The organism is Virgibacillus sp. M23 (assembly GCF_034190895.1).
GTDB lineage: Bacteria > Bacillota > Bacilli > Bacillales > Amphibacillaceae > Virgibacillus > Virgibacillus salarius.
Genome location: NZ_JAWDHA010000033.1, coordinates 1 through 43400, shown reverse-complemented (window position 1 = coordinate 43400; position 43400 = coordinate 1). Strand labels below are relative to the sequence as shown.

General features: G+C 34.8%; 40 protein-coding genes. 13 read left to right on the top strand and 27 right to left on the bottom strand.

Features of this window, described 5'->3' with window-relative positions; translation table 11 throughout:
• Positions 1-732: 732 nt before the first annotated feature.
• Complete coding sequence (locus RVS70_RS13430) at positions 733-1110, bottom strand: winged helix-turn-helix transcriptional regulator (protein WP_121604583.1); 378 nt, start codon at positions 1108-1110, stop codon at positions 733-735.
• Positions 1111-1558: 448 nt separating this feature from the next.
• On the opposite strand from RVS70_RS13430, the gene RVS70_RS13425 reads away from it, so the two are divergent.
• A complete protein-coding gene (locus RVS70_RS13425; protein WP_026683217.1) occupies positions 1559-2785 on the top strand; it encodes a helix-turn-helix domain-containing protein in 1227 nt (408 codons plus the stop codon).
• A gap of 266 nt (positions 2786-3051) precedes the next feature.
• On the opposite strand, the gene RVS70_RS13420 is transcribed toward RVS70_RS13425, so the two are convergent.
• From RVS70_RS13420 to sipW, 3 genes are all read right to left on the bottom strand, one after another.
• Positions 3052-4719 carry a M4 family metallopeptidase gene (locus RVS70_RS13420; RefSeq protein WP_166530370.1) on the bottom strand — a complete coding sequence of 556 codons (1668 nt, stop codon included), beginning with the start codon at positions 4717-4719 and terminating at the stop codon, positions 3052-3054.
• Between the two features lie 46 nt (positions 4720-4765).
• The gene (locus RVS70_RS13415) at positions 4766-5359 is read right to left on the bottom strand and encodes a CalY family protein (protein ID WP_026683215.1); all 594 of its coding nucleotides are present in this window, start codon (positions 5357-5359) and stop codon (positions 4766-4768) included.
• Between the two features lie 80 nt (positions 5360-5439).
• Positions 5440-5997, bottom strand: a complete 558-nt coding sequence (gene sipW / locus RVS70_RS13410; protein WP_414617179.1) for a signal peptidase I SipW — start codon at positions 5995-5997, stop codon at positions 5440-5442.
• Between the two features lie 1007 nt (positions 5998-7004).
• Here sipW and RVS70_RS13405 point away from each other — a divergent pair.
• From RVS70_RS13405 to RVS70_RS13385, 5 genes are all read left to right on the top strand, one after another.
• Positions 7005-7751 carry a hypothetical protein gene (locus RVS70_RS13405; protein ID WP_205389586.1) on the top strand — a complete coding sequence of 249 codons (747 nt, stop codon included), beginning with the start codon at positions 7005-7007 and terminating at the stop codon, positions 7749-7751.
• A 39-nt stretch (positions 7752-7790) separates the two neighbouring features.
• On the top strand, positions 7791-8120 hold the full coding sequence (locus RVS70_RS13400) for a hypothetical protein (protein WP_026683212.1): 330 nt from the start codon (positions 7791-7793) through the stop codon (positions 8118-8120).
• A gap of 428 nt (positions 8121-8548) precedes the next feature.
• Positions 8549-9499: an ABC transporter ATP-binding protein gene (locus tag RVS70_RS13395; protein WP_321133666.1), complete on the top strand. Its 951-nt coding sequence runs from the start codon at positions 8549-8551 to the stop codon at positions 9497-9499.
• Positions 9496-10254, top strand: coding sequence for an ABC transporter permease (locus tag RVS70_RS13390; protein ID WP_321133664.1), 759 nt, complete (start codon positions 9496-9498; stop codon positions 10252-10254). The genes RVS70_RS13395 and RVS70_RS13390 overlap by 4 nt, the downstream gene beginning before the upstream one ends.
• 67 nt (positions 10255-10321) lie before the next feature.
• Complete coding sequence (locus RVS70_RS13385; protein WP_026683209.1) at positions 10322-11068, top strand: MerR family transcriptional regulator; 747 nt, start codon at positions 10322-10324, stop codon at positions 11066-11068.
• A gap of 424 nt (positions 11069-11492) precedes the next feature.
• Here RVS70_RS13385 and RVS70_RS13380 read toward each other — a convergent pair whose 3' ends face one another.
• The gene (locus RVS70_RS13380; protein WP_321133661.1) at positions 11493-12080 is read right to left on the bottom strand and encodes an ABC transporter ATP-binding protein; all 588 of its coding nucleotides are present in this window, start codon (positions 12078-12080) and stop codon (positions 11493-11495) included.
• A gap of 482 nt (positions 12081-12562) precedes the next feature.
• On the opposite strand from RVS70_RS13380, the gene RVS70_RS13375 reads away from it, so the two are divergent.
• From RVS70_RS13375 to RVS70_RS13365, 3 genes are all read left to right on the top strand, one after another.
• Positions 12563-14287, top strand: a complete 1725-nt coding sequence (locus RVS70_RS13375) for a glycosyl hydrolase family 18 protein (RefSeq protein ID WP_121605857.1) — start codon at positions 12563-12565, stop codon at positions 14285-14287.
• Positions 14288-15003: 716 nt separating this feature from the next.
• A complete protein-coding gene (locus RVS70_RS13370) occupies positions 15004-16383 on the top strand; it encodes an amidase (protein WP_321133659.1) in 1380 nt (459 codons plus the stop codon).
• Between the two features lie 14 nt (positions 16384-16397).
• Positions 16398-17243 (top strand): methyl-accepting chemotaxis protein, encoded by an 846-nt coding sequence (locus RVS70_RS13365; RefSeq protein ID WP_026683206.1) that lies wholly within the window; start codon positions 16398-16400, stop codon positions 17241-17243.
• Positions 17244-17564: 321 nt separating this feature from the next.
• Here RVS70_RS13365 and RVS70_RS13360 read toward each other — a convergent pair whose 3' ends face one another.
• The 21 genes from RVS70_RS13360 to RVS70_RS13260 all read right to left on the bottom strand — a co-directional run bounded on the left by RVS70_RS13360 (position 17565) and on the right by RVS70_RS13260 (position 36568).
• Positions 17565-18935 carry a type VII secretion protein EssB/YukC gene (locus tag RVS70_RS13360; protein ID WP_321133657.1) on the bottom strand — a complete coding sequence of 457 codons (1371 nt, stop codon included), beginning with the start codon at positions 18933-18935 and terminating at the stop codon, positions 17565-17567.
• Positions 18936-18956: 21 nt separating this feature from the next.
• A complete protein-coding gene (locus RVS70_RS13355; protein ID WP_026683204.1) occupies positions 18957-19760 on the bottom strand; it encodes a serine/threonine-protein kinase in 804 nt (267 codons plus the stop codon).
• A gap of 7 nt (positions 19761-19767) precedes the next feature.
• Positions 19768-20610, bottom strand: coding sequence for a PP2C family protein-serine/threonine phosphatase (locus RVS70_RS13350; RefSeq protein WP_026683203.1), 843 nt, complete (start codon positions 20608-20610; stop codon positions 19768-19770).
• A complete protein-coding gene (locus RVS70_RS13345; RefSeq protein ID WP_321133653.1) occupies positions 20610-22073 on the bottom strand; it encodes a DUF6382 domain-containing protein in 1464 nt (487 codons plus the stop codon). Before RVS70_RS13345 ends, RVS70_RS13350 begins: the two co-directional genes overlap by 1 nt.
• 15 nt (positions 22074-22088) lie before the next feature.
• Positions 22089-22607 carry a prepilin peptidase gene (locus RVS70_RS13340; protein ID WP_026683201.1) on the bottom strand — a complete coding sequence of 173 codons (519 nt, stop codon included), beginning with the start codon at positions 22605-22607 and terminating at the stop codon, positions 22089-22091.
• A gap of 116 nt (positions 22608-22723) precedes the next feature.
• Positions 22724-23281: a DUF4352 domain-containing protein gene (locus RVS70_RS13335; RefSeq protein ID WP_321133651.1), complete on the bottom strand. Its 558-nt coding sequence runs from the start codon at positions 23279-23281 to the stop codon at positions 22724-22726.
• Positions 23282-23408: 127 nt separating this feature from the next.
• Positions 23409-24002 (bottom strand): DUF4352 domain-containing protein, encoded by a 594-nt coding sequence (locus tag RVS70_RS13330; RefSeq protein ID WP_321133649.1) that lies wholly within the window; start codon positions 24000-24002, stop codon positions 23409-23411.
• Between the two features lie 167 nt (positions 24003-24169).
• Complete coding sequence (locus tag RVS70_RS13325; protein WP_321133647.1) at positions 24170-24763, bottom strand: DUF4352 domain-containing protein; 594 nt, start codon at positions 24761-24763, stop codon at positions 24170-24172.
• 250 nt (positions 24764-25013) lie between these two features.
• Complete coding sequence (locus RVS70_RS13320; RefSeq protein WP_321133646.1) at positions 25014-25454, bottom strand: hypothetical protein; 441 nt, start codon at positions 25452-25454, stop codon at positions 25014-25016.
• 17 nt (positions 25455-25471) lie between these two features.
• Positions 25472-26056 (bottom strand): DUF4352 domain-containing protein, encoded by a 585-nt coding sequence (locus tag RVS70_RS13315; protein ID WP_321133645.1) that lies wholly within the window; start codon positions 26054-26056, stop codon positions 25472-25474.
• Positions 26057-26547: 491 nt separating this feature from the next.
• Positions 26548-27147 carry a TadE family protein gene (locus RVS70_RS13310; protein WP_321133644.1) on the bottom strand — a complete coding sequence of 200 codons (600 nt, stop codon included), beginning with the start codon at positions 27145-27147 and terminating at the stop codon, positions 26548-26550.
• Between the two features lie 110 nt (positions 27148-27257).
• Complete coding sequence (locus tag RVS70_RS13305) at positions 27258-27848, bottom strand: DUF4352 domain-containing protein (RefSeq protein ID WP_321133642.1); 591 nt, start codon at positions 27846-27848, stop codon at positions 27258-27260.
• Between the two features lie 15 nt (positions 27849-27863).
• Positions 27864-30023, bottom strand: a complete 2160-nt coding sequence (locus RVS70_RS13300; protein ID WP_321133640.1) for a hypothetical protein — start codon at positions 30021-30023, stop codon at positions 27864-27866.
• Positions 30024-30074: 51 nt separating this feature from the next.
• Positions 30075-30713, bottom strand: a complete 639-nt coding sequence (locus tag RVS70_RS13295; protein WP_321133638.1) for a DUF4352 domain-containing protein — start codon at positions 30711-30713, stop codon at positions 30075-30077.
• A gap of 3 nt (positions 30714-30716) precedes the next feature.
• A complete protein-coding gene (locus RVS70_RS13290; RefSeq protein WP_321133636.1) occupies positions 30717-31349 on the bottom strand; it encodes a TadE family protein in 633 nt (210 codons plus the stop codon).
• Positions 31350-31401: 52 nt separating this feature from the next.
• Positions 31402-32073: a DUF4352 domain-containing protein gene (locus RVS70_RS13285; RefSeq protein WP_321133634.1), complete on the bottom strand. Its 672-nt coding sequence runs from the start codon at positions 32071-32073 to the stop codon at positions 31402-31404.
• Positions 32074-32110: 37 nt separating this feature from the next.
• Positions 32111-32290, bottom strand: a complete 180-nt coding sequence (locus tag RVS70_RS13280; protein ID WP_026683192.1) for a Flp1 family type IVb pilin — start codon at positions 32288-32290, stop codon at positions 32111-32113.
• A gap of 35 nt (positions 32291-32325) precedes the next feature.
• Complete coding sequence (locus tag RVS70_RS13275) at positions 32326-33192, bottom strand: type II secretion system F family protein (RefSeq protein WP_051388480.1); 867 nt, start codon at positions 33190-33192, stop codon at positions 32326-32328.
• 13 nt (positions 33193-33205) lie between these two features.
• A complete protein-coding gene (locus RVS70_RS13270; protein ID WP_051388479.1) occupies positions 33206-34135 on the bottom strand; it encodes a type II secretion system F family protein in 930 nt (309 codons plus the stop codon).
• Between the two features lie 31 nt (positions 34136-34166).
• A complete protein-coding gene (locus tag RVS70_RS13265; RefSeq protein ID WP_051388483.1) occupies positions 34167-35348 on the bottom strand; it encodes a CpaF family protein in 1182 nt (393 codons plus the stop codon).
• Positions 35349-35461: 113 nt separating this feature from the next.
• Positions 35462-36568 carry an AAA family ATPase gene (locus RVS70_RS13260; protein ID WP_321133631.1) on the bottom strand — a complete coding sequence of 369 codons (1107 nt, stop codon included), beginning with the start codon at positions 36566-36568 and terminating at the stop codon, positions 35462-35464.
• A 621-nt stretch (positions 36569-37189) separates the two neighbouring features.
• Here RVS70_RS13260 and RVS70_RS13255 point away from each other — a divergent pair.
• From RVS70_RS13255 to RVS70_RS13245, 3 genes are all read left to right on the top strand, one after another.
• Complete coding sequence (locus RVS70_RS13255; protein ID WP_205389579.1) at positions 37190-38617, top strand: zinc ribbon domain-containing protein; 1428 nt, start codon at positions 37190-37192, stop codon at positions 38615-38617.
• Between the two features lie 426 nt (positions 38618-39043).
• Positions 39044-39580, top strand: a complete 537-nt coding sequence (locus RVS70_RS13250; protein WP_026683187.1) for a GNAT family N-acetyltransferase — start codon at positions 39044-39046, stop codon at positions 39578-39580.
• A 495-nt stretch (positions 39581-40075) separates the two neighbouring features.
• Positions 40076-40630, top strand: a complete 555-nt coding sequence (locus RVS70_RS13245) for a DUF3267 domain-containing protein (RefSeq protein WP_308036040.1) — start codon at positions 40076-40078, stop codon at positions 40628-40630.
• A gap of 543 nt (positions 40631-41173) precedes the next feature.
• On the opposite strand, the gene RVS70_RS13240 is transcribed toward RVS70_RS13245, so the two are convergent.
• Positions 41174-41575: a hypothetical protein gene (locus RVS70_RS13240; protein ID WP_051388478.1), complete on the bottom strand. Its 402-nt coding sequence runs from the start codon at positions 41573-41575 to the stop codon at positions 41174-41176.
• 552 nt (positions 41576-42127) lie between these two features.
• Between RVS70_RS13240 and catA the strand changes: the two genes are divergently transcribed.
• The gene (catA, locus tag RVS70_RS13235) at positions 42128-42778 is read left to right on the top strand and encodes a type A chloramphenicol O-acetyltransferase (RefSeq protein WP_321133626.1); all 651 of its coding nucleotides are present in this window, start codon (positions 42128-42130) and stop codon (positions 42776-42778) included.
• Positions 42779-43400 lie beyond the last annotated feature (622 nt).

Genomic DNA, 43400 nt, shown 5'->3' with positions numbered 1-43400 from the left:
ACCTTCTCATAGCGGAGACTAATTACGTAGACTCCTGCGGGAATTGCGCGAGCCGAAAATCCACTTTGCAACGTGTTCTTCTTTGCAAAGTTAGTTGAGGCCGTGCCCGCGGAAAGCGAAGTAATTAATCGGAGCATTGCCAATATACATCAAACATTTCAAAATAACTACTTGGCTTAACGCAGTCATTGCACTGATTTTATACTTTCTTAACTTAGAACAAAAGCGCAAGCGCCCAAATAGAAAAGTAGGAGCGAGTCAACGGAAGTAAAAGAATCACAATGAGCCTGTGAGCCGATGATGACTTAGAGTAGGGTGATTTGAGAAGTCGCCTCATTTCTGGGCGTTGGAGCTGGACGCAGCTCAACACGCGCCTATTTATCCACATGGTCTAATTTAATCATTTCCTATAATTTCACAGACTACTAGGAAAGGTTGATATAACCAGCCTTTTATACTGACTACTGGTTTTTTAATGTATAAAGTGAAACCTCAATCAGCGGGGTTTTGTTTATCCTCGCTGATTGTTCGTACCACAAGGGGATGATCTAAAGGTCTTTGAAGCAATCGGACATTTACTGGCAGTTGATCCCACATTATCCATATTGATTTCACTTTATTCCTTGAAATGGGGGCTTACTGCCAGTTATATCAATTATATGGGGAATAAATTGTCTAATTTAAGAGCGTATATATCACACACTGAAAGCAAGCTAATACCCTAGCTTTATGTTATTTTATTATTCCTTCTTCTTTTAACTGTTGGATTCGTTTCTTCCCCCAATCATACATCGATTCTACAATTGGTAATAAGGTATAGCCTAGTTCTGTCATAGAGTATTCCACTTTTGGTGGAGTTTCTGGATAGACTTTACGACTAACGATACCATCCTCTATGAGTTCTTTCAGCTGATTGGATAACGTTTTATGAGATATATTTTCAAACAATCGCTGCAAATCACTAAATCGATGTGGACCTTCCACACCTAAGTGCCATAGAATCACTACCTTCCATTTCCCACTTAAAATGGAAAGTGTCAGTTCCTTTTCACAATGATATTCGCCATTTTGTAATTTTAATTGTATTTCTTCACGCAATGAATTACACATCTAACAGCGTCTCCTTCTATTTCAACGACGTATTGATAATAAGATAAGGGGAAACCAATGGAATTTCAACTTTTATGATTAAAACGAAAACCATAAATCTACGTGAAAACATGCTCAGGCTTTGGTAATGTTATACGTAATAGGATAAAGTAAAACTTCAAACAGTGGGAGCTTTGTTTATTCCACCACTGATTGTTAGCACCAAAAGGGGATACCTAAAGGTGTTTGAATCAATCGGACATTTACTGGCAGTCAATCACCACATATCCATATTGGCTTCACTTTATTGCTTGAAATGGGGGAGTTTACTGCCAATAGGGAGAAAAATACTTCACATTAATTATTTCATAACCGAGAAACTATTACACGATGATAAACGTATTTTTATAAGAAGGGAGAATACAAGTCAGATAGTAATAATCTTTACTTTAAGAAGGGGAAATGTATGATGTATGAAGGCAAAATTATTAAGTTCTACCGCGAAAGGACTGGATTAACACAGGAGGAACTGGGAAGAGATATCTGCTCTGCTACCCATATTAGTAAAATTGAGCTTGGACAAACGCATTTCTCAAAAGATATAACGGAATTATTAGCGAAACGACTTAACATATCTATGCATGAAGAAATTCGCACATTTAAAGCCATCCAACAAAAATTAGAGAAATGGCATGAGTCTATTATTATGCAGCAAGAGGAAGAGGCAGATAGCTTAGCAGCAGAGCTAGAAGAAAGTGAATTAATTTATATCTCCGATTACAATAATTTATATAAACTTCTGAAAGCTCGTTTCTTACTTAGCAAAGAAAATGATCCAGGTACATTGAAAATAATCAAAAAATTACAAAATCAGAAACTTTCGCCATATGAATCAGGACTGCTTTACCACATTTGGGGCATTTATTATATCCGAAAACAAGAATACCTGAAAGCAATTAATGCATTAAAATCTATTAACAGTCATACATATCAAAACACAGATTATTATTATCATTTAGCAATCTCTTATTACTTTAATAATACAGACCTATTGGCCTATTCCTATGCCGAGAAAGCATTACATTATTTCAAGAGCTCCAATAATTTTCTACGAGTTATAGATACAGAGACATTGCTACTTGTTATCCAAAATAAACATGTACAATCAAATTTCACAGCTCGCTTAAAAAAATACGAGTCGCTTATTAAGAGTTGTGAACTTTGTCATACCGTAACAAGAAAAGCAATTGTCTTACACAATTTGGCTAATGATTATTTTAGAATGGAGGATTATCAGTTAGCTGCCACCTTGTTTAAGGATGCAATGAAAATAAAAAAAGTAAAATCAAAAAAATATTTAAACTCGCTAGAGGGATATATTCAAGCATGTATAAAGGGAAATCTATTAACGAAAGATGAACTGGTGAAATTATCGAAAGAAGGTTTAGCTGTATCTGAGGAACTTAAAGAATTACTCTATAGCTATCTTTTTACTCTTTTACTATACAAATTACAAGAAAAGCAAGAGCAATATTATTCCTATCTTGAAGAACAAGCCTTACCATTTTTCAGAAATTATGGACACGTCTATTCTGTAAACGTCTATGAAAAAGAGCTATTTTTTTATTACGATAAAACAAATCAATTAGATAAAGCAGTCCAATTAGCACATCATATGTTAAGTAATCAGCATTAAAAATCTGCAACAAAAGCGCAAGCGCCCGACTAGAAACGTAGCGACTAGAGCGAGTCAACAGAGAAAAAGGAATCACGGTCAGCCTGCGAGCCGATAATGACTTAGATTAGGACAATTCGTGAAGTCGCCTCGTTTCTGGGCGCTGGATCTGGACGCGGCTCAACACGCCTATTTATCAAATGGGCAAATTTTATAATTTCCTAGACTGTAAAAAAGCACTACACTCTCATTTTAGAGATGCAGTGCTTTCTAGTGTATTTATTCTTTTATTCTACTCCAACCGCATCATAAGCCCGATTCACTGCTTCGACTGCTGATGAGTTTTCTCCATATAGATCAGATGCTGCCTGAATTGCCGCTTGACGCATCATACTGAAGTCAGAAGTAGAAGTTAAATATTTCGTTAGTGCTCGGTAGTAGATTTGTTCTGTTTTTTCTCTACCAATTCCTTCTACTGTTACATCGTAATGGTTTCCGCCTTCGGCTACTAAATAAGCTGCCTTATTATTTATACTTGAATTAATATGCACGCCCCCATTGTCTTCTTCTCCAGTATAACGGTCATTATAATGATCTGGATAAGGGCCAGTAATCGCATTTTGTACAGAGGTAGGATCACTCATCGAACGCAGTGCATCCCCTTCAATATCTGGTGTGTAAATTTCCTCACCAATCTGCCAATCATCTCGATCAACCATTGCACCCATTATATCGGATAAAGATTCATTTAATGCACCGGATTCGTTTTCATACACTAAGCCAGCAGTTCTATCTGTAACTGCATGTGTTAGCTCATGGGCAATCACATCAAGTCCACCGGATAGAGGCAAGAAATTACGACCATCACCATCGCCATACATCATTAGCTTTCCATTCCAGGCTGCATTATTCCAAGCTTCTCCGACGTGAACAGAGGAAATAATTTTGGCACCCTCTCCATCAAAAGAGTCACGGTTAAACGTTTCTAAGTAGTAATCATATACCTTTCCAGCATTCACATGAGCATCGACTGCAGCTGGATCATTAAAGTACTTATGACCACTAGTTATTTCTTCACCCGTATACCCTAATAATATGGATAGGAGATGGAAGAGATAGAAGTCCATATTTTGTGCATCAAATGTATGCACACCATCCCCTCGTGTTTCATCAAAAAGAAGGTATTGGTCGTCATCTCCTAAAGCAATCTCAAACTTCTTCTTATCACCAAACACGCCTTTACCAAATCCAGTTACATGATCAATTGCATTTGCTTTATTTATAATCTCACCATTCGTTGCATCTATAAAGTAGTGCCAGTATCCAGGAGCTGGTTTCGACGTTGAAGCCTTTACGAGATACGAAAGATAAAATTTCCCATCATGTTCATAAATGAACTGTTCATTTGTCACCTCTCCATCATAATGTTCTACTTTGCCAATCTCCTGCTCAATGTCCTGCTTGGTAATTTCGACTGCATCCTCACCTGAAATCGAAGCCTTTGAAGGAATGTCCTTCTCTGCTAAATCAGGTACTACTTGACCAAAGTAAGCTTTTACATTGTCATTTTCATCTAAGGTAATGGTATGGTCAGATCCATATATTGGAACCCCGTTATGCTGTTCAATAAGCTTAATGTGATGTGTACCATTTTCATTATCTTTCTCTTCCTCAACCACTTTAAAGTGATCTTTCATATTCCCTTCTAATTTCAATTGCTTGCTACGATACTTAAGGTAGGCAAAAGCAACTTCCTTTTCAGATAGTTTTTTTGCTTTAGCTAAAGTATTCGGCGCTTTCCAGTTTTCAATGATATAAGAAGGCGTATTATATTGTTCATTATATTCTATCTTACTTTTTACATTTTCTTGTGCGAAGACATTAGTTCCCGCTGTCGTAAATCCTCCAAAAGCAACTGTCAGAGCCAACGTTGAAGAAATCAGTTTTCTTTTCAAGACGAATCCTCTCCTCTTTTAATAGATTAATAGAATGAAAAGATAATTACTTTTCTTCACCATCTGTTTGTGTAGCATTAAATGTCCATTCAAGGTTTAATTGATCACCTTGGAAGATGTTTTGGTCCTGTCCATTATCAACAAACTCAAATTCTACCCAAAGCTCATTCGTGTCTCCCACATCTAGACCACCATGCTGTTCCCATAATGGATCCCATATATCCTTTTTCACTACATCTGGATCCATGTTTTTCAACTCATACAAGGTAGTTTCAAAAATTGGCTCGCTCTCTTTATCCCAATTCCACATAAAGTTAACTTTAATATGCTGACCGAAATCGTCGCCTCCATTATCTCCAGAAGCGTCTACCACTTCATAATTAGTTAATAGATTCACAGTTTTGATATCGAGTGATCCTTCATTACCAAGTACAAATTCCTTTACCATCGTGTCTCCTGGCTTTAAATTAGTAATATCAATAATCGTAGTTGGATCAACAGATAAATCCAGTGTACCTGCTGCAAACGTATTATCTGTTACCTCTGTGTCACTAAAATATGCGTAAGTACCTCCAGCAATTAATGATAGCCCCAATGATGCAGTCACCACGCTCATGCCTAACTTTTTCTTCAGACTCATTAAACTTCCTCCCCTTTTATTATTTATTAATCCCCCATGCTTGTAAAACACAAGAGTATTAACCGAATATTGAGAAACATTTACGTAGGTTGCTCCTTCTTTGGATCTTCTATTCCTCTAATTGCTTGGAACATGGAAAAGAGTCCGTAGAGTAGCAGGATTACACCTGGTACAATTAATAATACCGCTGTACCTACTTTCGATTTTGCAAAGTTTAAAAGATATCCTACATAAGGAACAGTAAACCCTGTATACTCTCCGATGATATTTTGTGTTAATACAGGCTCCACATCTACACCGTCATTATTGTCACCCTTTGTCGTATATACCTGCTGTTCTTCTGCTTGTTTGACCTCGACAATACGGTGAGTAATCATTTTTTCTTCCTTTGTTCTAAACGTGATAACATCACCTTTTTTGTACATTGATTGCTCTGTTCCTGGTTTGATTGCGATAATTGATCCTGTTTGAAAGGTTGGCTCCATCGACCCAGATAATACGGATTTTATTTGATAACCAAAAATGGTCGATTCTTCTCCTTTCACTTTTGAAGTTATAACCGCAAATGCAAAGATAATGATCATAGCAATTAGCAAACATGACATGAATTTACGTAACAGATGTATCAACTTCTTCACAGTATTTCACCACCTTGATTTACTAATTATTTGGATATTGACACGAGATCTTTGGAGAGATGCAGCCTTTTCTTCGTTTTTTGTTGATTTATTACTTTTTTAGCTAATTCAATGAGTCGATCAGCTTCCTAGATGTCTACCACCTGATTCACATTGGTTTGAGACTTCTGTATAGCTTGTACTCCTTGCTCGATGTAGGTATATCCCAGTTAATTGGCAAGACTATCGTAAATATTCTTGTACCGTTTGTAGTACTTCTGCCATTCGTTGTTTATTTTGTTCTATTTCTCATTTGATTCTATCTTGCTTATGCCCCACTGATTGGTAGTACCACAAGGGGATCACCTAAAGGCCCTTGAACCAACTGGCAATTGATCCCTCACTATCCATATTGGTTTCTCTTTATTACTGGAAGTGGGAGGCTTACTGCCAGTATATCTGGGATAAACAAGTTACTACTTGTAAAGCAGGGATACCTTTAACATATTTCCAGCCTATTGTGATACTTCCGTACACTAACCCGACTTTTCTATAACTAAAACACCTTGTTGCTCTTCTTATTACTTAGAGTACACCTGCAAATCTAGCATGTAAATCGGGGGATTACTATGAAATAGACTGTCGGTTTTACCGATAAAAGAGGGAAAAATGTAGTGGAATATTAGCAAAAAACTGTCTATTTTAATTATTCTAATAATAACACCGATAAAAAAGACCTATATTTTTCCCCCATTCAGGAAATTACTCCTTCTATTCATCTATATCTTTTGAATTATAAATAATCATTGAGCATTTGCAGCAAGAATAAAGGAGCTGTCCAGATTTACAACGTTAAGGAAATTATAATATAAGGTACCACCAACATTTCGCAGAAAATATACGTTAAGAAACGGGAATTTATTTCATCCATCAATTTGCATAAATATCACATTATTTGTTAAATTTTGTTTTTTTGTGCTAATTTTATAAAAGAACAATCACTAACTAAACTAAAGGAGAGGTTTTATTTGAAAAATACATTTAGTATTATGTCATGGGCTCTAGTTTTGAGTTTTACCTTTTTATTACCCACCTCTGGAAGTGCAGAAGTTAGTTCTACAAAGAGCATAGAAAAGTTTAGTGAAATTAAAAATGCTGAAAAAATAATGGAAAGAGCATCTAAAGGGGAAACTGATTTAGATGTTGAAGGGATTGGTGTAAACAAATACACCAAAGAGGTTACAACATCAAAAGGTAATATCATTGAATATGATGTTACCGAATATATGACTGCGCAATTAATAGAAAAAAGAACCATGTCTAATGGTGACAACTCTGAAACTTATGCAGTTAATTTAATCGCCAGTTACGATGGCTCTCGTGGAGATAGTAAATGGGATGACTCATATGGCGTTCGTGCATCCTCAACAATATATATTGAGAAATCTACCTATTCCGGTACCGACTATTGGAGATTGATTCGATCTGAAGGTGGTTGGGATAGACAAGATTCAAGTCTTACCTTAACAAATCCTTATACAATCCAAGGTACCGTAGGGCAGAGTAGGGATGAGCTATACGAAAATCAAACAATAAATCGTGACATTAGTTATGCAGGTAGTTATGGTTTTGATGCTCCTTCGTATTGGGAACCTGTTAACTCGAAAGGTGTTTCAGCATGGGCTCCTCACGTCGGAGAAACCAGTCATGTAGATATATATAGAACTGACCCAAGCAATTCCTGGCATTTATCTCTAAATAATGAATATAAATAAAACATGAAATGACTAATATGGAATTGGTAGGGGTTATTTATGAAAAAGTTTTGTTTCATAATTATTTTAATCAGCTTTTTATTTGCTGCCTGTAATGAGTCAGAAGAGAACAAGGAATATGCTAGTTTTTTATCTGACGAAGAAGGGAAATATGCTTTATATGTGGTTTCTGATGACGCAATTACTTTTGAGGAGCTACAAGAAAATGATATAAATAACGTAAAGACTTTTACTCAAGAAAAAACAATGGAAGATGCAAGATTGGAAGAAATAGAGGAAGCTCCTACGTTTATAGTATTTGATACAAAAGACAAGGTTTATAAAACTAACAATAGAGATGATTTATTTAAATTTCTGCAAGAACATTAAATCATTTAAGGTATTCGGAGTATAGTATTGAAAGCCCTATTTAATAAATTAATGTTCATAGCATCGTAAATCGGATAATTGTGTGTAAAATCATAAATTGCATGTAATATCATTTATTTTTTCTGTATCCATGAAACTGATTAACTTTTAATGTAGTTTTCGTTATGAAAACTTTTACTTTCGAATCATAATTGTATTAAAATATCTGCAAATTTAAAGAATCACGTCCAAGTTTTCACTTGGGCGTTTTTACTTTTTACGCTGGACGTGACCAGTGTTAATGAGAATAATGTATGAAATTCAGATTCATTTCTTCAGCTTGGTTAAATTCATTCCAATTCGACTTTTATAAAGGAATACTTGATGGTTGACTCTCCCCTAAGAGGATAGCTTATAGTTCCTTTTATAAGAAATAAGGAGGGAAGAATATGTATGAACTAACTGTAAACGATGTTAGCAAATCTTTTGGCAAAAAGGTAGCCTTAAATAATGTATCTCTTAAAGTGAGAAAAGGTTCTATCTTCGGACTGATTGGTCCAAATGGTGCAGGGAAATCTACTTTGACCAGTATATTAGCTACTTTGACCTTGCCAAATGAGGGTACTGTCGAAATTTCGAATTTAGATGTTGTTTCCAAGGTGAATAAGGTTCGAAAAAAAGTTGGCGTCACTTTCCAACAAACAACTGTATTTTCGACAGGAACAGCTTGGGAAAACTTATGGATTGCCGGAAAAATGTATGGCATGAATACTACAAAAATAATGGAACGTGGAGAACACCTGTTAAAGCAATTTGATTTGTTTCAGGCATCCAACGATTTGGTTGGTACTTACTCAGATGGAATGAAAAGAAAATTGGATATAGCGATAAGTCTACTTCATACCCCTGATATCCTTTTACTAGATGAACCCACAGCTGGATTAGATCCAGAGTCGAGAACTACTCTGTGGCAAATAGTTACAAAAATTTCTCAAAATGAAGGAACGACAATTTTTGTAACGACACACTATTTAGAGGAACTTAATCACCTAGCAACTGAAATTGCATTAATCAACAATGGAAAGATACTTGATATTGGGACGCCAAAAGAGCTGATCAATAAACTTGCTGCTGATCAAATAGAAATCCACTATCGCAAATTGGATTTGGCCAACATTCATAAAATAGAAGCATATATTTCTAACCTAAAAGAGATAGTTCGTCATGAAATAAAACCAACAGTATTAACAATTATGACGAGTCATGGACAACAAATTTTATCTGAATTACTGAAATACTTAATTCAAAGTAATGTCGAAATTAAATTTAGTGAATTGAAGCAGGCAACGTTAAATGACGTTTATTTAGCAAACTTTAATGAGAAGGAGGCAGAACTATGAATAACATGGCATTCGCTTTATTATTAGCAAAAAAGAGGCTAACACCGCTAATGAAAAATCCAATAGCAATTATCATTTCAATGTTCCAGCCATTGATTTTCCTAGTGCTGTTTGGCACGATATTTTCATGCATATCTTCCGTAAGTGGGTTTGAAGAATCCAATTATGTATCGTATATTTTACCAGGAATTTTGATCATGAATGCTCTATTTGGCGGAATATATCTAGGAATGAGTACATTAGATGATATGAGAGAAGGAATATTTAACCGATATTTAATCGCCCCGAAGAATAACCTGATTTTCATCATTGGTGATTTAGTCTACATTTTCACGTTTCAATTGATCCAATCCACTTTGCTAATAATTATTAGCTATTTTATGGGATTTAGACTCCCAATGGGAATAGTTCCACCAATTCTTTTTCTTGTTACACCAGCATTATTCTCATGTTTAATTGGAGCTATTTCAATTGGAATAGCCGCTCTGACAAAAAAGCACACAACAATGATTACAGTCATGCAGTTTTTCTCTTTTCCATTGATTTTCTTGTCTTCTGCCTTTATGCCGACCAATTTATTGCCAAAGTGGATAAGTATTCTATCAAAAATAAATCCAGTTGACTGGGTAGTTAGAGCATCACAATCCACTTTCAACCATTCGCCCGCAATCAGCTACTATTTATTAATTATTTTATGTGTCGTTATAGCTACTTCCTTTTGTAAATTCACATATGATGTTCAAAGAAAAAAGTGAAATAAATGTGTTGACTCTTACCTTAGAGGATACTTTAGTATAAAGAGCATTGAAAGGAGAAGAAAAAATGTTTACCGTTCATGAAGTTGCAAAACTAGCTCATACAACAGTAAAGACTTTACACCATTATCACAAAATAGGTCTTTTGATTCCGGAGCAAACGACAGAAGCCGGCTATCGCCTATATGGAAAAAAAGATTTAGAACGATTACAGCAAATACTTTTTTACAAAGAATTGCATTTTCCTCTCAAGGAAATTAAACAATTATTAGATGGCGAAATCAACAGGAAAAATACGTTGATTCAGCAAAAATATTTACTAGAACAAAAAATTGATCGTTTTAAAGGTCTAATCAAAACAATCAATTCCTCTCTTAAAAATGCTAAAGAAGGAGTCGATATAGATATGGAAACTATGTTTAAAGGTTTTGAAACTGAAGAAGAATGGCAAGAAGTCTTAAAAGACCAAAATGAACACTTGAAAAAAGAATATGACTTTGACTTGTCGAATAAAACAATTGATGTGGAATCAATGAATGACTCTGCCATGGAAGCACAGTCATTTAATGAAGATATGATTCAGTTCTTACAAGATGGTTTCTCTCCGAATAATTCAAAAGTTTTGGATCGTGTAAAGAAACATTTAGCCTTTTTAGAAAAAAAAGATCATCCATCAACACCGCAAGACTTTCTAAATCAAACAGAGCATTTCATCGTTGACGACTTTCATAGAGATATGCTTGAGAAATGGCAAGTGGGTTACACTTATTTTCTAAACAAAGTAGCAGCTAGTTATTTGTCAAGTATTAAATAGAACCAATACCAAATAACACAAATGGATGGTATTCATTTGTAAATTTTGATTCCCTTACATCTGATTCGACCAAAGATATGATATTTACGAAATCCAAGGGCTGTTTCGACAGCTCTTTTTGAATTTCTTTCTATAATATAGGTAAAAATGAAGTATTCTAAAAGAAGAAAATATAATTAACCTACCAAACTTAAAAATTCTTGATATGAAAGAGAGTAAATATGATTATAGATTCCTAGTAATTCGTTCCGTTACTAATAGACTAATAAATTGGATTCAAGAAACCAGTTTTGAAAAGACATTCACCAATGTTGCAGACGATATAGGCGTTGACGAAAAAGCTGTACGAAACAACTTTGTAGTTGAGCTTGAAGCTCAAACAGATATTAGAACTCCTAAATGGCTTGGTATTGATGAAGTGCATTTACTCAAAAACTATCGTTGTGTTATCACAGACGTTGAAAACAAATATCAACTCGCCTGTATCCGTATCTAAATTCCCTGTTGGTCCATCGGCTAGTAACCAACTTGGTTCATGTACTAATGCACGGGCAATTGCTACACGCTGCTGCTGACCTCCTGATAGCTGTGAAGGTAAAGCATGGAGCTTATCAGCTAAACCCACTTGTGATAATAAGGACTCTGCTCTTTCTTTTTTGTTGTAGGAAACTTTTCGTGAAAACAATGGAGACATTACATTTTCTAGGGCTGTTAATGCAGGTAATAGGTGAAATTGTTGAAAGATAAAGCCAATATGCTCAAACCGAAAATCGGCTAACCGGTTTTGACTATATTTATGAATAGATTCGTTTCTATAGATTATCTCTCCTTCTGAAGGCACATCCAGTGCTCCAATCAAGCTAAGTAATGTCGATTTCCCAGAGCCTGACGGTCCAACAATGGCAACAAGCTCTCCTTCAACAAAACAGGTATTAATTTTCTCCAGAGCAAATGTTTCCACACCATCTCCTTTAAAAACCTTACTTACATTTACACATCCTAACTTCTGCACTTCATCCCCTCCCTTTTTATAATTTTCAATATATTTAAACTATAGCACAATTGCCTTAGGAATATATACATAGGGCGAAAATTTATATATAAAACGATTCATCATTACAAGTTATTAATTGATATTACAATTAATAACTTGTGTAATGAATTATCCGGTTTTACAATACTAGGATTCTTTACTTAATAGTTTCCCCTATTTCATTTGTTAATGACGAAATATTAATACAATTATCAAAGTTAAAACTTAACTTAGGTCTATTGAATCAAAATTTAGATATTTCTGTTAATTAACTTGAAAATATTTGTTATAACAAATATGATAGATATACACCAAAACATGCATGTTGGATTTTACAAAACTATGAAAGCGCTTCTCATTATGTATTTTAAAAAGAGAGGGAGATTATCGTAGTGAATCTATTAAAACAAGCAAACAAGTTTTTCATTTTTTTCATCTTTGGTTTACTCGTCTTTACAAGCATGCCAACACAGAATAGTTTCATTCAAGCAGCAGAGACAAACGATTACAAAATTATTGGCTACTATCCATCATGGGCAGCATATGGTAGAGACTATCAAGTATGGGATATGGATGCTTCGAAGGTAAGTCATATCAACTATGCATTTGCAGATATTTGCTGGGATGGTCGACACGGAAACCCTGATCCTGCTGGACCAAATCCACAAACATGGGCATGTCAGGATGAGAATGGCAATATGGACGCCCCTAATGGAACTATTGTAATGGGAGATCCTTGGATTGATGCCCAAAAAACAAATCCAGGTGATAATTGGGATGACCCATTAAAAGGAAATTTCAAGCAACTTATTAAACTAAAAGAACAAAATCCCCATTTAAAAACTCTAATTTCTATTGGAGGATGGACTTGGTCGAACCGTTTTTCAGATGTAGCTGCTGACCCTGTAACAAGAGAGCAATTTGCCAATTCAGCAGTTGACTTTATTCGAAATTATGGTTTTGATGGCGTTGATATTGACTGGGAATATCCTGTTAGTGGTGGGCTACCTGGAAATAGTACACGTCCAGAAGATAAACAAAACTATGTATTACTTCTCCAAGAGGTTCGTGAGAAATTAGATGCTGCTGAAGCAGAAGATGGAACAGAGTATTTACTTACTATTGCTTCGGGTGCAAGTAATGAATATGTTGAAAACAATGAACTAGGTCAAATTGCAGACATTGTGGACTGGATTAATATTATGACGTATGACTTTAACGGTGGATGGCAAACACAAAGCGGTCATAATGCACCTCTTTATTTTGATCCAGCCGCAGAAGCTGCAGGTCTTCCTAAAGCAGATACCTTTAACGTACAAAGCGCTGTGACACGACATATAAATGATGGAGTTCCAGCTAATAAGTTAGTTTTAGGAACACCGTTTTATGGTAGAGGTTGGAGCGATTGTGATGCAGCTAATAATGGAGAATATCAGAATTGTTCACCGGCAACAGAAGGAACTTGGGAAAATGGCACTTTTGACTTTAGCGATTTAGAAGATAACTATATAAATAAGAATGGTTACCAACGATATTGGAATGACAAAGCAAAGGTACCTTATTTATATAATGCTTCAAACGGAAATTTTATAACGTATGATGATGAAGAATCCTTTGGATATAAAACAGATTTCATTAAGTCTGAAGGACTTGCAGGCGCTATGTTTTGGGACTATAGTGGAGATGTAAATCAAACGCTAGTGACTACATTGGCAAACAACTTAAATTTCACAGGTGATGGAGGAGATCCAAATCCACCTGCATTAGCTCCGCAGAATGTTAATGCTAGTAATGTAACAGCGTCTAGCATCGATCTATCATGGGAGGCTCCTACAGAATCTTCTTCTATTGTGGAATATGTCATTCAATTTAATAATCAAGAAATATCAACAGCATCATTATCTACAAAATTAGAAAACCTACAGTCAGGTACTTCTTATACGATTACCGTTTCTTCAAAGGATGCGGATGGAAAGCTTTATTCAGCCGCCCCATTGACTGTCTCTACAAGTGATCAAGGAGGAACATGTGATTATCCTGCTTGGAATGGAGGAGACACGTACGTTGGCGGAGATCGTGTACAACATAATGGCAATATATATGAAGCCAAATGGTGGACAAAAGGCGATGAACCAGGAACAACTGGTGACTGGGGACCATGGAAGGTAGTTGAGAACTGTAAGTAACCCTCAGTAATCCCAATCCATCCCACGGAGCAATTCTCCGTGGGATATTTTTTATTCCGCATATAACTGGCAGTAAGACCCCCACTTCAAACAATAAAGAGAAACCAATATGGGGAAGTGAGGATAAACAAAATCTCCACTGATTGAAGTTACACATCACAGACCTTTACAAGAGAAGACCTGCTTGATGCAATTTGGCCAATGGTGCCACCAACAGATAGGACAGTCGATGATCAATCAATCGTATTAGAAAAAAGTTAAATCCCCTATCTAGATGGGTGTGTATCGAAACTGCTTAAACTGCAAAGACCAATACATCAGAGTCCTCTACTAAACGGTGCAGAAGTATCCTCCAATGTGAACATGCTTTTTTACAAATATCATTTGTGATGCCTTTAAGTTACTTGAGGATCATCAGGCAGTATTCGGGTTTGAGCTTGATTTGTCGAGTCGCCTTTACCTTCATTTCATGAATGGCTATTTTAAATGGCTTTTAAATGCGGAAGAAATCTCCTTTTGGAAAAATACACTACGTGTTATTCCCTTCTTTACTAAAGACAAAAATTTCTATTGTCTATACTTTGCACCGAATCATTATAAAATCGGGCATTTTAACAATAAAATCGCTTCCCCTATATAGCTTATGAAAGATATTTCTAATTAACATTTATGCATAGAGATCCGATATAGTAAGTGACATCGAGGGAGGATTTTAAATGGTAAAAACAATGAAGATATCAGAATTACTTATAGGTTATAAGAATAAGGAATTCTCACCTACTGAAATAACAAAGCTATTTTTAGAGAGAATCGAACATGTGAATAAGAAATTAAATGCCTTTATTACTGTTTCTGATGAACATGCTTTAAAACAGGCTAAACTTGCGGAAGAAAACTGGATGAAGGGTTATCAATCATCTGTTTTGCAGGGGGTTCCAATTTCTTATAAAGATTTAATTAATACACAAGGAATTAGAACAACAAACGGTTCACATATAGATAAAGCATACTTTCCCCAAGAGGATGCTTATGTTGTACAGAAATTAGAAACCGCAGGAGCTATTAATTTGGGTAAAAATAACTTACACGAATATGCTTTTGGTATCACTTCTTCCAATCCATTCTACGGCAGTGTAAAGAACCCTTGGAAAACAGATCATATCCCTGGCGGTTCAAGTGGTGGATCAGGAGTAGCTGTAGCTGCTAACTTAGGTCTTGCTTCGATTGGAACAGATACTGGTGGGTCAATTCGTATCCCTGCATCTGCATGTGGTGTAGTCGGCTTAAAACCTACCGTTAATAACATAAGCACAAAAGGAATCAAGGGTATTTCTTGGTCATTGGATCACGTTGGTCCATTAACACAAGATGTAACTGACTTAGCCATTATCATGGAAGGATTAACCGACCGTCGATATAGCGAACATTGTAAAAGTGATATTCGTGGTATGCGCATTGGTGTACCTACTAATTTCTTCACTGACCACGTGGAACCCGAAATTACAAAAGCCTATCAAAACAGTTTACTTGAGCTAGAAAAGCTTGGTGCTATTATAATTGATATTGAACTTCCATTTGCTGAGGCTGCAAGCAACAGCGTTTTTACCATTGCTTTAGCAGAAGGTGCATCGATTCACGAGACTACGCTACACACACAACAGGATGACTACGGAAATGATGTAAAAGCTCACCTACTAAATGGCACAGCAATTGGAGCTACTGACTATATCAAGGCTTTAAATATACAAAAGGAAGCTATTAATCAGCTTGATCATGTATTAATGGATATTGATTTGATAGCTACGCCAACATTACCTGTAAGCCCTAAACCAATCGGAATTGAACATGTTGAAACAGATGGATTGGAGGAAGATATTTTCACATGTATGACTCGATTTACACGATTATTTAGTTTGACAGGACATCCAGCCTTATCCATTCCTGTGGGTACAACAACTGATAACCTACCAATCGGTCTGCAATTGGTTAGTAAATATCATCAAGAACCATTATTAATCCGTGCAGGCTTCGCTTTTGAAGAAGCTTGTCTTTCTGATTTTTATAAGCAGCGATCCTTTATCGCAGAAAACATATAGAATGGAGTGAAATCATGCAAACATCAATTCAAATTGATTCAGAAATCCTTAAAAAGGTAGTAGAGCTTGGACCATTAATCAAAGAGCTTTTGCAAAACGAAAACATCCTAATCGGCATCGTCGATTTAGAAAAGTATTTATACTACGCTCCAGGCACAACCTTGGATGCCAAAGTAGCTATTGGTGATCCTTTTTTTGAACATGACTTGTTTGGTCAAGTAATTAAAAATCGTAAACGAACCGTTATCAAAACACCACCCGAATATGGGGCACCATTTAAAGGCGTAGGTATCCCCATTTTTGATAACAATGAAATCGTTGGCTGTATTGGTATTGGCATTAGCTTAGATCAAGAATATGAATTTCTTGAGATTATTCAATCATTGGAAGAGCTAGCAGATAATGTACAAGGAAAAGCCCATACGATGCTTTCACAAACAGAAGAATTATCCGCAACCGTCCAACAAATAGCCGCCCACTCGGAAAATGTGGAAAAAAATTCGGGTGAAATTCATGATGTTACTGGATTTATTAATAAAATCTCCGAGCAATCAAATTTACTCGGGCTTAACGCTGCGATTGAAGCAGCAAGAGCTGGAGAACATGGCAAAACCTTTTCTGTCGTTGCTAAAGAAATACGGAAAATGGCTCAGGATTCCTCGGAAGCTACCGATAAAATCAGCAATGTATTAGCAGAGATCATGTCAAATATTGAACAGACTACTGAGCAATTATCTGATATAGCTCAAGCAGTTCAAAGTCAGGAAGGAGAAGCAGAAACCTTCTCACAAATGACGGAGGAATTAAACGAAATGACGAATAAGCTGAAGAAGCATATTGAAGTATTAACAAATAACTGACAATGAAAAAAGCGTCCCTACAGAATAGTATGTAAGGACGCTTTTTTCTTATTTTCTTTACAGCAAAGATTATTTTCCTACTAACACAAAGACATTCTCGTCTGGTGCTTGCATAACCGTAACATGACCACGTAACGTGAAACTTCAATCAGTGGGGGTTTTGTTTCCCCCACTGATTGTTCGTACCACAAGGGTATCACCTAAAGGCTTTTGAACAATCGGACACTTAACTGACAGTCGATCGCTCACTTATCCATATTGGTTTCACTTTTTTGCTTGAAATGGGGCCTTACTGCCAGTTATGTATGGGATAAAACCTTTTTACTTCAGCTTCTTAATTTGCTTATCTATGTTTTCGGTTTTACTCTTCTTTTCATCTTTATCTAAAGCGTCATTAGCTTTAATCAGCTCTTTTTCTTTTTGTAGACTTTTTATTTGCAGGTCTTTATTTTTTAATGCCTTGGCAATTTTAAGTGCCTCTTTCGGTTTATTTATTTGAATATAACTTTGAGCGGCTAAAGATTTTGCCCGGTTATTATCAGCGATTTCCTTATAAATTTCCAATACCTGCTTATAGTCTTTATTTAACCACGCTTGCTCTATCTTAACTTGTGGTTGATCCGATTTAATAGAAAGAATTTTTTGATTTGCTTCCTCACTATTAAGGGCTAATAATTTTACCACTACTTCACCCTCATAAGACTTGTTCAAATCTAAAGCCTTGGACAAGCTTTCTAATGTATTCAATTGGATATATTGTCCTGCCAGTACCTTATTAGCATTCTCATCAAGTGATTGGACACTTTCCAATGCAGCTATGGCTTCTTCCGTCTCACCAGAAATAACGAACTGATATCCTTTGATTATTGCTTCTTTCTGTTCTAGTTCTTTTTGTAATGTTTTATTCTCATCCTGTTGCTCATCAAGTTCACTAGTCGTAGCGGAAGCAGCCTTCGTGCTTGGTACTACCTTGCCAGCATAGACAAATAGCATTCCTAATAAAATACCAACAGTTACACCGATAATTAACGATTTTCTTTCTACCTTCAGTTTAGAACGATTTAAGGATGGTAATTTTTTTGAAGCTATTTTTTCTTTATCTTCAAATTTATTCGTAATAGGTTGTTGATTCACCTGAGAAGGTTCCAGTGCCTTTCTTAATTGCTCTATTGAGGCCGCTGCTTGAATACGCTGGACTATATCTTGATCAATTGCATGTGTGGCCGTATTACCAGTAGTGAATAAATACAAAAATACATTTTTTAAATCTTGAAGTAATTGGAATGATGTATATTCCTCAGGTGGTAATACAGAACGTATACCTCGATGGGCAAATTTTATGTTTCCCTCATTATTAGCATAAATATTATCTGGATGAACTAAGGTCGTGTATTGTGTTCCAAATAAATTGTCCACCGTTAATATACTACGTGCTAATTTACATTTAAATTCCCTATTTGATGATACATAACTAGTTAAGGACTTGAATCCATGATCAATTTGATAATGGATTTGAACCATCGATTCTTCAATATTATATTGTCTGCAGGTTAAAAATAATTCACTGTCTCTTTTTAACTCTTCTAATTGTTCATCTGCTAAAATATTCGTCTTTTCCTTCGCTATTTCGAAGGTTACAGTATCCATAGTCTTCCTTAAGCTTCCATCTTTTATTTCAAATCGGTCAGTCACCATATCACCCCTTATTTCTTATTAGCCAAACTTTTTCGTCCGCTCTCTCCAAGATAATTTTACTTTTTTTAGTGCAGCTATTACATGTTCAATGGAATTAAATCGTTTCTCAGCATCCGTCTCTGTCAACTTCAAAATAACCTTTACAAAGGATTTTGGAGCGCGCTCATTTAATATACTTTTATTCGTTGTGGTATATATATTTTCTCCATCAGAAATGAGATAAAATAATGTAGCACCTAAAGAAAATAAATCAGAGCGTTTATCAATAACACCTTTCTCAAATTGTTCCGGTGCAGCAAATCCTATTGTACCCAAAGCAGATGACCGTTGTGATTCATTTTCAAAAACGGAAGTTCCAAAGTCTATTAAATGAATGGTATTATCCTTCGTTAATAAAATATTAGAAGGCTTTATATCTCGTATAACAATAGACGGATGCTTCCTGTGGAAAACCTGGATGATATCAGCTATCTTCCTGCCAATTTCGAGTACTTCATCCCATTGAAATCTTCTATTCCTTTGTTCTATGAAATCAGCTAAATTCGTACCATTGAATTTTTCCATGATAATTGCTTTATAATGATCCTGAATCGTTACAATATCAAATAATGTCGGAACATTCGTATGATCGATAGCTGCTAATATTTTCGCTTCATTGGTAATTTGATTCGTAAACAATGTCGTAGGTTGTTTAACTACTTTTAATACTGCTATTTGTTTTTTCGGACCTACAACTTCATAAAGCTGCGATGTTCCGCCTTCACGAAAAAAGCTTTTTACTCTGTATTTGCCATTAATACGATGATTCTTGATAACCTTCATGACTCATCTATCTTCCTTTACGTCCCAAAATAAGAACAGATACATCATCATGGTAGTTCGCATCTCTTGCCATATTACAAAAATGCTCCGCTATTTTTTGTAAGGAATGTTCTCTTTCTAAACCCTCTTGAAATTGCTTATGGAGATCCTCCTTTGTAAACAAAGAGTATAGACCATCCGTACATAAGATAAAATGTTCTTCTTCTGAACATGTGTCCATAGAGACAAATGGATCTATTTCTCCTTTAACTCCCATACACTGTGTTAATAAGTGAGACTTATCATCCTTCTCTGCTTCTCTTTCCGACAAGGCCCCATTCTCCACCTGCATTCTTGCCCAAGTATGGTCTTTTGTAAGCTGTACAAAACGCTTGGACTGCTCCAAATCAATAGTGTCGTCACTTTCCTCTAAACGAATAGCTATTGGTTTTCGCACTCGATAAATTCTCGTATCACCTACATGACAAATAAGATATTGATCATCCACAATAATTAGCACACTTAATGTCGTTCCTAAATGATGATCTTCTCGTTTACCTATATCGATTAGCTTTTGATTAATTACATGAAAGATACCAGCTATTGTGTCTTGGCAATCTTCTAAAAAACGTTCTGAATTATCATGTTTAATCAGCTTAGTTCTCCACCATTTTAAGATATAATTGGCGGCATAGAAGCTTGCTATATCTCCAAACGTATGCCCCCCCATCCCGTCAGCAGCAATTAAAATATGCGCTTCTTCATTCTGGTTAAGATAGCTCGAAGTATATTCAATATAATCTTCATTTATTTTTTTGTCTGGACCCTTCATCGTAAATAATCCAAAATCAATACCCTTCGTTGCATTCATTATTTAGACACCCTATACGAATAAATTATCTTACCAATTTGGATTTCATCTTCATTTTTTAATTCATGTATTTTATATGGAATAATCTTTTCTTCATTAATATACGTACCATTTTTTGATCCTAAATCTTTAATACCATACGTGTCTGAAAGTTTAACAAGCTCAATATGTAAACGAGAGACACCTACACTTTTTTCCACATAATCTGTACCTTTTTCAGCTCTACCAATAATATAGTTATCCTTTTCTAATTCAATACTTTCTTCAGCTTCTTCTCTTTTAACAAGAAGATAATTCTTTACTTTCGGTAATTTTTTACCGTGTAGCTCCTCTTCATCCAATAGCATGGTTTGATCTCGTTGATTAGAGGATATGGATGACGTATCCGTAGTTAACGCTTCACTATTTGTATGTAGCGTAGAGGCAGTTTCACTCTGTTGCGCAAAGACTTGATTAACTACTTCCTGATTGTACGAAATAGCGCTATCTTGTTGTGCTGGTAAATCATTCGTATGTTCTGACGTAGCTTCACTCGTCTTCTTCGCTATAGTCGGCTTATTCTTACGCTGTTTATTTTTGACTCTTACTTCCTTCTCTATAATGGTAGGCTCTACACCTGGACGCCAAACTTTCCAATATACGTACACACCCGCAATTACTCCTACACTTAAAACGGATGAAACTCCGAACATAATTGAATTTGGACTGCTTTCATATAGCTTCCATATAACTGCCAAGGCTAAGATCCCTATTAAAATGGAATATGTTTTCATCTTACTAGTAAGCGGTGGTAATTTTTTCACTTTTTTCATGATCGTTGTCTGCTGATCTTGCTCGACATTCGCATCTTCATTCTCATTATTTATTGATTGCTGCTGCTGTGTCCCTTGTAATTGACTTAATAATTGCTTAAGTCCTTGCAAGCTAAAGCCGGGATCCTTGATGTAGCTGAGAATCATCTTAAATTGAACACCTTTTAACCCCTGTACTTCACTAGCCATATTCAAGATTAATTTTTTCAATTCCTCATACATCGTTGGCTTATTCGCTATTTCATTCACTGGTAGATATGTTAAGTACACTTGATGATATCCATTGCCAATATAAATAAAATCTTCATGTAAAACATACTGCTGATCATTCAGCATATAATTGCTTGAATCTTGTAAAGCCTGAATAATATTTATAAACAAGGCATAGTACTCTTGCATTGTTAATGGCTTTTCTTTCACAATTGGTCGTAACTTTCTCAAGCCTTCAATCCGATAGTATACCGTACTACGTCCATTGATGTCTTCAAAGCTCATCGGAATCAATCTTGGAATATGATTAGCTTGAATCATTTTTAATTGCAGGCTATCAAAATCTCGTTGTTCAAACCCTGTTTCTTTCGTTTTTCGTAGTTTCATATACATTCCATTTGCTTGTTCATAAGTTATATGAAACTGATAAAGTTCACTCATATGAAATTCTCCCCCTTAAGCCAAATACATATAATAAAATGAAGTTACAACACCTGGTATTACAGCATAAATAAATGGAAAACGATTAGAAATGTTATTCTTAAAGTCGTCCAGTGGTGTTAACGATTTATCTCGAATCGATTCAAAAATATGATAGAAAGCTAACGTCATATTAACTAAAAATGTTTTGGTAAATAATAAGATAATAATTGCAATGAATCCAGCAAAAATGATGGAATACATAATGGAATATAGCGTAAATAAAACTCCAGAAATCGCTCCAATTGCTGCAAATAATTTCACATCACCAGCACCTATAGCTTTAAAAATATACAAGACTAGCATAATACCTCCACCAGCCAATAACCCAAATACAGAATTTAACAACCCGTCCAATTGATTGAAAAATAAATGAAATAACAAACCTACCATTGCACCACTAACGTTCAACCAATTTGGTAATCTGGAATATTTGATATCATAAAATGCTGCAACCCCTAAAAACACAATTAATAGATAGAAATGTGTTGGCATTCTTCTCCCTCCTTCCTAAATTAATTCCCTACCCAGCCACGCTCTGCTGCTTTTTTCTTTATTTTTACATTTCACTATTCAAGCATGCGGTTCTTTTCAAATACATGCAATGTTCATTACATTTCAGGGTTCGGTAATTCAAAGTGTGTTTCTTCGTCAGACATCATTTCATACTTTAATACAAATGTATCAGCATAATCAACGCTTGTGAGGTATACTAAATGACCTTTTAACTCTTCACCAGGGGCTAATTCTTCATCTCCTACGGTAAAAAATTCATCATTTGATGTATGACCACCTTCTGCGCCCATTTCTGTAAAATTTGCTGAGAACATTTCGTTTGGTACATAGGCCCGATCACTAATATTTTTGATGGTCAATTCAACAACCGCGAATCTATCTTCTTCACGAGCTCCAGTGACATAATCTTCAATAGTTGTTCCATCCACTTTTTTAGTTAATTGAAAATCATTTACCGTTACCTCATAATCAAAATCATATAAATCACTGGTAATTTTTGCTGTTTCCTCTATCTGGTATACTTTCTTATCATTGTTTGTTTCTGTCGCTTGCTCCTTATCAACATCTTTTTTCTCTTTGTTATCTCCTTCATTATTATTGCTACAACCTGCTACAACAAAAATAAGCATTAATATAATAAATATTCTTTTCATAAAAAACCTCCTATCTATAATTTCTTCGTTCTTAGTATTTAACATCTGTTCATCCGTTCTCTAACTTTATTGAAATATGTGAGAAAGACTTTATCTGCCTTTCTCACGTACTATCGCTGTAAAAGAATTACTTTTCTGGAATTGGTAATTCCCACCTTGTTTCTTCAGAAGAAATTAATTCGTATGCCAAATATATGACATCTTCTTCAAAAAAAAGTGGACTCATATATACTAGATTACCAGTTATTTCATTTCCAGGTTTTAGTTCTTTGTTCCGTTCAGTAAAAAATTCTTCATCATACGAGTTCTCTGACAGTGTTTCATTTACTAATTGAGCTGATATTTTTTCATTTGGTATAAATGATTTTTCACCAGTATTTTTAATAGTCACATTAATCACCGCAAAACGGTGATTTTCTCCAATTTCCATGACCTTGTCTTCTAACTTAACACCATTTACCGGCTCAGTAGTTAATTCAAAACTATTAACAGTAACTTCATATGGAAAACCATACAAGTCACTTTTAAGCTGTGCAGCCTCACCAATTTGATAGACTTTTTCTCCCTCCTCATCTTTTCCCTTATTATTATCATCGTTTGCCTCTGTCGCTTGCTCCTTGTTAGCATCTGTCTTTTCTGTTTTACTTCCTTCATCATTGTCACTACAGCCTGCTACTGCAATTACTGCTAGTAGTACTAATAATGCTAATAATTTTTTCATTGGTATCCCCCTATTTCGTTTAACAAACAATCTCCCAAGATAGTTCCCCCACTACCTCATTGCTGTGCTTAGGAATAAAATATATCAATATATCCCACTCCTAACAGTAGCAAATGCTTTAACACAATCTGATATTGCAAATAAAATTATATTTTTCATTTCTTCTTTTACTTATTAGGATTGGGTAATATAAATCTTGTTTCCTGACTATCTTTAAACTCATAAACTAATTGGAAATCCTTATTAGATTCATACATATTAAAATATGCTAAATCTCCAGTTATCTCTTGACCAGGTGCTAATTCCTTATTTCTTTCCGTAAAAAATTGGTCAAAAGAGTTTTGTGATGCTTTACCTTCTATTAAGAATTGAGCTGATATTTTTTCACTTGGTATAAATGACTTGTCACTTGTATTTTTAATTGTCACATTTGCAACAGCTATAGACTCTTCCGGTTCCAATTCGCCTCCATAGAGTTCTGTAGGATTAATCCCATTTTTTTCTTCTTTAATTAATTCAAAGCTATTAACAGTTACCTCATAAGGAAAATCATAAAGTCCACTTTTAATTTCAGCTATTTCTCCAATTTGATAAACCTTTTTATCCTCTGTATATTCTTCCTTATCATCGTTTGTTTCTGTCTCTGTCGTTTGCTCCTTGTTAGCATCTGTCTTCTCTTTTTTACTTCCTTCATCATTATCGCTACAACCTGCTACTACAATTACTGCTAGTAGTACTAATAATACTAATAATTTTTTCATTGGTATCCCCCTATTTCGTTTAACAAACAATCTACCAAGACATTTCCCCACTACCTCATTGCTATGCTTAGGAATAAAATATATCAAAATATCTTATTCCTAAGGGCAGCAATGCTACCCTAAGTATTATGCAAGATTATTATTCAACGTTCTTTAATGTAAATCTTACTTCTTCATCCGTCATAAATTCAAAAACTAAAAAGCTATTATTTTCTTTAAAATTTGTGGTTGATATCAAGTTAGTTGTTATTTATTCACCAGAATTTAAACTATCTCCTAATTCCGGAGTTAATTCATTAAAGAAACCTAAGGGAGCTGAGTTTAAGAAAATGGGTTCAATTTTATCAAAAGGTATAAAAAGCTCAGTACTCGTATTTTTAATTGTAAGATTTACTACAGCAAATTTAACTCCAGTAAAGTCTCCACCATCTGCATTAAAATCAGCAACGGATTTCCCTTCATATTCATCCTTCTCTTTATAACTATTCAAGGTAACTTCATAAGTGAAATCATATTTATTACTTTTCACCTGTACTGTTTCACCAACATTGTGTAGTTCAATATCTTCTTGATTAGTATTTGCTGTTTCTGCAAGCTCAGGATTTTTATTTTTTTCTCTTGTATTATCACTATCACTACAACCTGCTACAAGCATAATAATAGCAAGAAAAATTAGACAGATCTTTTTCATAATAATCTCTAAATAACTTACTTTTTAGGGTTAGGTAATACAAAGTGTATTTCTTCATCAGATGATATTTCATATTTTAATGTGTATTTTCTTGAATCATCTAGTGGTATATCGTAAACTAGATGACCTTTCAATTCATCTCCGGGAGCCAACTCTTTATCACCAACTTCAAAAAATTCGTCATTTGAAATATCTCCCGCAGTGTCACCCTCTTTTGCTAAATTCGCTGAAAACATTTCATTTGGAACGTACGACTCGTCACTTATATTTTTAATCGTTACATCTACTACAGCAAATCCATAACCTTCATCTGCACCAGTAATATAATCTTGTATTTTCACACTATCTACTTCATTTTGGATATCAAAATCATTCACTGTTACCTCATAATCAAAATCATATAAATCACTGGTAATTTTTGCTGTTTCTCTCATCTGATAAACTTTTTTCTGTTCTTCCGTTTCTGTAGTATTGTTTTTCGATTCATCCTGCTGAATCGCCGTTTCATTATTTTCTTCTCCAGTATCTTTGGTAGTATCACCTTTATCACTACATGCTACTAATAACAAAATTGCTAATAACAAAGTTAATGATTTTTTCAAGAAAATCTCCTTCCTACACCGCCCCTAGTCTTATACGATATATAACTTCCAAGAAATAAAGCATATGTACGGGTTTAATCCATTATTTTTTAACTCATCTAACGGTGTTAATGACCTTTTTTGTATACTTTCTTTAATATGTAAAAAACTAACGTCAACTTAATAAAAAAGGTTTTCGTAAATATAAAACTATAACTCCAATAACCCTATGAATATAATAGGATATATAAAATCACAAAGCGTAAATAATACGCCTATTATCACTCAATAACTGCAAATAATTTCTCATCACAAGCAACTATAGCTTATTAAACATAAACAAAACTATTAGTACAACACCACCAACTATGGTTCCTAATACATCTTGGATATAGCCATCCAATGTTAGCAATAGATAAACATTTTCTACCAGAACTCCGCTCATTTATAATCAATTTGGAATGCGCATATAAAGAAAGGTATTATAAATTAATATAATATCTACTTCTTCATTACTCCCCTCCGGACCAAGCTCGTTCTACTGCTACTTTTTTTATTGTTATTTGCTTCTCAAAGAAAGGAAGAACAATATTCAGTACATTTTCTGCTCCAACTACCACATCAGAATCTCCTCTAGTATTGGGATAATTATGATCTATGATAGTAACTGTACCAGGGCTGAAAAAATCTGAGTTGCCTACCTTTTCTTCATATTTATCCTTCACCACTTTTTCATAAAGGCTCTTAGCAGCATGGTCATTAATTAGTTGCCCTGAAGTTGGGATTAATGCTTTCCCTTCAACAGCAATTTGATCAAGTAGTTCATTGGCAATTTCATTATTCCCCAGTGATTCACCCGCTTTATTCTTTAAATCATCCACAAAACCATCCGTTGTATCTTGAATCTTTTTTTCAGCAACAAGTGATAAATAAGAGTAGTGTGCTACGGTTTGAGCAGTATCACTGACTGCTTCTTTTAGAGCCAGTTCTGCTATCGAAATCTTTACTAATGATGTTAAAAATAAAATAAAGGTTAATAGAATTGGGATAATTAGTGCTGCTTCTAGTGTAATGCTTCCATCTTCTGTTCTAAATTTTCGAATTATAGCCATCACCCCCTAAGCTCTCTTTTCACATCATTCATTTGCTACCCTTGGGTTGATTTATTAGCAAATACTAAGATAACCAACCCAAAGGAAGCAATCCCTTGGGTAAGCATATGTTATTCATTTGGTATTGGTATTTCAAATTTAGTTTCATAATCATTATCTTCTGCTTCATAGGTTAAATAAAGAACATCATAATCTTCAAATGCATCATGGGTATACGCTAAATTACCAGTAATTTCTTCTCCAGGAGCTAATTCTTCGTTTCTTTCTGGAAAAGGGTCCTCTTCAGCTAAAAATCCGGGGGCATCTTCTTCATCTAATTGTGCAGAGATTTTTTCCTTAGGTATAAACGGACTATCACCAGTATTTTTTATCGTGACATTTGCAACGAGAAATTTCCCACCTTCTTCAGCAGAGAAGTTAAGGTCTTCCAAAGCAAGACCATCTACATCTTGCGTAGTAAGCTCTACACTATTAACAGTAATTTGATAAGGAAATCCATAAGAACTACTGGTTATGTCTGCTGTCTCACCAATTTGGTAGAGATCTTTTTTCTTATTTTTTTCCCCAACATTTTCATCATTCTCCTTTTCTGTTTCAGCAGAGTCCTCATTATCGGTATTTTCATTGTCTGAACTCTCACCATTGTCACTACAGCCTACAACAAAGATAGCTAATAACAATATTAATAATATTTTTTTCATCAAAATCCCTCCTCATTAATATGAATAAACTTTTCTCTTATCTATCTTATAAACATCGCCATCCACATCTCCAAAACTAGCAGGTAAAAACTCTGTTAAAGCAGGGATAAACCATAGCTTAACTTCTCCTTGAACATTTCCCTCTACATATGATGGAGAATCATTTAAATGAACCTTCGTATCAAATGTAACAGCAGCTTGCAGTCGCCTTAAACGCTCATTATTATAATCGGAACCAGTCGATTTCATCATCATAAATAACCTTAGAAATAGTGGCATGGACATGTTAATATTCCCCACTTTGAAGGGTCTCCAATTAAGTTTATTATTATTTGTCAGACTATCAATTTGACTAACTGTTTCCGTAAAAGCTCTTACTAGAGCTCTCAGAAACCCTATTGGCCCGGCAAATCCACCTTCCATTAAAACTTTCCCTAATAAATTAACAACAAATAGTACTAACGCAAGATCTCTAATAAACAAAAGATAATTAACTCCTGCTATATTACTTCCATAAACGATAAATTCTGCATTTTTATTTTCATAAAGATACGAATCTGAGTCATCTAACGCATATGGTTCACTGGTTCCATAGTTCGCCATAATATACTCATTAATATACAATTGATTCCTAAAGCCATGCGGAAACTCTTGCACGAATTCTACAAATTGTGTAAAACGATGAAAGGCATCTTTAATAAACTGGCTTTTATCCGGATCATCTCCTAAACCCCCACCTGTAATTCCATCATATTCAGTAACAATACGACTTAATTCATCATAGTTTTCTTGATCATCGGCTAGATTTTTCGCTCCACTGATCAAATCTAAAAGCTCTGTAAAGGATTGATCTGACTCTTCTTCCTGTTCTTTAAATTTCTCATCGTCTACTAATTCATTTGCAGTGGAATATGAGTCCAGTTGCTCTTTCAAAGTAACCAAATGCGTTTCTTTAAATTCTTTCTCTTGATCGACTAATACATTTTTAATTTTTTTTGCTGGTGTTTCATGTTCTTCAATTACTTTATAAAAACCATCTACTAATTCACCCACAGTAAACGCAGCATACCCATTACTATTTATCGCTTCATCTTTTGACATGGACTGATCAGGTTCCAATTGAGTGTACAACTCATCAATTGAGGCATATATTTCATTAAAGAATTCATCTTCAAGTGCTATATCCTTTAACTTATTTATTTCTTCAGTTTCTTCAGCATCTAAATCAAAATCATCAAAATTGATGGAATCCAAAAGCTCTTTAATTTGTTCATTATAGTCTTTTGCTGTTAACGGCATGTAATCATCTGGTGATCCAATTCTTCCAAATAATAGTCCAAAAATTTTATTTTTAGAGCCTCTAAATTTCTTGAAATAGCCAGGATGTTTTGATCTTGAATCCTTCACTTGTTCTTCAAAATTATTTATTTCTTCTTCTTCGTCTTCATCTGTCTCTTCTTGTTTTTTCAATTTTTGATAGCGTTCTTGATAGTAAACTAACCCCTTCATTCCATTAATATTGGAAGGAATCTCATCACCCGAACCTTCTGAACCAGTAATTATCTCAAATTGTGATTCCATAAATGAAATGTAATTATTGATATCATCAATCGTCTCGTCAATTTTTGCATTTCGTTTTTTTACCAGATTAAAAATTTCCTCATACGTTTCTGCTAAATCTTCCACAGCCTTAGCATCATCAGCGGAAATATCAGCTACCCCAGAGCTCACAAGGTTATACAATTCTTTACCAACTTGAGCTGGGGCTTGATATTTCATACTTTCAAGAATTTGATGCTCCATAACGTCTAAATCAACTAAATTTCTTGATGTATCAAAAGAAGCTGTTGCAGTATCGATACTTGGGTTAGCCAAATTCTGAGTTCCTGTTAAGTCAGTTCCTTGATAAAATTGTTTTTCTATATATTCTTCAAAATCATTACTCGCTTCACCTTGATCACCAGCATAACCAAAAAGCCCAATATTAGCTAACGATTCGTCAAATTGTGCCATAGTTGATCGTAGGGCAGTATCCATTGCATTCTCAATCTGACGCTCAGCAGATATGATTCTTAATGTATCAATAAATAAAGCATTCAATAAAAAGATTGGGAGGATGATAAGAATGGCAAAGATAGAAACTGAGCCACGCTCTCCTTTAAAAAGTTTTTTCATCACGTCATCCCCGATCATAGTAATTAATCATGTAGTTTGCTTTTAAGATATCTATTGAACTTCATCTATGCTAAATTCCCATTCAGCCATGGTAAAAATTTGGTCCCATTTTGTCCCAAATGCAAAATGGTAGTTATCAAATTTATCGATATCAAACACAAAATCGCCTGTAACTGAATCCCCTGGTGCAATTTCTCCTTCTATAATTTCAATGCCTGAAGTTTCTTGAAGAAATTGATTATCTACAGGCCCTTCATATTGATTTGTTCCTATTTCTCCAAGGCTAGGACTAAAAATATCTTCTGCCTTAAGTGGTTGATCATCAATATTTTTAATGGTGACATTAACTACTGCGAAGGTTTCATTAAATAATTTAATCTCGTCTATATCTCGAAAATGTATTTCATTTAAAGTAGCCTCATAGGTATATCTTTCTTCTGAACTTACTACAGTGCCTGCATCACCAATCTGAAGGCCAGACTGGTTTTCAATATGTTCATCCTTGTTTTCAACTTGATTACCTTCATCAGAATCCACTTCTTCAGACGTATTAGTATTATCTTGATCATTTTGTTGCTCTGTATCAGTCGTTTGATTAGTTTGTTCTGTTGTCTCATCATTAGAGCAAGACGCTAAAAACAAACTTATTATAATTAGGATACAAATAGATATTAATTTATTTTCACTCATATATTATCCCCCACCAAAAAAGTTGTTAATTGATTCTTTTATTCCATCATAGACGCTACCAAGACCAGACTCTTTCCATATATATTTGGAAAAATTGAAGGTGCGAATTAACTCCGGCGTGTCCGTTACTACTCGACTAGAAGTTGCCTCAAGCTGATCCCTTCCAAGAATATCCTTAAAGAAGGAAGGCATAAATAAATTGGTAGTTGCTGTCGCTTTTACTTCACTGTATACAATGTAGTTTTCATAGTCTATATCTACTTCTATGGAACCATTATATGTTGAAATACCATTTTGTATTTTTTTGCGTTTAACACTATCCTCTGACTCAAACAAGCCACCCAACCCAAACATGTCTAAAACACCATTATCAGTCACTCTCCAATATAACCCATCTCCATCAAGGCCAGTGTACTGTTTTTCTCCAAATTCTCCAGTAGTTAAATCTTTGTTCGAGTTATTCCATGTATAAGCAACTTGGGCAGTGGCCTTTTGTGCTACATAATTCGCTATGCCCATTTGAAATATAACAATACAAAAGAACACACCTGCCAGCACAAAAAATAAAAATGCAGGGAAGACAAGGGTAGCTTCAATTGTAAAGCTTCCCCGCTCTTCCTTCATAAAGGGCTTCATATTGATTACTCCCTTCATTTCAACTGTTAATTATTAATTAACATTCTTTCTCTTATTTTACTTCCCCTTCGCTGAATTCCCATTCAGCTCGGGTCGTAATTTGATCAGATTCAATACCAAAAGCAAAGTTATAATTATCTGCTTTCTCTATACGAAACACATAATTGCCAGTTTTAGTATCGCTTGGTGTTAATTCTCCCTCTATCATCTGTATATCTGAAATACCTTGAATCATTTCAGATCCTATAGGTACCTTATACTCATCAGATGCGACTGCTCTTAAACTAGGTTCAAAAATATCAGTAGCATCAAACGTCCTATCATCGACATTCTTTACAGTTACATCAACTACTACAAATGTATTTCCATGTGATGGTACATTTTCAAGTTCATCACGATAGCTTACTTCATTTAATGTCACTTCGTATTTCAATTTATCAGGTGAGCTTACAACGGTTCCTGTCTCTCCTATTTTCAAGCCAAGTTGATGCTCTACATACTCATCATTACTAGTTTCTTGGTCTTTCTCTTCTGTAGCTGTTCCATCTTCCGATTCTTGCTGTATATTCTCATTAGAAGTATCAGTATTATTGCTATCTGTTTCTGTTTGCTCTGCCCCCGTCTGTTCCGCTTCCTCATTTGGTTTATCATCAGAACAGGCAGCTAAGATTAGACAAATTATTAATACTAAGAACATGGATAATAAACTGTTTTTTTTCATCATAGATTGTTAATCCTCCTCAAAAAACGGATAGTCATGATCACTCACCTGGAAGCTGTTCATCTATATTGTCAAATAGATTATTTGCCCATTTTGTAATCCTTTCCTTGAATAAGAGGGCAATTGCTACTAAAACAGCTAATATTAAAAGCACTTCAATTGTTTCTAATCCCTCTTCATCATTCCAAAAATCCTTCCAAAAATTTGTGATTTTTTCCATGTAAACTCTCTCCTCTATGCATATAAATTTAATAATTAAAATATAGCTATTGCTGGGTAAATAACAATTAATAACACGGCACCAAATATAAAGATTATCGGGAATACCAATTTTGATGATGCTTCTTCCCCTTTAATTCTGGTAATCGTTTTTCGCTTATCCCATAATGATACCGATAATTCTTTCAGTGATTGAACTAAGAGAGCTCCACCTTTGCGATAATTCATCATAACGGTTGTCGTAAATATGGAAACCTCCTGAATCCCACATCTGTAATTTAGGTCCTTCATCACCTCCTGAAAGGGTGTGTTTGCTGACATTTTATTTACCGCTTCGTTTAGTTCAAAATATAATGGGGAATCAAAAACCTTTTGTTTATTCTGATCCACACATTTTTTTATGGCACCTTGAACCGTATCTCCTGCATTTACTAATAGAATGACTTTATTAACGAATTCGGGCAATTCAATAACAATAGAATCCTTTCGTTGCCTCACTTTTTTATCCAAATCCTTCACTAAGTAAAAGCCTAAAATGCCCGTCAATATTAATCCATATATTAAATTTGTATAACCTCCACCGTCCAATTCCACATATACCATTGTAAAGAATACTGCTAATGTTATGGTTGTGATGATTTTTGCCAAATATATTTTGGTATGATCGGCTGATAGTTTACTTCCTTTTAAAATGATCATTTTCTGATGAATAGAATTAATCAATTTCGGCATTCGTTTATACAAGTTTAATTTATCAATGATAGCTAATGCGTAAGGAGCAATGATAGGTAATGTAATGTCTTCTTTATAACTAGAAATAAATGATTCATATACCTTCTTATATTTCAAGTTCATGCCAATGATAATTAATAGAATCACCATCAATATACTTTTTAGTATCATAGATTAACCCTTCCTATACCTCTATGTCCATAATCTTTTGACTAATTAAAAGTCCACAAATGATACACGCGAGCGCAACTGTCATAACAATTGGCCCCAATGTGCCAAACTCATATAATGGTGCTACAAAATCAGGGGAAGTCACTTTCAGCATGACCGTAATTCCCACCGGAGCCACCGCCATAATCTTAGACTCAAATTTCTTTTGGGAAACTAGTACCCTAATATCCTGTTGTATTTCGATTTTATCTGTAATAATATCAGCTGTACGTTTGATTACTTCTACTAAGTCTCCACCAGTTCGTTTACATGTAATAAATACATCTGAAAAATTACGGATATCATCTACATCGGAACGCTTGGCAAAGTCATCTATAGCACGTTCAATTATTTCACCATTTTCAACTCTCCGGTTAATCAAGTTTAATTCCTTCAAAATGTACGTGTCATTATCGGGATAAAGCAATTTTAAGTCCTTTTGAGTTTCACGAAATGCATTCTCAATTGACTGCCCTGCTGCAAGAGATGATGCAAGTGAGCTAATTGCTTCCTTAAATTGTAAAGCCAATTCATCTTTTCGCATTTTTATTAAATCTTTACGCTTAAATTTAGGATAAATAATTCCAAGACATGCAGCGATACTTGATACAATGATACTGTCATAAAATATTATTCCTACACAAAATATAATACTAGCTGCTAATAATGTATACTTCACTCGTTCTGTTTTCGACAATTTATAGGTTCCATAGTCAATAAGATTTTCTCCACCTATGGTCCTTCTTTTAATTGCTTCTATACTTCTTCTTCTGACCTCAGCACCATGCTTTTCTGCCAGTTTTTTTTCTATGTTTGCCAACTTTTTCTTTCGGACTCTACGGAAAATAAATATTCCTACACAAACAATAATAGCGGTAAGTGAAAGGATTTCTCTTGTGTCCATTTATCATCCTCCTCTTCAGGCACACCTACTATTAGGCAAACTGCTCCAATACATCGTTCTTTCCTGTAAGTTTTAGCTTTGATGTATTTTCCAGCTTATGATCCGTCTTTTGAAGCTTACCGATAATTTTTCCTCTGTAGTCCTCTCCGGTTTCTTCAAAAACATATAATGGTTTAATAATAATTTCACCATTCTCTACTCCACACACCTCAGAAATCTCCATTACTCGACGCGAATGGTCTCTAAGCCTCGATAAATGGACCATGATATCAATTGCCGATCCTATTTGTTTACGGATAACTTCAATTGGTAATTCAGCACCACTTAAAACCATCGTTTCTAAACGGCTTAGCATATCATAAACGGAGTTCGCGTGCCCTGTAGAAAGAGACCCATCATGACCAGTGTTCATCGCCTGCAGCATATCTAATGCCTCTTGGCCACGTACCTCACCAACAATAATCCTGTTCGGTCGCATACGTAAGGAAGCCTTGATTAAATCTCTGATTGTAATTTCGCCTTTACCCTCTGTATTGGCATTTCTTGTTTCGAGACTAACTAGATTTGGAACTTTGCGTATTTGTAACTCTGCCGAATCCTCGATAGTAAGAATTCTTTCCTCGGTTGGTATAAAATTGGACAATACATTTAAAAATGTCGTCTTACCAGAACCCGTTCCACCACTAATGAAAATATTATATTTCGCTTCTACTAACTGTTCGAGAAAATAAGCAACGTCCTCATCCAATGCACCAAACTGGATCAAGTCTTCAATCATTAAAGGCTTTTCTGGAAATTTACGAATTGTCATTGCTGGACCTTTTAAGGCTACTGGTGGTAATACAACATTTACCCTAGAGCCATCTTCTAATCTAGCATCTACAATAGGACTGGATTCATTAACAACTCGGTTAACCTTAGAAACAATTGCTTGAATCGTATCTTCAAGCTTTTGTTGATTCTCAAATTTCACATTTGCATTCGATACTTGACCATCTCGTTCGATATAAATTTCATCATAATTATTTATCATAATCTCCGTTATAGATGGATCATCCAATATTGGCTGTAATACGCCAAGTCCTCTAAATGCATGATACATTCGATCAACGATTCGTTTAATCATAACTGAGGAAATCTTTGACTCTCTTGCATACTCAATCACTGTCTCTTCAACGAGTTCCAGTAGCTCGTCATTTGTAGTTGAATGCATGAAGTCTAGTGTTTCCCTTAATTTATCGATTAACAGCTTCGTAATTTCATCCTCCGTTTTTGGTACCTTGCTCGTGGGCTGTTGATGAGCTGATTCCTTATCCTTAGTTTCACTTATTGCCACTGCGGAGACACCTCCGATGATTGAATCGTATTTTCTTTTAGTAATTTGAAAAGCTGTTCACCGACAACGATATCTTCCTGTAACTTTGTTTCTTCACTTTTGTTAAGCCAATGGACATGAAATGGGATATGCGCTTCGATACTAAAATTAAATGCATCAAAACCGTCAAACAATTCCTCACCCACATTGTTTAGAATAAAGTGGATATTGGACCGATCATTCCCAATTCCAACTAAATCATGTTCCATGACATTATTAGCACTTGAAAAGCTAGTCTCGTTCGAAGACAAAACCCAGAATACTTCATCACTATTCTTAAGAGCAGTACGATTTCGTACATGAATGGAGCTATCAAGATCAACAATAATATAATCATAATTTTGTGTATCTCTAATTGCCTGTATAAGCGTTTCAATATCTTCTTCTGTTGCTAATTGCATTTCTTCTGGAAGTACTGGAAATGAGAAGTAGTCTATGTTTGTTAAAGCATCTCTTGACTTTAACGATTCGATATTAGCAATAAGCTGATCTTTATCTTTTTTTAAAAAATAAAACACCTCGGCGGAGGATGGTTTATCCTGTTTGAAGTATAAATATGTATTATGTAATTCTTCTAGGCTAAGATAGAAGACGCGCTTCTCTTTAAAACTTAAATGCTTTGCTAAACAAAGGGATAAGATCGTCTTACCAACTCCGCCATTTCCACTATAGAAGCTAATAACGCTATCCGTTTCTTTCCCGTTCATTACCGAACCAAGCTTTCCGTTCATTTCATAATACATGGCTAACACCTGTGACATAAGCTCATGAAAAGGCTGATACTTATATATAGATGCAATGGAATCATGTTTTTTACTTATCTGTTCTTCAGAAAGCGTGATTATTTTATCAAAAGTAACCGAGCTTTCATGATCAATAATCATATCTGTTAGTAATATGTGCTGTTTCTTGTTACGTGTACTCTCTTTAAACGTATCTATTTCCGTGAAAATTTTGGAGGAAAATTTCTCTTTAAGATTTGAACTAATAAGAAAGTTCGAGAAATAATTAGCATAATCACTATCCTTTGTTAATAAAACCAGACTAATCTTATTCATTGGAATCACCTTTACTTAATGATTTAATACCACTTTATTTATCCTCCCTAAATATTACTAAAAACCGATTATAAAAATAAGATGTAAACCATAAAATGGTTATTTTTACCTATTGTTATTCAGGAATTACTTTAAATTCGAAGTATTTTTTGTCGAAAGCTTTAATTCAAGATATTTTTCCGTACGTTACATAGATAAATTCTTAATAAAATACGCCTAATTAAACAATTATGGCTATTTTTCAAACATAATCTGAAAAAACTATCGTAATTTAAATATTCTTTATTATCCATATATTATAACTTTGGAATTTTTTCCCATATATAAGTTTCTTTTTAACTAGGTAATTTTACTTAATAACTAATGATGACGAAGCAGAATTTCCGGATTGTAATCAAATTGTAATATTAAAACAGCCACTTTTCTTCATTTATAGACGGAACTATTCATCCATTTTTCTATCGTTTATAGTTCATATTTCATTCCTCTATCAAAAAGTCCTATCAATTTCGTGGTAAAAACAGGGAAAAAGTGGCATTATCAATTTTATTCATTATGGTACGATTAGTATACTGTGGTAATCGTCCACGCAATAAGTTTAGAAAGGTAGGGAAAGCATGCATGAAATGTAAAAATTGTGGCTATAAAACGAATCAGAATAAAAATTTTTGTCCAGAATGTGGCAATCCATTGTCAGAACCAACGAAGAAAGTTGGGAAGAATAAAACAAATAGCAAAAAATTACTTGCCATCATATGCTCCACCATCATCCTGATTGCTGCTATCATTTCATTTTTCTTAGTTGGAAACAGTAAATTCACACCAGAGAAAGAGATTCAAGCTTTTGAAACAGCAGTCAACGAGAAAGATGTCGACGCTTTAAAAGGCATTCTTCATCCCGTAAATGACTCATTCAATGTAACAGAGGAGAATGCTTCACAGTTTTTGGAATATCTAGCAAACCACCCTAAAAAACACGAAACGCTGATTAATCGTTTAAACGAGCAAGTTGAAACGGTATCATCAGGCACTATGGCCAAAGCTTCTTTAAATAATACATATGCTACTGTTAATATAGTAAAAGATGGTAAAAAGTGGATGTTCTTCGATGATTATAAAATCATGGTTTCTCCGATGCATCTCGACCTATATATGGATACGGAAGGTATTGACCTGTATGTTGACGATGAGAAAGTAGGGACATCTTCTGGAGAAGGCTATCATAAAGAATTTGGACCATACATGCCTGGTATGCATAAGGTAACTGCTACCTTCGAGAATTCTTATATATCATCAAGTATTGATGAGGAAGTGGAATTGTTTAACTCCAATGATTCGACACTCATTCATACATTAGAGCTTGATGCAACTGAAGTGGAAGTTTCCTCCATCTATGATGATTCTACCCTCTATATTAATGGAGAAAAAACAGATATTACCGTCGGTTCAGACAAGACGTCAATTGGTATGTTCCCAACAAATGAATCAGTTTCCTTATACGCTGAAAAAGAATTTCCATGGGGAACTGCAAAAAGTGAAGAGCATTATATCAATGGAGATTATGTTCAGTTCGACACTATCTATCCATTATCAGAACAGAATGAAGAAGCATTATTCAAACAGTTAAATGATACATTGATTCAATATCGACAAGCGTTATCTAAAAAAGATGCATCCCTATTAAAAACTGGAGCTACGAAGAAGCTTAAAGAGCAATTAGCCGATAGAATAAAAGAAATAAAGGCCAAGGAACCAAAGTATACAGGCGAATTATTAAAAGCAGTATACAATAAAAAGTCACTGCTACACACCGAATATGATAAACAATTAAACCAATATATATTTCAAATAAACGCTGTGCTCACCTATCACGAACCTAATGGTGATTTAGGCTGGTTATCCAGAGATGAAGATAAGAAAAACTATACTAGAACGAGAAAGCTAACTGTCATTTATGATGAAAAAGAAAAAAAATGGCTACTTGATAAGGATGAATTATTTTACCACTCCATCATGGATGATGAAGCAATTGAGTTCCAATTCAATTAATTCATTCGCTTGACCTAATGAGAAAATCTTAGTGTATGCTAAGGACACAACAAAACTCCTAAGGAGTCAATGGCCTTCTGTAGCAATTAGAAAAAAATGTCTTTCACCTAGCTTTCCTAGTTAGGTGAAGGATATTGTTCTGTTCTTACAAGCCAAGGTTGTGATGTGCACTGTACTCTATTTTTACTTTTTTCATTAATTCCATTGCCTACTTCCTCAACATTCTAAAGCGACCTCGCTTACTTTTCTCACGATAGCTTAAATATCTAGAATAGGTTTTATCTAGCAGCAACATATTAATGTTGCTATTTACTTACTTTTTTAAACCTTGTATAATCGAATTAATTTCAACGCAAGAAGGGACTGAATGATGCGCAGCTATCAATATTTATAGCCCATAGTATAAATAAATTGGAGGGGTAAGTATTGATTACCAACTTAATCACGGATAGACTATGTTTACGAAAAATGGAAACAAATGATGCAGCCAGTTTATTCAACATTTGGTCCGATCCTGAAGTGACTAAATTCATGAATATAACTAGTTTTACTGATGAAAGCCAAGCACAAGATATGATTCATTTTCTAAATAAGCTGTATGAGGATAATAAAGCTATTCGCTATACAATTATTGAATTAGCAACAAATCAAATTATTGGCTCATGTGGTTTTAATTCGTTAGATCAGGAAAATGAAAAGGCGGAGATTGGCTACGAATTAGCAAAGGAATCTTGGGGGAAGGGCTACGCCACAGAGGCAATCTCTAAATTGCTTACGGTTGGATTTGATTCGTTTAATCTTAATCGCATCGAAGCTAAGATTGAACCTGATAACCATAATTCTATTAAACTAGTAGAAAAGCTTCACTTTACGTTAGAGGGTACCCTTAGACAATATGAAAAGTATGATGAAAGGTACATCGACCTTCATTTATACTCTAAACTAAAATCAGATTCCATGTAAAACCAATAGGGCTGTCCTAGAAGGTTATCTAGCTACTGAAACTGAACTATACACTCCTTGCTGGAGAAAAGGTAGGTCCTGCTTTGAGCGTTTTTCTTAGGAGGAAGCTTCACCTCTACCCGCGGAATCGTAATACAGCATAAAGTAAAACTTCAGGCAGTGGGGGTTTTGTTTATCCCCCACCGCTTGTTAGTACCACAAGAGTATGACCTAAAGGCTTTGAACCAATCGGACATTACTGGCAGGCGATCCCCCACTTATCCATATTGGTTTCACTTTATTGCTTGAAGTGAGGGCTTACTGCCTGTTATATGCGGGATAAAGATATTTCTTAGACAAGCACTGTCATCTCTCCTGCAAACCTGCTACATAAAAGCTTACCTTCTATTATATTAAAAGAATTCTAAATGAGGGAATCAAATGAAAATAAGAAACAACTTGCCAAAAAGCAACCCACATTTACACATAGATTTAATAAAAAAGGGATGGGTTCCAATGAGAGAACCTAAACATTTATGCCATGCTATTTTGTTATCTATTCCGTTGATGATGGTAGCTGCAATTCTCTCTATTGGGGTCATACATATCTTTTCCACTATATCCTTTCATGAGTTTGGACTGACAGCAGACAAAATCTCACTAACTATTAACGTTCCTATTATTTTTATACTAATCCTTCTTTTAATACTTCACGAAATCTTTCATTTGATATTCATACCACATTTTATTACATCAGATAAAACATATCTAGGTTTAACGTTATTCGGGGGGTTTGTAATAACAGAGGAAGAGATCGTAAAATCAAGATATATCCTAATCACCATTGCTCCGTTCATCACTATTTCCATAATTGCGCCACTGCTATTAGGTATGCTAGGACTCCTAACACCAGCATTAAAATTTCTGATAATCCTAAATGCAATGGCATCGTCCGTCGACATTCTTAATCTTTTACTCATACTTAAACAAGTACCGAAAAATGCAATTTTAACAAGTAATGGACCATACACATATTGGAGAGATATAGCGGTGAACGAAGAAATAAAGTAAAACTTCAATCCGTGGGGGTTTTGTTTATAACCCACTGATTGTTCGTGCCACAAGGGTATGACCTAAAGGCCTTTGAACCAATCGGACATTTACTGGCAGTTGATCCCCTCTTATCCATATTGGTTTCACTTTTTTGCTGGAAGTGGGGTCTTACTGCCAGTTATATGCAAGACAAAGTAGAAGCTTCCATGCTATTGGTACATTTCAACCATCCATTCTTTTTTGCAAAAAATGATTAATATATCCCAAACACAATCTCAGCTTTTTACGTAGACTAATGTACAAGATTATTTATTCCACATTTTATTATTTCCTTCCCTTTCATCCTCCTTTTTATGGAGGGTTTTTTATTTATGAGCGTTACCAGCTGGTGATCTTAGGAAGATGTTGACCTCAATATCAGTGTTACCATCACGATGAAAAAAGTATTCCAAGATAAAAAGGACACCCCCTCCAACCAAGGAAAGGGCACTATATTCAATGCACATCAATCATATAAATCCGTATGCAACTTTCATTTGTTTTAATCTATCCAAGCACCTTTTATCTAACATCAAAGCTTATGGTACCACTAGATGTTACCACACCAGTAACTACATCTCCATAATAGGTTCCGGGTAACATATTAGTAAAAGTTCTAGTTAGCAGTGGCTGCCTTAATGGACCAAAACCTGTACAGTTTCCCGATGAAGCATTACATAAACGCACCAATGGTTCTCCATAAAAATTCAAATTCCTTACAGTTACCGTAACGTCTGCACCACCAGAGGGTACTACTACTTTTCCGTCCCACTTACCATCTTTTGTTTTAAACTTGTATGGTCCGAATGTTTTCAAGAGAGTTACATCATCTTTAGTAATAGCTTCAGAGGCATGTGACGTGTTTCCAAAAGCCACAACGGATATAACAGTTACTAGCAGCAGGGAAAATAAAATTTTATACATCTTGTTACCTCCTTTTTTTTTCAATATACATACTACTTCTATACGTATCCTTATTTCCCTGCAATTTTTTGTTAATTTTACATCAATTTAACTTTTTTAAAAAAGCAGCCTATTACAAGAAAAAACAGCTACTTACCGCTAATTTCTTCCATAGACCTCTTAGGGTTTAATGTAAACTGATCGATATTTAGTAATACAGATTATATTAAGTGTATATTTCAGAATAAAAAACTACTCTACAAATAGATTATTCGTTGAAGAACGTTAGATCACACTTACTTACTAGTTAATACAAAACCAATAGAATATTTACTGATATAACAAAATTAGGTATCTAGGTATCCGTACAGCTTCAAACGCTACACCATTTTAATTTTTTCTACCATCAAATGATAAAGTATAAATCTATTTTATTTAGAGGGTGTACATTTATTTAATTTTGTTATATATTACCAATAATAAATAACATTATATAAGGGTGAGTGAGTAATGAAGCGAACCGTGAAGATTGCCTCTTAAATTTATTCAAAAAATTTAGGAGGCATATAAACTATGACATTTAATGTAATTGATATAAATACTTGGGAAAGAAAACCTTATTTTGAACATTTTTTAAATCATACTAGATGTACGTTCAGCATGACTGCAAATATAGATATTACAAGGTTATTAGCAAAAACTCGTGAAATGAATATTAAGTTTTATCCTGTTTTTATCTATATGGTTACTAAGGTCGTTAATTGTCAAGTTGAATTTAGAACCTGTTTGGATGAAGAAGGAAGACTGGGATTTTGGGATCAGATGATACCAAGCTATACTATATTTCATAACGAGGATAAAACGTTTTCTACTATATGGACAGCATACGAAGTAAACTTCTATCCCTTTTATAAAAACTATCAACAGGATATGAAGCTTTATGGCAATGTAAAGGAGATAAGCGCAAAAAAACAAACGCCTAAAAACGCAATTCCTATTTCTTGCACCCCTTGGACTAGTTTTACAGGTTTTAACTTAAATATCTTTAATGATGGTACCTTCTTACTACCAATCATTACAGGAGGTAAGTATTTTAATCAGGGAGATAAATTATTTTTACCTATTTCAATACAAGTCCATCATGCTGTTTGCGATGGATATCACGCTAGTCAATTCTTTAACGAATTACAGCGATTAGCTGACGAGTGTAAAGAGTGGCTATAACCCACTATATTTTTCATAAATGACATAATGGGCTGGTAATTAGCAGCCCTTTTCTTATACAGACTTAGATTATTTCTAAAAAGAAGCAAAGTTTCAAAACATACGCACAGATTATAGAAATGATGAATTTGCGTATTGATTATCACAGCTTCCTATTTTAAAAAAGGAAATCTTGTAAGAGCATAATAATACTTATAGAATTAACCTATGCATGACTAGCTATATGGAGAGAAAGAATATGATAAAGTAAAACTTCAATCCGTGGAGGTTTGGTTCATCCCCCAGGGTTGGTTAGTACCACAAGGTTATGACCTAAAGTCCCTAGAACTAATCGAACATTTATTGGCAGTCGATCCCACCCCTATCCCTATTGGTTACTTGACGTGGGAGTATTACTGCCAGTTATATATGGGATAAAAAGGGTATTATTTAGAAAAACTGAGCAAAATTCGCTCAGTCCTTATCACTACATGCTCAGATTTACGCTTCCTCTAGTAGCTATTATGGAATAATAGCTACTGCTTGACCACCACTCCGGCTGCCCACTTCCCTTTCCGTGGCGTTTGTCCTTCAGCTAACTTTTTTAGCAAAACCCGCTCAAAAAAGTGGATCTTCAGGTCAA

Excerpts from the sequence above, each read along its gene's own strand:
- RVS70_RS13335 (WP_321133651.1), bottom strand. The coding sequence starts at position 23,281 with ATGAAAAGAATATTTATTATATTAATGCTTATTTTTGTTGTAGCAGGT.
- RVS70_RS13280 (WP_026683192.1), bottom strand. The coding sequence starts at position 32,290 with ATGGAAAAAATCACAAATTTTTGGAAGGATTTTTGGAATGATGAAGAG.
- RVS70_RS13385 (WP_026683209.1), top strand. The coding sequence starts at position 10,322 with ATGTTTACCGTTCATGAAGTTGCAAAACTAGCTCATACAACAGTAAAG.
- RVS70_RS13425 (WP_026683217.1), top strand. The coding sequence starts at position 1,559 with ATGTATGAAGGCAAAATTATTAAGTTCTACCGCGAAAGGACTGGATTA.
- catA (WP_321133626.1), top strand. The coding sequence starts at position 42,128 with ATGACATTTAATGTAATTGATATAAATACTTGGGAAAGAAAACCTTAT.
- RVS70_RS13240 (WP_051388478.1), bottom strand. The coding sequence starts at position 41,575 with ATGTATAAAATTTTATTTTCCCTGCTGCTAGTAACTGTTATATCCGTT.
- RVS70_RS13370 (WP_321133659.1), top strand. The coding sequence starts at position 15,004 with ATGGTAAAAACAATGAAGATATCAGAATTACTTATAGGTTATAAGAAT.
- RVS70_RS13275 (WP_051388480.1), bottom strand. The coding sequence starts at position 33,192 with ATGATACTAAAAAGTATATTGATGGTGATTCTATTAATTATCATTGGC.
- RVS70_RS13395 (WP_321133666.1), top strand. The coding sequence starts at position 8,549 with ATGTATGAACTAACTGTAAACGATGTTAGCAAATCTTTTGGCAAAAAG.
- RVS70_RS13245 (WP_308036040.1), top strand. The coding sequence starts at position 40,076 with ATGAGAGAACCTAAACATTTATGCCATGCTATTTTGTTATCTATTCCG.
- RVS70_RS13430 (WP_121604583.1), bottom strand. The coding sequence starts at position 1,110 with ATGTGTAATTCATTGCGTGAAGAAATACAATTAAAATTACAAAATGGC.
- RVS70_RS13350 (WP_026683203.1), bottom strand. The coding sequence starts at position 20,610 with ATGAATGCAACGAAGGGTATTGATTTTGGATTATTTACGATGAAGGGT.
- RVS70_RS13365 (WP_026683206.1), top strand. The coding sequence starts at position 16,398 with ATGCAAACATCAATTCAAATTGATTCAGAAATCCTTAAAAAGGTAGTA.
- RVS70_RS13265 (WP_051388483.1), bottom strand. The coding sequence starts at position 35,348 with ATGCATTCAACTACAAATGACGAGCTACTGGAACTCGTTGAAGAGACA.
- RVS70_RS13300 (WP_321133640.1), bottom strand. The coding sequence starts at position 30,023 with ATGAAAAAACTTTTTAAAGGAGAGCGTGGCTCAGTTTCTATCTTTGCC.
- RVS70_RS13255 (WP_205389579.1), top strand. The coding sequence starts at position 37,190 with ATGAAATGTAAAAATTGTGGCTATAAAACGAATCAGAATAAAAATTTT.
- RVS70_RS13390 (WP_321133664.1), top strand. The coding sequence starts at position 9,496 with ATGAATAACATGGCATTCGCTTTATTATTAGCAAAAAAGAGGCTAACA.
- RVS70_RS13270 (WP_051388479.1), bottom strand. The coding sequence starts at position 34,135 with ATGGACACAAGAGAAATCCTTTCACTTACCGCTATTATTGTTTGTGTA.
- RVS70_RS13400 (WP_026683212.1), top strand. The coding sequence starts at position 7,791 with ATGAAAAAGTTTTGTTTCATAATTATTTTAATCAGCTTTTTATTTGCT.
- RVS70_RS13295 (WP_321133638.1), bottom strand. The coding sequence starts at position 30,713 with ATGAGTGAAAATAAATTAATATCTATTTGTATCCTAATTATAATAAGT.
- RVS70_RS13375 (WP_121605857.1), top strand. The coding sequence starts at position 12,563 with ATGCCAACACAGAATAGTTTCATTCAAGCAGCAGAGACAAACGATTAC.
- RVS70_RS13330 (WP_321133649.1), bottom strand. The coding sequence starts at position 24,002 with ATGAAAAAATTATTAGCATTATTAGTACTACTAGCAGTAATTGCAGTA.
- RVS70_RS13325 (WP_321133647.1), bottom strand. The coding sequence starts at position 24,763 with ATGAAAAAATTATTAGTATTATTAGTACTACTAGCAGTAATTGTAGTA.
- RVS70_RS13285 (WP_321133634.1), bottom strand. The coding sequence starts at position 32,073 with ATGATGAAAAAAAACAGTTTATTATCCATGTTCTTAGTATTAATAATT.
- RVS70_RS13345 (WP_321133653.1), bottom strand. The coding sequence starts at position 22,073 with ATGAGTGAACTTTATCAGTTTCATATAACTTATGAACAAGCAAATGGA.
- RVS70_RS13355 (WP_026683204.1), bottom strand. The coding sequence starts at position 19,760 with ATGAAGGTTATCAAGAATCATCGTATTAATGGCAAATACAGAGTAAAA.
- RVS70_RS13320 (WP_321133646.1), bottom strand. The coding sequence starts at position 25,454 with ATGAAAAAGATCTGTCTAATTTTTCTTGCTATTATTATGCTTGTAGCA.
- RVS70_RS13305 (WP_321133642.1), bottom strand. The coding sequence starts at position 27,848 with ATGAAAAAAATATTATTAATATTGTTATTAGCTATCTTTGTTGTAGGC.
- RVS70_RS13260 (WP_321133631.1), bottom strand. The coding sequence starts at position 36,568 with ATGAATAAGATTAGTCTGGTTTTATTAACAAAGGATAGTGATTATGCT.
- RVS70_RS13340 (WP_026683201.1), bottom strand. The coding sequence starts at position 22,607 with ATGCCAACACATTTCTATCTATTAATTGTGTTTTTAGGGGTTGCAGCA.
- RVS70_RS13310 (WP_321133644.1), bottom strand. The coding sequence starts at position 27,147 with ATGGCTATAATTCGAAAATTTAGAACAGAAGATGGAAGCATTACACTA.
- RVS70_RS13290 (WP_321133636.1), bottom strand. The coding sequence starts at position 31,349 with ATGAAGCCCTTTATGAAGGAAGAGCGGGGAAGCTTTACAATTGAAGCT.
- RVS70_RS13415 (WP_026683215.1), bottom strand. The coding sequence starts at position 5,359 with ATGAGTCTGAAGAAAAAGTTAGGCATGAGCGTGGTGACTGCATCATTG.